General features: G+C 59.9%; 53 protein-coding genes (2 of these 53 only partly in view). 23 read left to right on the top strand and 30 right to left on the bottom strand.

What is annotated here, in order from left to right; translation table 11 throughout:
- Positions 1-1818, top strand: partial view of a TonB-dependent receptor gene (locus J5M66_RS13750; RefSeq protein WP_207808474.1) — the 3' portion only. Its footprint begins 612 nt before the window's first position; the window shows 1818 of its 2430 coding nt (coding positions 613-2430); its start codon lies beyond the left edge, outside the window; the stop codon is at positions 1816-1818.
- A gap of 93 nt (positions 1819-1911) precedes the next feature.
- On the opposite strand, the gene J5M66_RS13755 is transcribed toward J5M66_RS13750, so the two are convergent.
- Positions 1912-2787, bottom strand: a complete 876-nt coding sequence (locus J5M66_RS13755) for an AraC family transcriptional regulator (RefSeq protein WP_207808473.1) — start codon at positions 2785-2787, stop codon at positions 1912-1914.
- Between the two features lie 140 nt (positions 2788-2927).
- Here J5M66_RS13755 and J5M66_RS13760 point away from each other — a divergent pair, with 140 nt between their 5' ends.
- The gene (locus tag J5M66_RS13760) at positions 2928-3830 is read left to right on the top strand and encodes a DMT family transporter (protein WP_122700000.1); all 903 of its coding nucleotides are present in this window, start codon (positions 2928-2930) and stop codon (positions 3828-3830) included.
- An 18-nt stretch (positions 3831-3848) separates the two neighbouring features.
- On the opposite strand, the gene J5M66_RS13765 is transcribed toward J5M66_RS13760, so the two are convergent.
- From J5M66_RS13765 to J5M66_RS13780, 4 genes are all read right to left on the bottom strand, one after another.
- Complete coding sequence (locus J5M66_RS13765) at positions 3849-4358, bottom strand: DUF2165 domain-containing protein (protein WP_016771617.1); 510 nt, start codon at positions 4356-4358, stop codon at positions 3849-3851.
- A gap of 140 nt (positions 4359-4498) precedes the next feature.
- Positions 4499-5473, bottom strand: coding sequence for a D-glycerate dehydrogenase (locus J5M66_RS13770; RefSeq protein ID WP_122610794.1), 975 nt, complete (start codon positions 5471-5473; stop codon positions 4499-4501).
- Between the two features lie 705 nt (positions 5474-6178).
- The gene (locus J5M66_RS13775; RefSeq protein ID WP_207808471.1) at positions 6179-6553 is read right to left on the bottom strand and encodes a DUF6124 family protein; all 375 of its coding nucleotides are present in this window, start codon (positions 6551-6553) and stop codon (positions 6179-6181) included.
- A 391-nt stretch (positions 6554-6944) separates the two neighbouring features.
- Entirely contained in the window at positions 6945-7913 is a 969-nt protein-coding gene (locus tag J5M66_RS13780) for a LysR family transcriptional regulator (protein WP_039759257.1), read from the bottom strand.
- A 275-nt stretch (positions 7914-8188) separates the two neighbouring features.
- Here J5M66_RS13780 and J5M66_RS13785 point away from each other — a divergent pair, with 275 nt between their 5' ends.
- The 5 genes from J5M66_RS13785 to J5M66_RS13805 all read left to right on the top strand — a co-directional run bounded on the left by J5M66_RS13785 (position 8189) and on the right by J5M66_RS13805 (position 14062).
- Entirely contained in the window at positions 8189-9688 is a 1500-nt protein-coding gene (locus J5M66_RS13785) for an efflux transporter outer membrane subunit (RefSeq protein WP_207808469.1), read from the top strand.
- Positions 9689-9827: 139 nt separating this feature from the next.
- Positions 9828-12020 (top strand): FUSC family protein, encoded by a 2193-nt coding sequence (locus tag J5M66_RS13790; RefSeq protein ID WP_207808467.1) that lies wholly within the window; start codon positions 9828-9830, stop codon positions 12018-12020.
- A complete protein-coding gene (locus tag J5M66_RS13795) occupies positions 12010-12210 on the top strand; it encodes a DUF1656 domain-containing protein (protein WP_016771611.1) in 201 nt (66 codons plus the stop codon). The genes J5M66_RS13790 and J5M66_RS13795 overlap by 11 nt, the downstream gene beginning before the upstream one ends.
- Positions 12211-12220: 10 nt before the next feature.
- Complete coding sequence (locus tag J5M66_RS13800) at positions 12221-13078, top strand: HlyD family secretion protein (protein WP_016771610.1); 858 nt, start codon at positions 12221-12223, stop codon at positions 13076-13078.
- A 246-nt stretch (positions 13079-13324) separates the two neighbouring features.
- Positions 13325-14062: a hypothetical protein gene (locus tag J5M66_RS13805; protein ID WP_207808465.1), complete on the top strand. Its 738-nt coding sequence runs from the start codon at positions 13325-13327 to the stop codon at positions 14060-14062.
- Between the two features lie 62 nt (positions 14063-14124).
- On the opposite strand, the gene J5M66_RS13810 is transcribed toward J5M66_RS13805, so the two are convergent.
- The 15 genes from J5M66_RS13810 to yaaA all read right to left on the bottom strand — a co-directional run bounded on the left by J5M66_RS13810 (position 14125) and on the right by yaaA (position 33926).
- On the bottom strand, positions 14125-14949 hold the full coding sequence (locus J5M66_RS13810) for an SDR family oxidoreductase (RefSeq protein ID WP_206421026.1): 825 nt from the start codon (positions 14947-14949) through the stop codon (positions 14125-14127).
- Positions 14950-14985: 36 nt separating this feature from the next.
- Entirely contained in the window at positions 14986-15450 is a 465-nt protein-coding gene (locus J5M66_RS13815) for a multidrug transporter (RefSeq protein WP_206421025.1), read from the bottom strand.
- Between the two features lie 263 nt (positions 15451-15713).
- Positions 15714-17165: a mannose-1-phosphate guanylyltransferase/mannose-6-phosphate isomerase gene (locus J5M66_RS13820; protein WP_024011673.1), complete on the bottom strand. Its 1452-nt coding sequence runs from the start codon at positions 17163-17165 to the stop codon at positions 15714-15716.
- Positions 17166-17267: 102 nt separating this feature from the next.
- Positions 17268-17924 carry an alginate O-acetyltransferase AlgF gene (locus tag J5M66_RS13825; RefSeq protein ID WP_016771605.1) on the bottom strand — a complete coding sequence of 219 codons (657 nt, stop codon included), beginning with the start codon at positions 17922-17924 and terminating at the stop codon, positions 17268-17270.
- A gap of 14 nt (positions 17925-17938) precedes the next feature.
- Positions 17939-19111 carry an alginate O-acetyltransferase gene (locus J5M66_RS13830; RefSeq protein WP_016771604.1) on the bottom strand — a complete coding sequence of 391 codons (1173 nt, stop codon included), beginning with the start codon at positions 19109-19111 and terminating at the stop codon, positions 17939-17941.
- Between the two features lie 10 nt (positions 19112-19121).
- On the bottom strand, positions 19122-20687 hold the full coding sequence (locus tag J5M66_RS13835; protein WP_024011674.1) for an MBOAT family protein: 1566 nt from the start codon (positions 20685-20687) through the stop codon (positions 19122-19124).
- A gap of 211 nt (positions 20688-20898) precedes the next feature.
- The gene (locus J5M66_RS13840) at positions 20899-22023 is read right to left on the bottom strand and encodes a mannuronate-specific alginate lyase (RefSeq protein WP_123418168.1); all 1125 of its coding nucleotides are present in this window, start codon (positions 22021-22023) and stop codon (positions 20899-20901) included.
- 8 nt (positions 22024-22031) lie between these two features.
- Positions 22032-23498, bottom strand: a complete 1467-nt coding sequence (locus tag J5M66_RS13845) for an alginate O-acetyltransferase (protein WP_130926963.1) — start codon at positions 23496-23498, stop codon at positions 22032-22034.
- Positions 23499-23509: 11 nt separating this feature from the next.
- Complete coding sequence (gene algG / locus J5M66_RS13850) at positions 23510-25081, bottom strand: mannuronan 5-epimerase AlgG (protein WP_125918316.1); 1572 nt, start codon at positions 25079-25081, stop codon at positions 23510-23512.
- Between the two features lie 26 nt (positions 25082-25107).
- Entirely contained in the window at positions 25108-26589 is a 1482-nt protein-coding gene (locus J5M66_RS13855; protein ID WP_207808464.1) for an alginate export family protein, read from the bottom strand.
- Positions 26586-28094, bottom strand: coding sequence for an alginate biosynthesis TPR repeat lipoprotein AlgK (gene algK, locus J5M66_RS13860; protein WP_207808461.1), 1509 nt, complete (start codon positions 28092-28094; stop codon positions 26586-26588). The genes J5M66_RS13855 and algK overlap by 4 nt, the downstream gene beginning before the upstream one ends.
- A 9-nt stretch (positions 28095-28103) precedes the next feature.
- On the bottom strand, positions 28104-29273 hold the full coding sequence (locus tag J5M66_RS13865; RefSeq protein WP_024011680.1) for an alginate biosynthesis protein Alg44: 1170 nt from the start codon (positions 29271-29273) through the stop codon (positions 28104-28106).
- A gap of 35 nt (positions 29274-29308) precedes the next feature.
- Positions 29309-30793, bottom strand: coding sequence for a mannuronan synthase (gene alg8 / locus J5M66_RS13870; RefSeq protein WP_177435472.1), 1485 nt, complete (start codon positions 30791-30793; stop codon positions 29309-29311).
- 227 nt (positions 30794-31020) lie between these two features.
- Entirely contained in the window at positions 31021-32337 is a 1317-nt protein-coding gene (locus J5M66_RS13875; protein WP_122601887.1) for a UDP-glucose/GDP-mannose dehydrogenase family protein, read from the bottom strand.
- An 809-nt stretch (positions 32338-33146) separates the two neighbouring features.
- The gene (yaaA, locus tag J5M66_RS13880; protein ID WP_130900378.1) at positions 33147-33926 is read right to left on the bottom strand and encodes a peroxide stress protein YaaA; all 780 of its coding nucleotides are present in this window, start codon (positions 33924-33926) and stop codon (positions 33147-33149) included.
- Between the two features lie 266 nt (positions 33927-34192).
- Here yaaA and J5M66_RS13885 point away from each other — a divergent pair, with 266 nt between their 5' ends.
- From J5M66_RS13885 to J5M66_RS13910, 6 genes are all read left to right on the top strand, one after another.
- On the top strand, positions 34193-35317 hold the full coding sequence (locus tag J5M66_RS13885) for a polysaccharide deacetylase family protein (RefSeq protein WP_130900377.1): 1125 nt from the start codon (positions 34193-34195) through the stop codon (positions 35315-35317).
- Between the two features lie 338 nt (positions 35318-35655).
- Positions 35656-37050, top strand: coding sequence for a PhoH family protein (locus J5M66_RS13890; protein ID WP_024011685.1), 1395 nt, complete (start codon positions 35656-35658; stop codon positions 37048-37050).
- Between the two features lie 175 nt (positions 37051-37225).
- On the top strand, positions 37226-37699 hold the full coding sequence (moaC, locus tag J5M66_RS13895; protein ID WP_008080206.1) for a cyclic pyranopterin monophosphate synthase MoaC: 474 nt from the start codon (positions 37226-37228) through the stop codon (positions 37697-37699).
- Entirely contained in the window at positions 37696-37938 is a 243-nt protein-coding gene (locus J5M66_RS13900) for a MoaD/ThiS family protein (protein WP_016771591.1), read from the top strand. Before moaC ends, J5M66_RS13900 begins: the two co-directional genes overlap by 4 nt.
- A gap of 2 nt (positions 37939-37940) precedes the next feature.
- On the top strand, positions 37941-38393 hold the full coding sequence (gene moaE / locus J5M66_RS13905; RefSeq protein WP_016771590.1) for a molybdopterin synthase catalytic subunit MoaE: 453 nt from the start codon (positions 37941-37943) through the stop codon (positions 38391-38393).
- Between the two features lie 263 nt (positions 38394-38656).
- Entirely contained in the window at positions 38657-39433 is a 777-nt protein-coding gene (locus tag J5M66_RS13910) for an ABC transporter substrate-binding protein (protein ID WP_016771589.1), read from the top strand.
- A gap of 123 nt (positions 39434-39556) precedes the next feature.
- Here the strand turns inward: J5M66_RS13910 and J5M66_RS13915 are convergent, their stop codons facing one another.
- The 5 genes from J5M66_RS13915 to J5M66_RS13935 all read right to left on the bottom strand — a co-directional run bounded on the left by J5M66_RS13915 (position 39557) and on the right by J5M66_RS13935 (position 44839).
- Positions 39557-40183, bottom strand: coding sequence for a transcriptional regulator (locus J5M66_RS13915; RefSeq protein ID WP_122610760.1), 627 nt, complete (start codon positions 40181-40183; stop codon positions 39557-39559).
- Positions 40184-40267: 84 nt separating this feature from the next.
- The gene (locus J5M66_RS13920) at positions 40268-41395 is read right to left on the bottom strand and encodes an FAD-binding oxidoreductase (RefSeq protein WP_207808452.1); all 1128 of its coding nucleotides are present in this window, start codon (positions 41393-41395) and stop codon (positions 40268-40270) included.
- Positions 41396-41545: 150 nt separating this feature from the next.
- Positions 41546-42490 (bottom strand): ornithine cyclodeaminase family protein, encoded by a 945-nt coding sequence (locus tag J5M66_RS13925; RefSeq protein ID WP_207808450.1) that lies wholly within the window; start codon positions 42488-42490, stop codon positions 41546-41548.
- A 117-nt stretch (positions 42491-42607) separates the two neighbouring features.
- Positions 42608-44086: an ATP-dependent RNA helicase RhlB gene (rhlB, locus tag J5M66_RS13930; RefSeq protein WP_207808449.1), complete on the bottom strand. Its 1479-nt coding sequence runs from the start codon at positions 44084-44086 to the stop codon at positions 42608-42610.
- A gap of 96 nt (positions 44087-44182) precedes the next feature.
- Positions 44183-44839 carry an alpha/beta fold hydrolase gene (locus J5M66_RS13935; RefSeq protein WP_122747670.1) on the bottom strand — a complete coding sequence of 219 codons (657 nt, stop codon included), beginning with the start codon at positions 44837-44839 and terminating at the stop codon, positions 44183-44185.
- Between the two features lie 468 nt (positions 44840-45307).
- Between J5M66_RS13935 and J5M66_RS13940 the strand changes: the two genes are divergently transcribed.
- From J5M66_RS13940 to J5M66_RS13955, 4 genes are all read left to right on the top strand, one after another.
- The gene (locus tag J5M66_RS13940) at positions 45308-46339 is read left to right on the top strand and encodes an amino acid ABC transporter substrate-binding protein (protein ID WP_016771583.1); all 1032 of its coding nucleotides are present in this window, start codon (positions 45308-45310) and stop codon (positions 46337-46339) included.
- A gap of 66 nt (positions 46340-46405) precedes the next feature.
- Positions 46406-47587, top strand: coding sequence for an amino acid ABC transporter permease (locus J5M66_RS13945; protein ID WP_071174462.1), 1182 nt, complete (start codon positions 46406-46408; stop codon positions 47585-47587).
- 10 nt (positions 47588-47597) lie between these two features.
- Positions 47598-48692 (top strand): amino acid ABC transporter permease, encoded by a 1095-nt coding sequence (locus J5M66_RS13950; protein WP_024011693.1) that lies wholly within the window; start codon positions 47598-47600, stop codon positions 48690-48692.
- A 13-nt stretch (positions 48693-48705) separates the two neighbouring features.
- Positions 48706-49470 (top strand): amino acid ABC transporter ATP-binding protein, encoded by a 765-nt coding sequence (locus J5M66_RS13955; protein ID WP_016771581.1) that lies wholly within the window; start codon positions 48706-48708, stop codon positions 49468-49470.
- Between the two features lie 51 nt (positions 49471-49521).
- On the opposite strand, the gene J5M66_RS13960 is transcribed toward J5M66_RS13955, so the two are convergent.
- Entirely contained in the window at positions 49522-50010 is a 489-nt protein-coding gene (locus J5M66_RS13960; protein ID WP_207808447.1) for a type II toxin-antitoxin system MqsA family antitoxin, read from the bottom strand.
- Positions 50007-50318, bottom strand: a complete 312-nt coding sequence (locus tag J5M66_RS13965) for a type II toxin-antitoxin system MqsR family toxin (RefSeq protein WP_122610756.1) — start codon at positions 50316-50318, stop codon at positions 50007-50009. The genes J5M66_RS13960 and J5M66_RS13965 overlap by 4 nt, the downstream gene beginning before the upstream one ends.
- A gap of 166 nt (positions 50319-50484) precedes the next feature.
- On the opposite strand from J5M66_RS13965, the gene J5M66_RS13970 reads away from it, so the two are divergent.
- The 5 genes from J5M66_RS13970 (at position 50485) to J5M66_RS13990 (ending at position 54463) form a co-directional block, all read left to right on the top strand.
- Positions 50485-51144 carry a FadR/GntR family transcriptional regulator gene (locus J5M66_RS13970; RefSeq protein WP_207808445.1) on the top strand — a complete coding sequence of 220 codons (660 nt, stop codon included), beginning with the start codon at positions 50485-50487 and terminating at the stop codon, positions 51142-51144.
- Positions 51134-52438, top strand: coding sequence for a CynX/NimT family MFS transporter (locus J5M66_RS13975; protein WP_207808442.1), 1305 nt, complete (start codon positions 51134-51136; stop codon positions 52436-52438). The genes J5M66_RS13970 and J5M66_RS13975 overlap by 11 nt, the downstream gene beginning before the upstream one ends.
- A 190-nt stretch (positions 52439-52628) precedes the next feature.
- A complete protein-coding gene (locus J5M66_RS13980) occupies positions 52629-53099 on the top strand; it encodes a nuclear transport factor 2 family protein (RefSeq protein WP_071174467.1) in 471 nt (156 codons plus the stop codon).
- 41 nt (positions 53100-53140) lie between these two features.
- Positions 53141-53443, top strand: coding sequence for a GIY-YIG nuclease family protein (locus J5M66_RS13985; protein WP_064364404.1), 303 nt, complete (start codon positions 53141-53143; stop codon positions 53441-53443).
- Between the two features lie 84 nt (positions 53444-53527).
- On the top strand, positions 53528-54463 hold the full coding sequence (locus J5M66_RS13990) for a glutathione S-transferase family protein (RefSeq protein ID WP_122610752.1): 936 nt from the start codon (positions 53528-53530) through the stop codon (positions 54461-54463).
- A gap of 117 nt (positions 54464-54580) precedes the next feature.
- Here J5M66_RS13990 and J5M66_RS13995 read toward each other — a convergent pair whose 3' ends face one another.
- Both J5M66_RS13995 and yejK read right to left on the bottom strand, forming a co-directional pair.
- Positions 54581-54931, bottom strand: coding sequence for a glutaredoxin family protein (locus J5M66_RS13995; RefSeq protein WP_122610751.1), 351 nt, complete (start codon positions 54929-54931; stop codon positions 54581-54583).
- Positions 54931-55935, bottom strand: a complete 1005-nt coding sequence (gene yejK, locus J5M66_RS14000; protein WP_016771572.1) for a nucleoid-associated protein YejK — start codon at positions 55933-55935, stop codon at positions 54931-54933. The genes J5M66_RS13995 and yejK overlap by 1 nt, the downstream gene beginning before the upstream one ends.
- 395 nt (positions 55936-56330) lie before the next feature.
- Here yejK and J5M66_RS14005 point away from each other — a divergent pair, with 395 nt between their 5' ends.
- Positions 56331-56612: an HU family DNA-binding protein gene (locus J5M66_RS14005; RefSeq protein WP_003221909.1), complete on the top strand. Its 282-nt coding sequence runs from the start codon at positions 56331-56333 to the stop codon at positions 56610-56612.
- Between the two features lie 134 nt (positions 56613-56746).
- Here the strand turns inward: J5M66_RS14005 and rlmF are convergent, their stop codons facing one another.
- On the bottom strand, positions 56747-57671 hold the 3' portion of the coding sequence (gene rlmF, locus J5M66_RS14010; RefSeq protein ID WP_016771571.1) for a 23S rRNA (adenine(1618)-N(6))-methyltransferase RlmF. 95 nt of this gene lie beyond the right edge of the window; only the last 925 of its 1020 coding nucleotides appear in the window; its start codon lies beyond the right edge, outside the window; its stop codon occupies positions 56747-56749.

Raw genomic sequence — 57671 nt, forward strand, 5'->3', positions numbered from 1 at the left:
ACTCGCGGCTTCGGCGACAACCGCAACGGCTCGATCATGCGCGACGGCATGCCGCTGGTGCAGGGCCGTGGCATGAACGCGACCGTGGATCGCGTCGAAGTGCTCAAGGGCCCGGCCTCGTTGCTCTATGGGATTCAGGATCCGGGTGGTGTGGTCAACCTGGTCAGCAAGAAGCCGGAACTGACCCAGTACAACGCCGTGACCGTGCGCGGTTCGAGCTATGGTGACGGCAAGAATGGCAGCGGCGGCGCCTTCGACAGCACCGGGGCGCTGGGCGATTCCGGCTTCGCCTATCGCATGGTCGTCGATCATGAAGACGAAGATTACTGGCGCAACTTCGGCACCCATCGCGAGACGCTGATCGCACCGTCGCTGGCCTGGTACGGCGAGCGCACCAAGCTGTTGTTCGCCTACGAGCACCGCGAATTTCTCACCCCCTTCGACCGTGGCACCTTGATCGATCCGCGCACCAATCATCCGCTGGATATCTCGCGCAAGCAGCGTCTCGATGAGCCGTTCAACGACATGGAAGGGCGCTCGGACCTCTACCATTTCGAAGCCGACCACGAACTCAACGACGACTGGAAAGCCCACTTCGGCTACAGCTGGAACCGTGAAACCTACGACGCCAGTCAGGTGCGCGTGACGGCGATCGACACCAACAAAGGCACACTGACGCGCAGCATGGACGGCACCCAGAATGCGATCAGCACCGATCGTTTCACCACCGCCAGCCTCGAAGGCAAAGTGAATGTGCTGGGCATGCAGCATGATCTGGTGTTCGGTGTTGATGATGAATACCGCAAGATCTACCGCGAGGATCTGATCCGGCAGAAAAGCCTGACCACGTTCAGCTATCTCAACCCGGTCTATGGCCGCGAAGTGATGGGCACTACGGTGAGTGCGCCCGACAGTGCGCAGACCGATAAGCTGCGCAGCGATTCGCTGTTCCTGCAGGATTCGATTCACCTCAACGAGCAGTGGATTCTCGTCGCTGGCGGACGTTTTCAGGAGTACGACCAGTACGCCGGCAAAGGCGTGCCGTTCAAGGCCAATACCAACAGCAATGGGCAGAAGTGGGTGCCGCGCGCAGGGCTGGTGTATCGCTACACCGACGCGCTGTCGTTCTACGGCAGCTACACCGAATCGTTCAAACCCAACTCGACCATCGCCCCGCTGAGCGGCAGCAGTACCGTGCTCGACGGCAGCATCGCGCCGGAGGAAGCCAAGTCGTGGGAGCTGGGTGCGCGGCTGGATATGCCCGGCAGCATCACCGGCAATATCGCGTTGTTCGACATCAAGAAACGCAACGTACTGGTGGCCAATTCCGAAGGCCCGACAACGATTTACAGTGCGGCAGGCGAGGTGCGTTCACGCGGGTTGGAAGTTGACCTGAGCGGGCAGCTCAGCGAGCACTGGAACCTGATCGGCAGCTATGCCTACACCGATGCCGAAGTCACCGAAGACCCGGAATACAAAGGCAAGCGCCTGCAAAACGTAGCGAAGAATTCCGGCTCGCTGTCGGCGGTGTATGACTTCGGCAATGTGTTTGGTGGTGATCAGTTGCGTGTCGGGGCGGGCGCGCGCTATGTCGGCGAGCGTGCCGGCAACGCGGTGAATGATTTTGACCTGCCGAGCTACACCGTGGCGGATGCGTTTGCCACTTACGACACGACGGTTGAGGGGCAGAAGGTCAAGTTTCAGTTGAACGTGAAGAACCTGTTTGATCGCACCTATTACACCTCGTCGGCGAGCCGCTTCTTTGTGTCGATGGGGGATTCGCGGCAGGTTTCCTTGTCGAGCACCCTGGAGTTTTGAGTCAACGTCAAAAGATCGCAGCCTTCGGCAGCTCCTACATTTGGAATGCGTTTCCCCTGTAGGAGCTGCCGAAGGCTGCGATCTTTTGACCTTCTAACGCAAAAACGCCTGCCGATACTCGCCCGGCGTCCCACCCAAAACCTGCCTGAACCGATTAGTGAAATGGCTGGCACTGGCAAACCCGCACGCCAGCGCAATTTCGCCCAGCGGCAGCGCCGTGCCGCGCAACAATTCCCGCGCCCGGCTCAAGCGCCGCGCCAGCACATATTGATGCGGCGGCAGGCCGAAGCTCAGGCGAAACATCCGCGCAAAGTGATATTCCGACAGCGCGCACAGCCCGGCCAGTTGCCCGAGGCTGATGGCTTCGCTCAACTGATCGTCGATGAATTCCACCAGTTGTCGGCGCTGATGCGGTGCCAGTCCGCCCTTCAAGCGCAAGCCCGGTCGCGCACCGACCTGGCTGAGCAAGGTGTGGCTGATCAATTCATGGGCGAGGCTGCTGGTCAGCAAGCGCTCGGCCGGCTCTTGCCAGTTCAGATTCAGCAATTGCCGGAAGCGCTGCGCCTGCTGCGGATCTTCGAGAAAGGTCTGCTCGCGTAATTGCATCTCGCGCGGTTCGCGATCGAGCAAAGTCACGCAACCGAGGGCGAATTGTTCGGCGCTGAAATACAGGTGCGCCAGACGGATATCGCCATTGATCACCCAGCCCGATTGATGATCGGCCGGCAGGATGCACAGCTTGTCCGGCCCGCCCTTGCGGCCCGGCTGGCCACGACGGAATGTGCCGGTGCCGCCGGCGACGTAGCACGACAGCGTGTGATGACTTGGCGCTTCGTATTCCTGAGCATCGTGGTGGTTGGTCCACAAGGCCGCAGACATGCCGTCACCGAGCTCGGCGCTGTGCACAAGGCGTGCATTCGGCGAGCGGTTGAGGGCTTGAAAGACTTGCAGGGTATCGATAGCGGCCATGTTCGGTTCTCTCCAACGCCTTGCATCCTACTCCGTAGACGCCGCCCTGCCAGCCTGCCGCCAGACAAAAGCGCAAGATTGTGCAAGCGTCGAAGGCTGCCCGAGGCAGACACTCAAGGCCTGTTTAAGGAGTGTGTGCCATGAACCTGTCGTTGTACCTGCTGACCGTGCTGATCTGGGGCACCACCTGGATTGCCTTGAAATGGCAATTGGGCGTGGTCGAAATCCCGGTGTCGATTGTCTATCGCTTCGGCCTCGCCGCGTTGGTGCTGTTTGCGTTGTTGCTGCTCAGCCGACGCCTGCAACCGATGAACCGCCGAGGCCACTTGATCTGTGTGGCCCAAGGACTCTGTCTGTTCTGTGTGAACTTCATGTGCTTTCTGACGGCCAGCCAGTGGATACCCAGCGGTCTGGTGGCGGTGGTGTTTTCTACGGCAACGTTGTGGAACGCGCTGAATGCGCGGGTGTTCTTCGGCCAGCGCATTGCCCGCAATGTGTTGCTGGGCGGTGCGTTGGGGCTGTCGGGTCTGGGGCTGTTGTTCTGGCCGGAACTGGCCGGGCATCAAGCCAGCCCGCAAACCCTGCTCGGCCTTGGATTGGCGTTATGCGGCACATTGTGTTTTTCCGCCGGCAATATGCTCTCGAGTCTGCAACAGAAAGCGGGATTGCGACCGCTGACCACCAACGCCTGGGGCATGGCCTACGGCGCGGCGATGCTGACGGTGTGGTGTCTGATCAAGGGCATACCCTTCGACATGGATTGGTCGCCGCGTTATGTCGGTGCGCTGTTGTATCTAGTGATTCCCGGCTCGGTGATCGGCTTCACTGCGTACCTGACGCTGGTCGGGCGCATGGGCCCGGAGCGAGCGGCTTATTGCACGGTGCTGTTCCCGGTGGTGGCGTTGAACGTGTCGGCGTTTGCCGAAGGTTATCAATGGACCGCGCCGGCGCTGGTCGGGCTGGTGTTGGTGATGCTGGGCAACGTGCTGGTGTTTCGTAAACCGAAAGTGCTGTTGTCTGCGGGTCAAGGGAAGTTGGCTTGATAAAGCGAGCGCTGGGTTTCAGCGCTCAACTTTCAAAGTGATGTAGATCATCACCGGGAAGATGAAGTCGACAATATGCCTTGCCCAGTCCTTGGCATTCCATGATAGCGAAGTGTCCATGTCGAACCACTCGACACCAACAGTTTGTAGACAAACGTAATAAATGAAAATGGCGACCAATATGCCCATGATCGAAAACTTCTTGGCTTCATGGAATGCCGCTGGCGATGCATCGATGTAGCGATACAACTGGTAAGTACCGATCAGGCAAAGCACGGTATAGGTGACTTCCATGGTGATGATGAACCAGTAGATCCGGTGATGGATCATCGGCGAATCGATCGCGCGGTACATGATGTTTTCACTGGCGTTGGTGGTGTCCATGCTGAGGATATGTGCAACGTAAGTGTAGTTGGACTCGTAGTCGGTGAAGTTATGAATCATCACCAGCAAGCCAAAGAAACTTATATAAGCCATCAAGATGACTTTGCTGTAACGAATGAGTTTGTCGGTGGTCAGGGTGTTCACGGGATTGGCTCTCCATGGCAATTAATCAATGAGTTGATAAGTTGCGAGAGCTTATATGGCAGTTACCTGGTCCGGCGTTTTTGTTCGGTTGCAAGTTATGTAAGGTGAAGGCCGGCGCAATGTTGCGCTGGCCCTTTTTTTCAGCCGCGCCAGACTTGCGGGTTGACCAGATCCTGCGGCCGTTCGCCGAGCAGGGCGCTGCGCAGGTTGGCCAGTGCGCGGTTGGCCATGGCTTCACGGGTCTCGGTGGTGGCCGAGCCGATGTGCGGCAGGGTCACGGCGTTCTTCAATTGGAACAGCGGCGATTCGGCCAGCGGTTCTTTTTCATAGACGTCCAGCCCGGCGCCACGGATGCGGTTGTTTTGCAGGGCTTCGATCAGTGCCGGTTCGTCGACCACCGGGCCGCGCGAGATGTTGACCAGGATCGCACTCGGCTTCATCAGCGCCAGTTCGCGATGGCTGATCAGGTGGCGGGTCTTGTCGCTCAGTGGCACCACTAGGCAAACGAAATCGGCTTCGGCCAGCAGCTCATCGAGGCTGCGGAACTGTGCGCCGAGCTCCTGTTCCAGTTCGGTCTTGCGGCTGTTGCCGCTGTAGATGATCGGCATGTTGAAGCCGAAGCGTCCGCGCCGGGCGACGGCGGCGCCAATGTTGCCCATGCCGACGATGCCGAGGGTCTTGCCGTGCACATCAGTGCCGAACAGCGGGGCGCCGACGCTGGCCTGCCATTGCCCGGCCTTGGTCCAGGCGTCGAGTTCGGCGACGCGGCGGGCGCTGCTCATGATCAGGGCGAAAGCGAGGTCGGCGGTGCTTTCGGTGAGCACGTCGGGGGTGTTGGTGAGCATGATCCCGCGTTCGTTGAAGTAGTCGAGGTCGTAGTTGTCGTAGCCGACCGAGACGCTCGAAACCACTTCGAGTTTTGTCGCGGTTTCCAGTTGTGCGCGGCCGAGTTTGCGGCCGACGCCGATGAGGCCGTGGGCGTGGGGCAGGGCTTCGTTGAACTGGGCGTTGATGTCACCGGTCTTGGGGTTGGGGACGATGACGTCGAATTCTTCTTGCAGGCGTTCGATCATGGGCGGGGTGATGCGGCTGAAGGCCAGGACTGTTTTTTTCATTGGGCTTGGGCTCGTCGGGGCTTGATTGCAAGCACGCTAACATTTTCTCGCTCGGGTTGTCTTGGCGGCCTCTGGGCCGACCAGGTTCTTGGGGTTTTGGGTGAATATCCGTTGCTTCGGGTGTTGCTGATTACGGTTCCGCCCTTACGGCGGGTCACCTTTTTCAAACGCCAAAAAGGTAACCCAAAAGGCTTGCTCCTACGTTCGGCCCTCGCAGGCTCGGGTCCCTTCGCTCCGGGACTGATCCGGGCGCAGCGGCTACGGTTTGCTTCGCTGCACCTCCTTCCGCTGTGTCTGGCTGCGCCAGACGGTCGCTGCGCTCCCACGCCCGGATCAATCCCTCCGCTCAGCCTTCCGACGTCGCCGGTGGATCAAGATCAAGAGCACTCGAGCTTGCGCTCATTGTTGAGTGAGGCGGCTTCGCCGCGGGCAGCTGCGCTGCTTTGCCTTTACTTTTGTTTTTGCTTTTGTGGGAGCGAGCCTGCTCGCAATGGCGGCCTGACAGTCGACCTGTTTCTCGCTGATGTACTCGATTCAAACTGTGGGAGCTGGCTTGCCAGCGAAGGCGGCCTGACAGCCGACCTGTTTCTCGCTGATGTACTCGATTCAAACTGTGGGAGCGAGCCTGCTCGCGAAAGCGGTTTATCTGACACCTCGAATGTTGAATGTGCCGAAGCCCTCGCGGTCGGGCTCGCTCCGGGAAGATCAGCTGCGTGACGGGGGCTGGTGGATTTCGTAATTATCCAGCACCCGGTTCACCGCCAGTTCCGCCAGCATGATCACCTGCTGGATGGCCAGTATGGTGTGCCGCTGTGGGCTGTCGACGTGGGCGGCGATGTCGCTGCTCATGATGCTCGCCGAGGCGAGGGATTCGCAGGCGTGGGCCAGCAGGCTTTCGTTGTCCTGGTCCGGGGCGACCTGGAATATGGTGCTGGGTTTGTGGTTTTGCTGCGCGCTGGCGGGCGGTTTGAGGTAGTGATCCAGCGCACGCTCGGCGGCGTCGTGGAGTTTCGTTGAGTCGGGGGATTGGTAGGGTGAGGTGCTTTCGGATTCGGGGGGATTGGGTGTGGGTTTGAACATGGTGAAACTCCATTCTGGAAGTGGAGTTCGCCACTGACTGCGACCAAGCATTCGGGTGGCGAACCGTACGCGGGTTGGTCGACCAGGGAATGGAAACCCGGCAGGGACGAGGCCCTCCCACGCACAGCTCGCCATTAAGCATGCTTGAAAATGTGCGCCATTCTAAACCCGGACGACCAAGTCCGGTCGCTGATTCGTCAGCAACCGCCAAATCCTAGCCAGCGCTCTTCCGACGGACAACCTGCAAAACCTGTCGGAAACTTCCTTGAAAACACCGCGATGTAGGAGCTGTCGTAGGCTGCGACTTTTTAATTTTTAAACAGCAAGATCAAAAGATCGCAGCCTCGTTGCACTCGTCAGCTCCTACACGAAACCTGCAAGTGTTTAAAACTCAGGTCGCAACGCGGACGCCTGCCAAACTCCCGGTCAGTTCATACGCGACCAATTCCGCCTGATGCGCCGCCAATATCTCCGGCAACGATCCGCGCAAATATTCCACCCAGGTTTTGATCTTGGCATCCAGGTACTGCCGCGACGGGTAGATCGCGTAGAGATTGAGTTCCTGCGAGCGGTAGTTGGGCATCACGCGCACCAGAGTGCCGTTGCGCAGGCCTTCGATGGCGGCGTAGACCGGCAGCACGCCGACGCCCATGCCGCTGGTGATGGCGGTTTTCATGGCGTCGGCGGAGTTCACCAGGAATGGTGAGCTGTTGATGGTCACTGTTTCCTGGCCGTCCGGGCCGTCGAAGGCCCATTTTTCCAGGGGTATCACCGGGCTGACCAGGCGCAGGCAGGCGTGGTTGAGCAGGTCGCTGGGTTTTTGCGCGGCGCCGTTGGCTTTTACGTAGGCCGGCGAGGCGCAGACGATGCTGTAGGTGATGCCCAGGCGTTGCGAGACGAAGCCGGAATCGGGCAGTTCGCTGGCCAGCACGATGGACACGTCGTAGCCCTCGTCGAGCAGGTCCGGCACGCGGTTGGCCAGGGTCAGGTCGAAGGTCACGTCGGGGTGGGTCTTGCGGTAGCGGGCGATGGCGTCGATGACGAAGTGCTGACCGATGCCGGTCATGGTGTGCACTTTCAGCTGGCCGGCCGGGCGTGCGTGGGCGTCGCTGGCTTCCGCTTCGGCTTCTTCGACGTAGGCGAGGATCTGTTCGCAGCGCAGCAGGTAGCGTTTGCCGGCTTCGGTCAGGGCGATGCGCCGGGTCGTGCGATTGAGCAGGCGGGTTTGCAGGTGGGCCTCGAGGTTGGAGACCGCGCGCGAGACGTTGGCGGTGGTGGTGTCCAGTTGCACGGCGGCGGCGGTGAAGCTGCCCGCTTCGGCAACACAACTGAAGGCGCGCATGTTTTGCAAAGTGTCCATGGGGTGCTCTCAAGGGAGATGGCAAATTGTGACACGAAGTTTCAGGGGCTGAGACCCCCGACCAAGGGATTATCTCGTTAACCGTAACAAAGATTCACAGAAATCCCAGCTTATCGCCGCAGAGGCAGCTCCATAGAATTGCGCCGATCCTGTGCCGGCGCTGCCGAAGGCTGCGGTCTTTTGATTTTGTTTTAAGGGAAGCAAGATCAAAAATCGCAGCCTGCGGCAGCTCCTGCACGGTCCTCGATCTATCCCTCTCTCAGGAATTCGCAGCTGTGCCGCGTCGCATCAACAGAGCGCTTTTGCCGCTCAGTGTTCTGGCTTTAACCCTGGCTCTCGGCGGCTGCATCTCTACCCAAGGCATTGCCCCTCACGGCGAGGCGCTCGCGGCCGATTCACTGGCCACCGACGCGGCCATTGCCGAGGCCGCCAAAGACGCCCACTGGCCCAGCGCCCAATGGTGGCAGGCGTTTGGTGACGCGCAACTTGATCGCTGGATCGACCTCGCCGTGCAAGGCAGCCCGAGCATGGCCATGGCCGCTGCGCGGGTGCGTCAGGCCAAGGCCATGGCCGGTGTTGCCGAAGCGGCCGAGGCGTTGCAGATCAATGGCGAGTCGACCCTCAAGCGCCACAACTGGCCGACCGATCAGTTCTACGGCCCCGGCGAACTGGCCAATACCACCACATGGGACAACAACGCCGCGCTCGGCTTCAGTTACGCCTTCGACCTCTGGGGCCGCGAGCGCAATGCCAGTGAACGCGCGGTGGATCTGGCCCATGTGAGTGTGGCCGAGGCGCGCCTGGCGCAACTGGAACTGCAGAACAACATCGTCCGCGCCTACATCGAGCTGTCGCTGCATTACGCCCAGCGCGAAATCGTTGCCGCAATGCTCAAACAGCAACAGCAGATTCTCGATCTGGCGCAGAAGCGTTTGAGCGGTGGCATCGGCACGCATTTCGAAGTCAGCCAAGCCGAAACGCCGTTGCCGGAAACCCATCGCCAACTCGATGCGCTGGACGAGGAAATTGCCCTGAGCCGCAACCAGATTGCTGCGCTGGCCGGTAAAGGCCCGGGCGCCGCTGCGCAACTGCAACGGCCGACGCTGTCCCTCGCGGCACCGTTGAAGTTGCCCTCGGCATTGCCCGCCGAACTGCTCGGCCAGCGTCCGGACGTGGTCGCCAGTCGCTGGCAAGTGGCGGCGCAGGCGCGCGGCATCGATGTCGCCCACGGCGGTTTCTACCCCAACGTCGATCTGGTCGGCAGCCTCGGCTACATGGCCACGGGTGGCGGCGCGCTGGAGTTTCTGACCGGCAAGAAACTCAACTACAACCTTGGCCCGGCGATCTCGTTGCCGATCTTCGACGGCGGTCGACTGCGTGGCGAATTGGGCGAAGCGGCGGCCGGTTATGACATCGCCGTGGCGCACTACAACCAGACCCTGATCAACGCGCTGAAAAACATTTCCGATCAGTTGATCCGCCGCGAGTCGATGGACAAGCAGCAGGACTTCGCTGCCGAGTCCGTTGCCGCAGCGCAGAAGACTTACGACATCGCGATGATCGCCTATCAACGCGGCCTCACCGATTACCTCAATGTGCTGAATGCGCAGACCTTGCTGTTCAGGCAACAGCAAGTGCAGCAGCAGGTCCAGGCGGCGCGCTTGAGTGCGCATGCCGAATTGGTGACGGCATTGGGTGGCGGCCTCGGTGCCGGTGATGACGTGCCGACAGCCGAGCAGACCCAAGCCCCGAAAACCCCGGCGCTGCTGCGGTGATCACAGCATCCATTGTGGGAGCGAGCGTGCCCGCGAAGAGGGCGTATCAGTCAATGAACATGTTGCCTGACACGCTGCTTTCGCGAGCAGGCTCGCTCCCACAGGTTTCGAGTCCGCATTGCATGCCTGAGTATTTTCAATGACCTCCTTGCCCGCCCCTCTACGCTGGCTCCACTCCCTGGAATGGCGTCGCGGTTTCTTCGACTGGGCACGCAGCGATGGCGTGACCTGGGTGTATATCTTCAAGGTGTTGCTCGCCGCGTTTCTCACCCTGTGGCTGGCGATGCGGCTGGAACTACCGCAACCGCGTACGGCGATGATCACGGTGTTTATCGTCATGCAGCCGCAGAGCGGTCAGGTGTTCGCCAAGAGTTTTTATCGCTTGCTCGGCACGCTGGCCGGATCGGCGATGATGGTCACGCTGATCGCTTTGTTCGCGCAGAACACGGAGCTGTTTCTCGGCTCGCTGGCGATCTGGGTCGGCATCTGCTCGGCCGGTGCCGCACGTTGCCGCAATTTTCGCGCCTACGGTTTTGTTCTCGCCGGTTACACCGCAGCGATGGTCGGTCTGCCGGCGCTGGCGCACCCGGACGGCGCCTTTATGGCGGCGGTGTGGCGGGTGCTGGAGATCTCGCTGGGGATTCTCTGTTCGACGCTGATCAGCGCGGCGATTCTGCCGCAGACCGCCAGCGCGGCGATGCGCAATGCCTTGTATCAGCGCTTCGGTGTGTTCGCCTTGTTCGTCACCGATGGCTTGCGCGGGCGCAGCAAAGCCGAGGCGTTCGAAGCCAGCAACGTGCGCTTCATTGCCGAAGCCGTCGGCCTGGAAGGGCTGCGCAGTGTGACCGTGTTCGAAGACCCGCACATGCGCCGGCGCAACGGTCGTCTGAGTCGTTTGAACAGCGAGTTCATGGGCATCACCACGCGCTTCAACGCCTTGCATCAGTTGCTTGAACGCCTGCGCGGCAATGGCGAAGAGCATGTCGTGGCGGCGATCAAACCGGGCTTGCAGGACCTCGCCGAAGTGCTCGACGGCTTCAGCGGTCGCGCCCTGACCAGCCCCGATGCGGCACGTTTGGCGACCGCGTTGGCCACCTACAAGGAAGGTCTGCCGGCACGTGTCCGAACCCTGCGCGGGATCTTTCAGGACACCGCTCCCAGCGAAGCCGAACAACTGGATTTCCACACCGCCTACGAATTGCTCTACCGCTTCGTCGATGACCTGCACAGCTACGCGCAGACCCATGCGTCCCTGGCCGAGCACCGCCACGAACGCGAGCGCTGGGACGAGCCCTTCACCCCGCAAACCAACTGGTGGGCCGCAGCCGCGTCGGGAATTCGTGCCTCGTTCATCCTGATTGTGTTGGGCAGTTATTGGGTCGCCACCGCGTGGCCCAGCGGGGCTACCATGACCCTGATCGCTGCCGCCACCGTCGGCCTTTCCGCCGCGACACCGAACCCCAAACGCATGGCCTTTCAAATGGCCTGCGGCACGTTTCTCGGCGCACTGATCGGCTTCGTCGAGATGTTTTTCATCTTCCCGTTGATCGACGGTTTCCCCTTGCTCTGCGTGATGCTCGCGCCGGTGATCGTGCTCGGTTCGTTCCTCGCCTCACGACCGCAATACGCCGGTGTCGGCCTCGGTTTGTTGATCTTTTTCAGCACCGGTTCAGTGCCGGACAACCTTACGATTTACAACCCCTACACCTTCATCAACGACTACATCGCCATGGTCATGGGCATGCTCGTGTGTGCGGCGGCGGGGGCGATCATTCTGCCGCCGAACAGTCGCTGGCTGTGGCAGCGCCTGGAGCAGGACTTGCGTGGCCAAGTGGTCTACGCGATCAGCGGCAAACTCAAGGGCCTGGCCTCGCGTTTCGAGAGCCGTACCCGCGATCTGCTGCATCAGGCCTATGGCCTCGCGGCAGGGCAACCGAAAGTGCAAAAAAGCCTGCTGCGCTGGATGTTCGTGGTGCTCGAAGTCGGCCACGCGATCATCGAATTGCGCAAGGAACAGGCGATCCTGCCCGTGCATCCGGCGTATGCCGAATCGCAGCCGTGGCGTCAGGCAATCCGCGTGATGGGGCGTGCGCTGGTGCGGCTGTTCTTGCAGCCGAACGCGAGCAATCTCGAACGCGCACTGGTGGCGGTCGATCACGCGATCAGCCGCGTCGCCGCCACCGACGAGCCGTTCGCGCCGCACTTCGATACCTCGGCGTTGCGCCGGGTGAAAAGCTACCTGCACTTCATCCGCACCTCGCTGCTCGACCCGCAATCACCCCTCGCCGAATTCGCTACTGCCAGGCCCGAAGGACTTGCCCATGCCTCGTGAAATCGCCTTCCACGGCGTGTACATGCCGACCATGACCCTGATGTTTTTCATTGCTGCGGGACTGGCCTGGGCAGTTGACCGCTTCCTCTCGGGGTTCGACCTGTACCGTTTTTTCTGGCACCCGGCGCTGCTGCGTCTGAGCCTGTTTACCTGTCTGTTCGGCGCCATGGCGCTGACTGTCTACCGTTGAGAACATCTTGATGAAAAAGTTTTTCAGCCTGCTCGCGACCCTGCTGGTGTTGGCCCTGGCGCTGTGGATCGGCCGCACGTTGTGGGAGCACTACATGAACACGCCGTGGACCCGCGATGGTCGCGTGCGTGCCGACATCATCAACGTCGCCGCCGACGTCACCGGCGAAGTGGTCGAAGTGCCGGTGCGTGACAACCAGTTGGTGAAGAAGGGCGATCTGCTGATGCGCATCGACCCCGAGCACTATCGCATCGCGGTCAAGCAGGCGCAGTCGTTGGTCGCCTCGCGCAAGTCGACCTGGGAAATGCGCAAGGTCAACGCCCATCGCCGCGCCGACCTCGACAATCTGGTGATCTCCAAAGAGAACCGCGACGACGCCAGCAACATCGCTGACGCCGCGCTGGCCGATTACCAACACGCCCAGGCGCAATTGGAAGCCGCCGAACTCAACCTGAAACGCACCGAAGTGCGCGCGGCGGTCGACGGTTACGTGACCAACCTCAATGTGCATCGCGGCGACTACGCGCGCATCGGCGAGGCGAAAATGGCCGTGGTCGACATGAACTCGTTCTGGGTTTACGGATTTTTCGAAGAGACCAAACTGCCGCACGTCAAAGTGGGTGACAAAGCCGATATGCAGTTGATGAGCGGCGAGGTGCTCAAGGGCCATGTCGAAAGCATTTCCCGCGGCATCTACGACCGCGACAACCCGGAAAGCCGCGAGCTGATTGCCGATGTGAACCCGACGTTCAACTGGGTGCGGTTGGCTCAGCGGGTGCCGGTAAGGATTCACATTGATGAGGTGCCGGCGGGCGTGTTGCTGGCGGCGGGGATTACTTGCACGGTCATAGTTGACGGCCTGAACTAACAGTATGTCGCGAGAAAGTCAGGGTTCTCGCGATTTTTACTCCTCGGCTATGTTTTGTTTGTTTGGTTTTTTCTTTTTTGAAGATTTGGTTAATTGTAAGTTGCTGTTGTGCTTCGATTTCTTAACTCATTATTGTGTTAGTGTTTTCCTGTCGCCATGAATATGGCACGACCCCATTGATATAAGTTTTTGCCGATTGCATTCAGGCCTCGGCATATCTTTGCTTTTAAAAAGGAATGTTAAATTATGGAACTGATTAGTATCAGGATGGACGATCGCGTCAGTCACATAGTCAGCGGTGAACCGGTGACTTTAAGTTTTACAATGTTGACCGATGGTACGCCACCTCCCGTAGGCTCGCGTATGCAGTTTCGGGCTCGCGAAGGTGCGGCTTTCCTGCACGCTTCGATGCCTTCCAGCGGTGCGCAGATGAGCTATTCAGAAGATTTGAAGATCAGTACTTTGACCATTACCGAAGATCAATTTGAAGGGTGGAATCCGCGGCGCACGCTGACGTTTACAACACCTGTAAACATGGACTTTTCAAAGATTTCCGAGATATTCGGCATAGTTTATTATCAGCCCAGTTATGAGGAAGGATACTTTCCTGTACTCGTCCAGCCAGATGGAAAGCAGGCGATTTCAACCCGTCAGGTATTTGCTGCAAAATGGCAGGACACTGTGACCGGCGGCTGGATCTACAGTTATGACGTTATGGTTAAAGCCTGTGATCAATCGATTGCCCAATGGAAGTTTTCAAGTGCGGGTTTACCGACGGGAACGAGCATTTATGCCAATCCGTGGCTTGATGTAGTGCATGATGCAAAAGAAGGGATTGTCGAATTGGCTACGCCACCGGGTGACCGGTATGTGTTAATCCCGGGCAAGGAAGTCGCAGTCTCCATCCAGTTGTTATACCCCGCGGCAAAGGGACAATCTCCAGCGTTTGAATCCCTGCCCAATCTGACGGCCGTTCCGCGTTGATGCTCCGCAGTTACTAGGTCGTGATGGTTTGAGCTCGCCGCTGGCGAGCTCAAACCTCTGGATCAGAATTTCAGGTGCAACCCGAAACGCTTCATCAACGTCGATTCCAGCAACCCTTTAGGCAGTAGCGCAGCCAACAACGGCAAGGCCCGGCTGCCGTTGCCGATGCGCACCAGCCGAGGCGGCTTGCTCTGCCGCACCGCTTTCAACAGCTCAGCAGCAAACTCAGCCGCTGGCGTCGGTTTATCTTGGGACGCCTTGGCCCGTGCACGAATGCCTTCACGCAATGGAAACCACGGCGATTGCTCGCTGATCAATTGCTCGGCTTCATGTCCGGCATTCTTCGCAAAGCTCGATTCGATGGCGCCGGGCTGGACCTCCATCACACGAATGCCAAACGGTGCCAGTTCCATGCGCAAGGCATCGCTCAATGCGTGCACCGCCGCTTTCGAAGCGCAGTAGGCGCCGGCAAATGGCGTGACCAGCACACCTGACACGCTGCCGATATTCACCACCAGCCCCTTGGCCCGACGCAGCAGCGGAAACAACGCGCGGGTGACGCCGACAATCGAAAACACATTGGTTTCGAACTGGCGCTGCATCGCCTGCACGCCGCCATCGAGCAGCGGCCCCATCGCGCCGTAACCGGCGTTGTTGATCAACACATCGAGGCCGCCGTGTTCCTGGTTCAGACGCTCGGCGAGTTGCTCAAGCGCGGCGCCATCATTGACGTCCAACTGAATCGCGGTGAAACCGGCGGCGCTGAGCGCAGCGACGTCTTCAGTCTTGCGCGCACTGGCCCAGACTTCGTAGCCGGCCGCTTTGAACGCGTCGGCCAAGGCGCGGCCGATGCCGCTGGAACAACCGGTAATCAACGCAACGGGCATGGCGCATTCCTTGTGCAAAAAAGTCGGGGGAGGGGATCAGTCGGCAAAACTACCCTGCAAATGCTCGGCGCGAAACTCCAGGGTTTGCGGGCGATAGCCGGGACGCAGTGGCGGCAAGGGCAAGCAATCTTCCCAGGTGGCGCCGGCCTGCAGTTCGCCGGGGCCGCGATAGCGCGGGGCGGTGTATTGATTGTCGGCCAGATTGACCGTATCGCCCGGCGCGTACGCGGCGATGCGCCAACGCAGTTCGGTCAGCGGCACATCGTTACCGTTGTTGATTTTCAATTGCAGTGGACGGTCGGACGGACATTGTTCGGGAGCATAGGCAATGCGCAGTTCCAGGCGCGCCAGTTGCTTGATCTCGCGTTTGTCCAGCCACACCACCCACATAGCTACGAAGCCGAGGCCGATGGCAGCGGCCACCGACACCGGCAAGGCCTTGGCCGGATAGCGCAGCAGCAGGATCAGCCAGGTGATGACCAGCAGGATGCCGATGAACATGTCGGATAACCTCGCAGAGACAGAGAGGCATCCTACCTAAGCGTGGGGGAGGTTGGCGATGGGCATCGGGACTTGCAGCGTCTGACCGGCTCTTCGCGAGCAGGCTCGCTCCCACAGATATGCATTTGAATTGTGGGAGCGAGCCTGCTCGCGAAGAGGCCATTGCAGGCGACACAGAATCAGGACAAAAAAAGCCCCCGCCCAGCCCGCTGCGGATAGGGAACGCAACGGGCTGGACGAGGGCTTCTCGTTTTAGTGATCGATTACTGCGCGATGGTCTTCACCGACACGCCGCGTTCGATCGGGGTGGAGCGGCCGTAGATATCTTCGAAACGTTCGATATCGTCTTCACCCAAGTACGAACCCGACTGCACTTCGATGATTTCCAGCGGGATCTTGCCCGGGTTGCGCAGGCGATGCACCGAGGCGATCGGGATGTAGGTCGACTGGTTTTCGGTGAGCAGGAACACGTTCTCGTCGCAGGTCACTTCGGCGGTGCCGCTGACCACGATCCAGTGTTCGGCGCGGTGGTGGTGCATCTGCAGCGACAGGCACGCGCCCGGCTTGACCGAGATGTGCTTGACCTGGAAACGCCCGCCCATGTCCACCGAGTCGTACGAGCCCCACGGGCGATAGACTTCGCAGTGGTTCTGGGTTTCGCTGCGGCCCTGGGCATTGAGGGTGTTGACCATCTGCTTGACGCCCTGGACCTTGTCCTTGTGGGCAATCATCATCGCGTCCTTGGTTTCGACCACGACGATGTTCTCCAGACCGATCACCGAGACCAGTTTGCCGTTGCCGTGGATCATGCAGTTCTTGCTGTCCTGAATCACCACATCGCCTTTGCTGACGTTGCCGTTGGCGTCTTTCTCGTTGACTTCCCACAGCGACGACCAGCAGCCGACATCGCTCCAGCCGGCGGTCAGCGGCACCACGCAGGCGCGCTGGGTTTTTTCCATCACCGAGTAGTCGATGGAGTTGTCCGGGCAGCAGGCGAAGGTGGCTTCGTCGAAGGTGATGGTGTCGGCGTCTTGCTGGCTGCGCTCAAGGGTCAGCAGGCAGGTGTCGTAGATGTCCGGATCGTGCTTTTTCAGTTCTTCGAGGAAGCGGCTGGCGCGGAACAGGAACATGCCGCTGTTCCAGTAGTAACCGCCGGATTCGACGTACTCGGTGGCGCGCTTGACGTCCGGTTTTTCGACGAAGTGCGAGACGCGGCTGACGCCTTCGGGCAGCAGCGAATCAGCGGTGGATTTGATGTAGCCGTAGCCGGTTTCCGGTTTGGTTGCCGGCACGCCGAACAGGACCATCTCGCCGTTCTCGGCTGCGACAGTCGCCAGGGCCAGCGCACGTTGCAGGGCTTTCTGGTCTTCCAGTACGTGGTCGGCCGGCAGCACCAGCATCAGTTCGTCACGGCCTTCATTGACCAGCATCATCGCGGTCAGGGCCACGGCCGGCGACGTGTTGCGGCCGAACGGTTCCATCAGGATGCGCTGGCATTCCAGATTGCGCGCGGCCAGTTGCTCGTTGACGATGAAACGGTGTTCCTTGTTGCAGACCACGATCGGGGTGTCCATGCCTTCGAACACCAGACGCTCGAGGGTTTGCTGGAACAGTGTGTGTTCGCCGGTCAGGGCGAGGAATTGCTTGGGGAACTGCTTACGCGAAAGAGGCCACAGACGCGAACCGCTACCACCTGACAAGATCACCGGAATCATAATGTTTACTCCATAAAATGCAGTTGAGAGCTGCAAGCTGCAAGTGGTGAGTTAGAAGCACTTCACTTGCAGCTTGAAGCTAGTAGCTGATAGCTCGAGCGATTAGCGAGTCGACACCGGGCGTTTCACCCAGACTGGCGACAGGTTGCTGCCGTTGCCGGTGACGTACAGTACGGCTGCCTCACCACGCTCCAGAGCGACCGGTTTCACGTCGCCGACTTTCTTGTCGCCTTCGTACAGCGCCAGGCTGACTTTCACCGGGTTGATTTCACGTTCGCCACGACCCTTGGCTGCCACGTTCGGCACCACTTCGGTCTTGCCGTCGGCGGTCTTCAGGGTCAGCGGTTTGTCGCTGAGGTTCTGTACACGAACCAGGGATTTCTGCTTGTTCTTGAACGGCGGCTCTTCGATCAGTTGTGGCGCGCCGGAAGCGTTGTTGACCAGGGTGTAGTAGTGGTCACCAGCGAGTTTGACCGGCAGGGTCTGGCTACCAACCTTGGCGCTGTAATCGCCGCCCGGCATGAAGCTGAAGTCGCTGCTGGCCAGTGGCGCGATGTCGCTCAGGTTGGTGCTGCCGACAGTGGCGCTGACTTCAGCGTTGCTGGCGTTGTAGACACGCACGAAGGTCGAGCCTTTCGGAGCGGTCGGGCCGTACAGCGCGGCGTCGCCACCGGCGAAGGCTGGGACGGAAAGTACGCTGAGGCCAGCAACCAGTGCGAAGCTTTTAGCGAGACGACGAGGAGTAGTAGTGAAAGTCATGGTGTACCTCTCTTTCAGTTTTGCGCCCGATCGGGCGTCTCGGATTTAGTGTTGATGGCTACGTTTTGTTGGCGGGCGCCGGCTTGTTTGAGCTCTGCGACCCACTGCGGGTCGGCGTCGCCGATTTCGTTGTTCACAGGCAGATATCGTTCAGGAAACTCCCAGATCAGCACTTGTGGCGGGCTGTTCTTGAAGTCATCGCTTTTCAGGTAGCTGAGCATCGGCAGAATCGGGCCATGGCCGTCTTCGGCGTAGTTGACGACGTCGCTGTGCAGCGCTTGTTTGAGCGCACCGACGAAGTTCCAGTTGGGGTTGGCGCTGTAGCTGGTGCCGATCAGCGCGACCGGTACTTCGCTGTTGGCGAACAGGGCGTCGTCACCGGCAGGCTGCTCGGCGGCAACGGTGTTGCGTTTGAGCAGTGGCTCAGGCGCCGGCATCATGTTTTCGAACAGCGGATCGAGCGGCAGGAACAGACGCAGATCGCCCTTGTGCGTGACCTTCTCTGCTGGCGTGGTGACAAAGCGCTGTGGCTCGCCGCTCAGCGGGAATTTCTCGGCAATGGTTTTCGCCAACGTGTTGGCGGCGATCTCGGCGCCTTCCGGCGTCCAGTGGGTGTCGGTGCGCAGGAACACTTGCTGACCGTTCTGCTTGGCCTGTTGCAGCGGGCCGAGCAGGTCAGGGGCGAGGATCTTGTCGGCCGCGACACGGGCGTGGAAATCCTGATACAGGTTCTGGTGAATGCTCGAAGGCTTCACTTCATCCAGATGCTCCGGATACAGACGCACCTTGGCCGGCACGATCGCCATCACCAGTTTCACGCCTTTCTCTTTCAGGGTCTGGCGCACGCCTTCGACCAGCGCGTAGTTGCCTTGCAGGTTCTGCTGTTCGTTGACGATCGGGTTGAATTCCTCATCGCTGTACAACCACTGGTCGCGGCCGAGCACGACGCCCGGACGACCTTCGTTGAACAGTTTGAAATCCAGCGCGGCCCAGAGGTTGGTGCCCAGACGCTTGATCGGGAATTCATCGTCGTAGTGGGTTTCCACCGCCTTGGTCCAGCGGCCATTGAGCACCGTCGCGTCGGCGTTGGTGCTGAAGCCGAAGAAGCTGCGAATCGACCACAGACCGAGGACCAACAACGTCACCAGGAACAGGGCGATGTAGAAGATGCGTAATGAGCGGGTCATGTCAGATCCCTCAGAACTGGAAGTAAAGGAACGGCGAGAAGCTTTGCGCCGAGAGTTTGAGAATCGAGGCGATGAACAGCAGCAGGATCAGCCCGCGCATCACGTAGCGCGACCAGTCAGCGGTCCAGTAAGCTGGTTGCACCTGGGCTTCGACGCCGACGGTGTAGCCAGGTTCGTGGATGCTCGCCGGATTTTCCCCAGGTGCTGCCTTGATCATTCCCGGCGTCGCCGTGGCAGGACCATCGGCCTCGACGTTGACTTCCGGTTTGGTCTTGGCTGGCGGCTGATTGGTGTACAGATCACGCAGGCCGAAGAACGCCAGGGTCACGTAAGCCACCACCAGAGTCGCCACTTGCAGACCGGTGAGGCTGGCCTGATTGAGTTCCGACAGCGACCAGTCACCGAAGCTGAACATCGCGCCGTACATGCGCCCGGCAACGTGCAGGTTCTCGGCACGGAAGATCACCCAGCCCATCACTACCAGCAGGAAAGTCAGTGCCCAGCGGATCGGGTTGAGGCTGCGCGGCGAAGTGTTCAGGCCGAGCATTTTTTCGATCGCCAGCCACATGCCGTGCCAGGCGCCCCAGATGATGTAAGTGATGTTCGCGCCGTGCCACAGACCACCGAGCAGCATGGTCAGGAACAGGTTGCGATAGGTCATCAGCGTGCCTTTACGGTTACCGCCGAGGGTGATGTACAGATAGTCACGCAGCCAGGTGGAGAGGCTGATGTGCCAGCGGCGCCAGAACTCGGTGATCGACTGGCTGATGTACGGCTGTTTGAAGTTTTCCATGAAGCGGAAACCCATCATCAAGCCCAGACCGATGGCCATGTCGCTGTAACCGGAGAAATCGAAATACAGCTGTGCGGTGTACGCCAGTGCGCCGAGCCAGGCGTCACCCGTGGTCGGGTTCTGCAGGGCGAAGCAATGGTCGGCGACCACGGCGAGGGTGTCGGCGATGAAGACCTTCTTGATGAAACCCTGCATGAACCGCGTGCAGCCCTCGGAGAACTTGTCGAGGGTGTGCGTGCGGTTGTTGAACTGATCGGCGAGGTCGCGGAAACGCAGGACCGGGCCGGCAATCAGGTGCGGGAAGATCGCCACGAATGCCGCGAAGTCGATCAGGTTGCGCGTGGCCGGAGTGTCGCCACGGTACACGTCGATGATGTAGCTGATCGATTCGAAGATGTAGAACGAAATACCGATCGGCAGCAGCACGTGGGTGAGGATGAACGGTTCGAGACCGAACGAAGTCATGATCTCGTTGATGCTGTCGACGCCGAAGTTGGCGTACTTGAAGTAGCCGAGGATGCACAGGTCGACGGCCACGCCGAGCAGCAGCCAGCGCTGCGCCGGTTTGGTTCGCACGCCGGCAGCACCGACCTTGAGGCCGATCCAGTAGTTCCACAGCGTGACCGCTGCGAACAGCGCGAGGAAGTCCACTCGCCACCAGGCGTAGAACACGTAGCTGGCGATCAGCAGCAGCAGGTTGCGATAGCGTTGCCCGCTCAGGTAGTACAAGCCGAGAAAGATCGGCAAGAACAGAAACAGGAACACGTTGGATGAAAATACCATCCCGATCTCTCCATGTTTGAACCAACAGTCAAGGGCCAAAGCCCCCCCAAACCCCCCGTGGTAGTGGAGGGGTGAAACAGTCCTGCGATCGTTCCCACGCTCTGCGTGGGAATGCCTCAATGGACGCTCTGCGTCCGCTTCGGCATGGGACGCGGAGCGTCCCGGGCTGCATTCCCACGCGGAGCGTGGGAACGATCAGCCATCAGTTTTTTCAGGAACCCTTGTTGCCCTTTTCATGCGACGGGTCGTAGACCTTGGTCAGGTCGCCGCCAAGACGGAAGGTCTTGAACGGTTGCATGTCGCGCTTCTTCTCGATCACATCCGGCGCACAGGTGTAGAGGGTGCAGAACGGTTCGAGCCAGGCGAATTTCATGTCCTCTTTCAGGTCAGTCATGTCCTGCTTTTTGCCGTTCTTTTCTTCGAACTCGTCAGGGTCCTTCACGCCGGCCAATACACGGTCACCGAGACGCTTCAGTGCGCCATTGTTTTCCTGACGCAGATCCACACCGTTGACCTGAGCGAAACTGGCGATCATCGCCAGCGGCGGCAGGGCGTAGTTGTGATAGGCGAGGGCGCGTTGCTGGCGCTTGAGTTCGTTGGGCAGGAAGCCGTCGGCATCGACTTGATTGACGCCGACCTTGTATTCCTTGACGGCCCAGTCGAACAGGTCGCGGCGGTTGGTGGCGACGGCGGTGGCCATCACCGACCAGGCGGCCCAGTACGAGTGGTTGTTGGTTTTTTCCAGCGGCAGGTTGTCCCAGTCGCTGACCACCTGATCAGCCATTTTGCTGAACCAGGCTTCGATCAACTGCGCTTCCTGCTGGTGCTGGGCCAGCGGATGCGAGTCGGAGAATTTCAGGCGAATGTACGAAGACGCCATGCTGCCCAGTGCCCATTTGCGCATCGACTTGCCGGTGTGGTTGAAGTCTTTGGACATCAACGCGTCGGCCTTGGCCCACGCGGTCAGCCAGTTGAGCGTGCATTCGAGCTGCTCCGGGCGACCGTCGCGCATGAACTGCATGACGCGCTTGGCGGTGCCGCGTTCCAGCGTGGTGATGTCTTTGGTGGTGTCGCGAAAGGCTTTTTCCGACTGCACATTCAGCGTCGCGCGGGCCTTGTCCGAACCTTCGTATTTGCTGCGAAATTGCAGCGGACCGGTGTATGGCGCCGGCATCGCGTCGCAGCCATCGCTGTTGTCGCCGGTCTTGAATTTATCCACCGGGGCGAAGTAGCCCTGCGGTGGACGCAATGGCGCGGCAGCCTGAGTTGCCCCGGCGAACATCGCCAGGCTCAGGAGTGTCGGTGCCAACAGGTTTTTCAGTTTCGGATTTCGCATAGCAGACCTCATTGCCCGAGCTGCGCGGTCTGTTGACCAGCGCCCGGGAATACGTTGCGTTTGCAGATTTTCGCTTCGACTTTTTGTGGCGCGGCGTCAGGTCCGGCTTCAGGACCCTGGACTTCGACGGCCAGCAGGTTTTGCGAGGCCCAGTCTTCGTCCGTGCGCAGCTCAAAGGCGAAACGACCGTCGGTGTCGGAGGTTTCCGGTTTCTCGATCTTGATGTCCTCGTGGCGACCGTTCATGTACCAGAGGGTGGCTTGCAGGGTTTTCACCGAGGTGTCGGCGAAGCGGATGTCGACCTGATGGTTGGCGTTCTGCAGGTTCAGGTTCTTGCTGTTGACCAGCAGTTCTTGCTTGCTGCCCGGCTTCAGCGTGGCACTGGCGGACATCTGCGCGTCCTTGCCTTCGCAACCGTTATCGAGCAGCGCCATCATCTGGCGATAGATGGTTTCCTGGTCGAGGCGATACAGCGGCGAGAATTCCCAGATGAGAATCTTCGGCGGGGTCTTCTGGAATTCCTCGCTGCCCAGGTATTGCAGCATCGAACCTTCGAAACCGCCGCCGGGGAAGGCCACGTTGAGGATGTCGGCGCCGATGGCTTCTTCGAGGAAACCGGCGAAGTTGTAGTTCTTGCCGCTGTGCGATGTACCGACCAGGGTGATCTGCGGATTGCCGGAATCGCCGAACAGGTCGCCGTCACCGGCCTCGCCTTTCGGCTCGGTGGTGAACTGGTCCATGTACTGGATCGCGTAGCTGGTGCCGCACAGTTGCCCGGCCATGTTGTGCAGAGTGCCGGTCTTGCCCATGCGTCCGGAGCGCTTGGTCTCGAATTCACGCTTGGGAATGTCGGCGAAGGCCGGGATCTGCTTGACCTTTTCGGCGACGATTTTTGCCGTGCGCTGGGCACCGTAAGGTGTCCAGTGCTGGTCGCCACGGAAGTAGAAATCGTGGGCGGGCAGGGTGTCCGGCAGCGATTCGTTGGTCAGTGGCGACAGGTCCGGCACCACATAGCCCATCTTGGCGAAACGGCCGAGCATGGTCTTGTAGTTGCCCAGCGCTTTCTCGTAATCGAACGCGGCTTTTTCCTGCGGGTTGAGCTTGTTGCGGTTCACCAGGCCACGGGTCGGCTGGTAAACGATCACCAGCTCGACGCCTTTGCTCTTGAACGCATCGTGCAACTGCTGCAGGCGCTTGTAGCCGGCCGGCGTGGTGTTGAACTCGGTGCGCAGGTCTTCCTGGGTACGGAACAGCCAGTCGCCCTGAGCCTGTACCAGGGTGGTGAAGTTCTGCTGATAACGCGTGGTGTAGTTCTTCGCGTCATGGGCCGCCGGGCACAGGTTGCAGCACGGCTCGGCGGTGAACTTCGGTGGCGTGACGCTTGCGCCGTCAGCGTCGGCGCGGGCGTTGCCGGCAGCGAGAATGCCGAGAGTCAGGGCCGAGAGGCTGAGCAGTTTGATCATGTGTGGGTGCATAAAAATTATCCTCAGTCCTGCAATTCGGTCTGGCGTTCGACAGGGTCGATCAGCACGGCTTTCTGCTGGCGCACCAACAGATCGAGAATTTCATCCTGGCGCTCGCCGAGGATGCCGTTGAAGCTGATCCCGCTGGACTTGGTCGGCGCCAGCATCGACACGCGATACAGCTCGACACTCAGCGGCGAGTCGATCGACAGCGGGCCGCTGCCATTGGCCGCCAGCTCGCCGCCGACGACGATCAGCGAGACCTGCGCGTCGAACGGGTCGAGCTTGATGTCACGGTCGGTGTCGGTCAGGTCCTTGATGTGGCCGTAGATACCGGTCAGGCCGTTGGTCATGGCAACGTTTTCGTAGAGGCGGATGTTCACGCTGTTACGAATACGAATGCCGTGACGGGTATTGCTGATGACCTTGTTGCCCCACAGCAGGTTGTCGGCAGACTCGTAGAGCGTGATGCCGTCGGTGTGGTTCTTGTAGATCTCGTTGTAGGCAATGATGTTGTTGACGCTGTTACGGTCGATCACCAGGCCCGACAACTTGTTGTCGAAACTCTTGTTGTTGAAGATGAAGCTGTCGTTGACCTCACGGGAAATAATGATCCCGTGCTTCTTCTTCGTGCCGTGAACGGTGTTCTCGGCAATGATCAGACGGTGCGAGCGGTCATGCGGGTCGATGCCGTAGACGATGTTGTCTTTGTAGGTGTTGCCCTTGACCACAAAGTCGCTGGTTTCGTAGCAGTAGAAGCCGTACCACATGTCCGAGAACTCGGAGCCGACGATCCAGCCGGTCGGTTCCGGGCGCTTGAGGACCTTGGCCATGTTTGGCGTGTACTGGGAAATACTCACCCCGTACGACTTACTGTTGGCGTAACCGAAACTGGCCATCTTGCTGTTGACGATGTAGGTCTCGGTGCCGCCCCAGGCGAGCAGGAACGGACGGAATTCCTTCGGCGAACGGAAGGTCGCCGGGCCGTTGTCCTTCTCGCGCCAGCCGGTGACTTTGGTGTCACGCACGAACAGTTTGCCGTCGTTGACCAGGAACGAACCGGCTTCCTGGGACAGGCGCAGTTCCTGGGTCTGACCGTCGATTTCGAGGATGCCTTTCTCGCCGACCACGATCGGCAATTTGGCCAGGTACACGCCCGGAGCGGTCTCGCTGAAATACTGCTTGGGCAGTTTTTTCGCCAGATCCTTGAGGTTCATGTAGCCGTCGTCGATGAAGATCGCCTGCGGGATGCCGTGCTGACGCACGACCCATTCGGCCATCTTGTTATCGCCGCCGATGAAGTCCTTCAGGGCGTTTTCCTGCATCATCCGGCGCACGCTGATCTTGCCCGGCTTGCTGCGCACGATCTTCGCCGCAGCGGCTTCGGCGGTGAAGCCGGAGAGGTCGGGCAGGGTCGGCTTGGCCAGTTTCAGCGCGTCGGTCGGTGCGCTGCTGACGGTGTAGGTCTTGGCCTGTTGCAGTTCCTTGGCCACGGTCGCAGGTTTGGCCGGTTCAACATTGGCGAAGGCGCCGGCGCTGGCCAGCAGCATCGCGCCGGCCAGCAGGCTGAGTGAGCCTGTTCTGGTGCTGATCATGTCGGGCACTCCCTTGGCGGTTTGCATCAGAAGCGCCAGATCACGTCAATGAATGCGCGGTGCATGTAGGAATCAACCTGGCTGCCATAGGCATCGCCCGGTTTGAACACACCGCCACGGAAACGCACCAGTGCCGAAGGCTCGTCGATCGACTGGCTCAACGCCGCCGGCAACAGGCCTTGCTTGAAGTACTTGGTGACGACCAGGTCCATTTCCTGACCCAGGTCCTTGTTGCCATCTTCAAGCGGCAAGGATGTGCTGGAGAGGATTGCGCCGGTGACGTCGTCGGTGTTGTTTTCCACCGCGTTGATGCCGTTGCTGCCGACCGGCTTGTTGCCGTCGACACGCCAGAACTTGTGGTAGATCAGGCTGGCGTCGTACTCATCGTTGACCATCCACGAACCGAACAGGGTGGCGGTCTGCATGTTGTTCATTTCGCCACGGAACGCTTCGCCGAAACGGTGCACGCGCGAGCGGGTACCGGTGTAGTTGGAGCGGTTGCTCTCCAGACCGTTCTGCTCGTAATCGGCACTGGCGCGGGCGTAGGCACCGCCGACTTGCCACTGCGGATTGAGGCGCAGACGTACGCCGACGTCGGCTGCCCAGCCGCTGATGTCATCGCTGCGCTTGGCTTGTGTCGGGCGCGTGCCGTCGGCGTTCAGCGCGTTGACCGTGTCGCGGTCGCCGCTCATGCCGGTGATGCTGCCCCAGTAGTTGACGGTGTTGGTGTTGCGCCAGTTGTAGGCGTCACTGTCGGCAGTCAGGCCGATCCAGCTGATGTCGCCGTTCTCGGTCTTGTCCAGCGAATCGCGCGGGACGCCCGGCTCGGCGTAATCGAGTTTGCCGTCATCGTGAGTGTGGTGGCCGCGAATGCCGACCCACTGCCCCGGCGTCCACTGATAAGCAGCGTCGGCGTAGGCGTGCAGGCGATCCTTGTCTTTCGGCGCGAGCTCTTTCAAGTCGGTGCGGTATTCGCTGAAACGCTCGGCAACACCGGCATTGGCCCGCAGCAGGGTGGTGTCGAAGGTCCAGTTCAGCGCTTCGATGTTGGTGTCGCGCCATTGGCCGTCGTCATTGCGCAGACGCTGACGACCGAACTTGAGGATCTCGCCAGGGTAGGGCGTGAAGCCGCTGTAGCCGACCCAGAATTCGCGCATCGCGAGGTAGTTTTTCTTGGTTTCGCGATCACCGCTGTCGGTGGCCTGTTCGCCGTCCGATTGCTGCAGGGTGTCGGTCTCGATGATGTCGGTCGAGGTCACCGCCTGACCCATCGCATAGGCGCTCCACGCGCCGCTTTCGCCGTAGATCCACGGACGCAGGTCGAGGCCCACGCCATTGACGTCGCCGCCGCCGGCAGTGCCGAGGTCACGGTCGTCTTCGGACTGGCCGGTGAGTTTCACTTCCAGACCGAAGTTCTTGCTTTCAGTCATCGCAGCCAGTGTCGGGCAAGACCAGAGCAGCGCGAAGGTGAGGCCAATACCGGCCTTCACGAATGGGTTCAGCTTCATAGTTTTTCCTCGCCGTCTTCTTCTTGCAGGGCGTGCAGTTGCAGCGTGTTCGAGTTCAGGGCGCCACGGCTGGCCTGTTCCTGTTGCAACAGGCGGCGGGCTTCGGGCAGGCGCTCGGGCGGCAGTTGCGCCTCGAGGGTCGCTGCCAGTTCATCGGCTTGCGGGGTGTTCTGCGCCTTGGCCAATTGGCTGAACACGTAAGCGTTCAGCGGGTCGGGCTTGGTGCCCTTGCCTTGGGAAAACAACTGGGCAATGGCGAAGTCGGCACTGTTCTGGCCGTTGCGCGCAGCGGTCAGCAGATGGTCCAGAGCCTTCTGCGGATAGACCTTGCCCAGGTAGCCACGACGGTAGATCTGGCCGAGGTAGTAGTCGGCGGCGACTTCGCGGCCGACGGCTTTCTGGAAGTGTTCTTCGGCGACTTTCGCGTCGGCCGGGACCATTTTGCCTTCGTAGTAGACCTTGCCCAGCAACAGTTCGGCGCGCGGCTGGTCGGCGGCGCGACCGTTGTCCAGGTACTTCATCATCTGGTCGACGTCGCCCAGTTCGGGGAAGTCGTAAAGCAATTGGGCGAGGGTGACCCACGATGCCGGGTAGCCCGGAGCGATCGGCTCGAGCAGCGCCTGCGCGGTTTTTTCGTCAGTCTTGCCCAGGGTCGAATCGGCAAGCACGCGGGCTACGGAGTCGACACGCTGCGCGGTGACGGTGCCACGGCTGTAACCGGCCTGCATCTGCTTGATCAGCTCGGCCTGTTGGTCCGCCTGGCCACGTTTCTGGTAAACGGTAGCGAGTTCGACGTAGCAGATGTCGGTGGTGTTGAGCGCGGCCTTGCAGATTTTTTCCACGTCATCCAGATGCTGGTCGTAGGTGCCTTGGGTGCGATACAGCAGCACCTGCGCCAGACCTGCTTCCGGGTAACCGGATTTGCGCCACTGATCGATCTGCTGCTGGGCGTTGATGTTGGGGAAGCTGTGCGGGTATTGCAGGTACAGCATCGCCAGCGGGATCAACGTGTTGCCTTCGCCATTGGCGGCGGCTTTTTTCAGCAGGGTTTCGGCTTCGTGGTGCTCGGCTTCGGTCGAACCCGGCTTGGCCACCAGCAGACGACCCAGACGTGCCTGGGCACGCGGCGACACGCTGGCCGCTGCGCGGTAAGTCGCTTCGGCCTGTTTCATCTGCGCCGGGTCGCGGCTGTCGACCTGGATATCGGCCAGGCCGACTTGCGCCTCGCTGTAACCCAGATCGGCCAGTTGCTGGTAATTCTGCGCAGCGGTGGCGGTGTCGCCACGCTTGAGCGCTTCGTTGGCCAGACGCTGATCGGGCAGCCCGGCGCAACCTGCCATAGAAACTGCCAGTGCCAGCGAGCACACCATCAATCCCATGTGGGAGCGAGCCTGCTCGCGAAGCAGTCGACTCGGTACTTCAGACAAACCGCGCTGGCCCTTTCGCGAGCAGGCTCGCTCCCACAGGGTCGGCGGTGTGTTCAAGTTATGCGTAGTCACAGGCATGTCCTCGACTTAAAGACCGGCAGCCATGGCTTTGTCGATCAGCCAGTTCAGGTTCGGGCCACGGTCGCTGTTCACTTCAACCGGGCGGCCGGCCAGGCTGCTGTCGAGCGGCTCGTCAGGCTGGATCTGCACGCGAATGTCGGAGGACAGGTCGGCGCTCTTCAGGCTGGTGCTGCTGACGATCTTGCCGGTGCGGGTCTTGTCTTCGCCGGCGATCTGGAAGCTCACCGGAGTGCCTGGACGCACGTCGCCGAACTGGCGATAGGAGAAGCGTGCTTCAACGTTGGCCTGAGTGTTGCGCGGCACCAACTGGAAGATCACGTCGCCCTTGCTCGCGTACTGCCCGTCAGCCACCAGTTGCTGGGCCACGGTGCAGTCGCACGGCGAAGTCAGGGTGCCGGTCATTTGCTTGCCGAACAGTTCTTCGACCTTGGCCGGGGCCAGTTGGTCTTCGGCCAGATGGCCCTTGAGTACGTCGAGCATGCTGGTGCTGAAGGTCGCCAGCGGTGCGCCTTTGGCGGCAACGCCGTCGGACTTGACCAGACTCTGCACGGTGCCGTCACGCGGCATGGTGATGTTCATCCCCGGCACGCTGACCAGACCGGCCTGGGCGTGGCTGACGAAGTACATGCCGTACACCGACTTGAAGATGAAACCGGCAGCGACCAGGCCAACGGCGAAAATACCGGCGCTGAAGGTCACGGCTTTCAGGCGGCCGAACGGGGTCATGCCGGTGTCGTTGGTCTTGTTCTTGCGCGCCTTGGTGAAGTTGTCGCGCTGCAGGGTCGCCAGCACTTCGCCGATGCTGACGATGTCGCCGGCCAGGTGCGAAGTGATCAGGTGGCGCAGGGTGGAAATGTCCTGCGGCTCGAGGTTCTGGAACTGGCAGCCGGCGCGGCCGGTGGCGCGATCGAAGGACCGCACCTGCAGTTCAACGTCCATGGCCAGGCCGAGGTTGTCGATGACAAATTGCAGACGCGCCTTGTACACCTCGCCGATGGTCAGTGGCATCTGCCCGGCGTTGAACGCCAGACCGCCAGCCGACAGATCGAGGACCCGCGCTTCGAGCGGAGTCCGGTCAGGGCCGAAGAAACGCAGCTTGGCCGGGATTTTCACGCGAGCGTGCTGGCGCTGGGCTTCGGATTCATGCACTACGTTGACGTTGACGGCGGTATTCATAGGGGCGATTTCCTTGTTAATTCAATAGGAGCGGGTCAGACCATCATCAGCAGCACGGCGACAAAAATGCTGCCGGCGGAGAAGGTCATGGTCCGAGACGACCAGGTGTTGAACCAACGTTGAAAGCTGGCGAGATCACGGGTCAGGGATGTGGGCTGGCGAGTCCAGGATTGTTGGTCGAGGCGGAAGAACACGTAGATCTTCACCAGGGCGCCAACGATCTGGTTGTAATACAGAATCGCCGGGTAAGCAGGGCCGATGCGGTGACCGGAACACGACAGCAACAGCGTCAGGATCAGGCGGGTGATACCGATCCACAGCAGGTACACGAGGATGAACGCGGTGCCGTACTTGAAGCTGGCGATCAGTGCGACGGTCAGGCCGAGCAGCGAAGTCCACATCGACACGCGCTGGTCGAACAGCACCACCGAGGTGAACGCGCCGAGGCGACGGATACCCAGACCCAGTGCACGGGAGTTCTGGCGCAGGTTGTTGCCGTACCAACGGAACATCAGCTTGCGGCTGGCCTTGATGAAGCTCTTTTCCGGCGGATGCTCAACGGTGTTGATCGCGGCGTCCGGCACGTAGAAGGTGTCGTAACCCAGGCGCATCAGGCTGAACCAGCTCGACTTGTCGTCACCGGTCAGGAACTTGAAGCGGCCCAGACGCCAGTGTTGCAGCGAGTCGCTTTCAACGTCGGCGATGAATTCCGGATTGGTCACCACGGAGGCTTTGAATACCGACATCCGACCGGTCATGGTCAGTACGCGCTTGGACAGGGCCATCGAGCACATGTTGATGTGGCGCTGGGCGAAACGCAGCTTGTGCCATTCGCTCATGATGTAGCCGCCGCGCACTTCGCAGAACTCGTTGGTGGTCAGGCCGCCGACATTGCCGAACAGCTGGAACCACGGCACGGTCTTGCGCACGACGCCTTCGCCGAGCACGGTGTCGCCGTCGATCACGGCCACCACGGCACGGTCGTCCGGCAGGTGACGGGAGATCGCGCGGAAACCGAAGGCCAGACCATCGCGCTTGCCGGTACCGGGAATGCGCACGAAGTCGAGCTTGACCCGTTCCGGCGGATTCATCCGCGCCCACAGCGCCTTGACCAGCAACTCGTCGGACATTTCCACGATCGAGCAGACAATCGTGGTCGGCAGTTCGCAGTCGATGGCTTCGCGGATCACCGAGCTGTAGACCTGCGCGGTGGTCAACGCGTCAATACGAAAGCTGGTGACCATCAGAAACACATGCGACGGATCGGCCGCTTTACCCAGCTTGCGTACTTTGCGACGCAAGTGCGGGTAAACGATGTAGAGAAAAATCATGCCGCGCACAAAGTGCGTTGCACCCATCGAGTAGCGCCAGATACCCACGGCGCCAATCAGGAAAATGAAGTCCTTCGACTCGGAGTCGAATGTGGACGTGGGCAGCATCAAGGCCAGGCCCATCAACAAACTTAGGTAAAACAGCCAACCGGCGGCCTGAAGTAGGCCGTGTCTTAGCCTGTGCATAATCTGCATCCGTCTCTATCTCGGGCTGGGCCCGATGGGGTTAAGGCAGGCTCATCAATGGCCCACTGTAGGAGCTGCCGAAGGCTGCGATCTTTTGATCTTCTGGGTGTTCACTCACGACTCAAGTGAGCCCGGTAAAGATCGCAGCCTCGTTTCACTCGTCAGCTCCTACCACGGGTTCACACAGTCAGTGCGCGGCGACGCGGTATGCGGTGCCGCGCAATGTCTGCTTACCAGCAGATCCCTTCGGTGCGGCTACCGGCGCTGGTGGCCTTGGACATGAAGCCCACCAGGTCGATGACTTGCTTGCCCTGCGGCGCTTCCTGGGCCAGCGAACGGAATTTCTCGTCGCGGTTGCCGAGGATGATCACGTCGGAGTTATCGATCACCGAGTCGAAGTCGGAGTTGAGCAGGGACGATACGTGCGGAATCTTCGATTCGATGTAGTCCTTGTTCGCACCGTGGACACGGGCGTATTCGACGTTGCTGTCGTAGATGCTCAGGTCGTAACCCTTGCCGATCAGCATTTCCGCCAGTTCGACCAGCGGGCTTTCGCGCAGGTCGTCGGTGCCGGCCTTGAAGCTCAGACCGAGCAGGGCGACTTTGCGTTTTTCATGGCTTTCAACGATGTCGAAAGCGTTCTGCACTTGCGATTCGTTACTGCGCATCAGCGAGTTGAGCAGCGGCGCCTCGACGTCCAGGGAACCGGCGCGGTAGGTCAGCGCACGTACGTCTTTGGGCAGGCACGAACCGCCGAAGGCGAAGCCCGGGCGCATGTAGTACTGGGACAGGTTCAGGGTCTTGTCCTGGCAGACTACGTCCATCACTTCACGACCATCGACGCCGACCGCTTTGGCGATGTTGCCGATCTCGTTGGCGAAGGTCACTTTGGTCGCGTGCCAGACGTTGCAGGTGTACTTGATCATCTCGGCAACGGCGATGTCCTTGCGGATGATCGGTGCGTCGAGTTCTTCGTACAGCGATTGCAGAACGTCGCCCGAGGCGGTATCGAACTCGCCGATTACGGTCATCGGTGGGTGATCGTAGTCGGCAATGGCGGTGGATTCGCGGAGGAATTCCGGGTTGACCGCTACGCCAAAATCGACGCCAGCCTTCTTGCCCGAGCAGTCTTCCAGAATCGGGATGACCACGTTGGCCACCGTGCCTGGCAACACGGTGCTGCGCACGACGATGGTGTGACGGGTGGTTTTTTCACGCAGGACAAAACCGATCTCGCGGCACACGGCCTCGATGTAGTTCAGTTCAAGGTCGCCGTTCTTTTTGCTCGGCGTGCCGACGCAGATCATCGACAGGTCGGTATCACGAATCGCCTCGGCGAAGTTGGTCGTACCGCGCAGACGAGCGGTCTGGACTCCCTGTTGCAGCAGTTCGCCCAAGCCCGGTTCTACAATCGGCGATTTGCCGGCGTTAATCATGTCGATCTTGTCTTTGGCAACATCGACGCCAACTACGTCATGGCCCCGTGCAGACAGGCAACCGGCACATACTGCGCCAACGTAACCCAAACCAAATATGCTGATGCGCATCGCAATTACCTCTGTATATATCAGGCCTTAGAAGGCCGGAGTTAATGGTGTTCAGCGGTCACTAGTGCACTCGGAAGTGCGGCTTACAGGCGCCACAATGCCGTGTGCAGGCATACAAAGTTCCGAGTGTCTAATAAGTGCACTCAAGATGTGCGCAACTAGGCCTTGTTGTTATGACTTGCCCTGTTATGCAGCCGATCTTCCGTGCGGGAAGACTCTAGTGCAGTCGTGTAGCCTGCTCGACGTCCGGTAGGGAGCCGGTAAATCAAGCAGTTAGGTGCTCAGGCGAGCACGTTTATAGGGGCGCGGCCTTGGCCTTTGTAGGGGATATTAATGGTGCGTATCTCCTGTCCTTCGATTGTTTTGAGACTAGTTAGTCACTCAGGCAAGTTGCTGTGACAACTTGGTTACATGGCTATCAGCTCTGCGTAAGTTATCTCGTACAAACTCGGCGAGAATCGTTACCGGTGGTATGAGCAACGCATTTGGACATAGTTCCAGCCCGCTCATCGTGCCAGCCGAAATTTTTTGAAATATTGATGAAGATGGCACTGGGTGCAAATTGATAGCACTAACGATTTCGCCCTTTAGTTATCGGGGCGAAACAGGGGCCGATAGTTTTGTGCCACTACGGGTAAAAAATTTAGGTGCCACTACTGAAAAAAAACTTCAGTGTCGAGTGAAACTAAAATTAGAAAATAGAGCGTGGTTTTATTGGCGCCATGAATTTGGCGATATGTCGCGGGGGGATTTTGACTTCGGGCGGACTGCACGACTCCTGACGAAAAGAGTCGTGCAAAGGGCATGCTTTATTCCGGGGCGTGGTCGCGCAAAAACACCAGATTGTCGGGTTTCGACTGCTCGGCGCTGTAGCGATAACCCTGTATATCGAATTGCTTGAGCTGAGCCGGGTCGTTGATGCGTTCCTGGATCACAAAACGGCTCATCAGGCCGCGCGCTTTCTTCGCGTAGAAACTGATGATCTTGTACTGGCCGTTCTTCTGATCCTTGAACTCGGTATTGATGATCCGCGCCTTCAACGCGCTGCGCTTGACCGCAGAAAAGTATTCGTTGGATGCAAGGTTGAGCAGTACGTCATCGCCTTGCTCGGCCAGCGCTTCGTTCAGCCACTCGCTGATGCGCGTGCCCCAGAACGCATACAGATCCTTGCCACGGGCGTTGGCCAGTTTGGTGCCCATTTCCAGGCGATAGGGTTGCATCAGGTCCAGCGGCCGCAGCAGGCCATAAAGGCCAGAGAGCATGCGCAGGTGCTTTTGCGCGTAATCGAATTGCGCCTCGCTGAAGGATTGCGCGTCGAGGCCGGTGTACACATCGCCCTTGAAGGCGAGCAGCGCCTGCTTGGCGTTCTCTGGGGTGAAGGCGGGTGTCCAACTGCCGAAACGCGCGGCGTTGAGGCCACCGATCTTGTCGGACACGTGCATCAACTCGCTGATCTGCGCCGGACTCAGCTCGCGCAGCTGCTGGATCAGTTCCTGGGAATGGTCGAGGTACTGCGGCTGGGTAAAGCGCTGGGTCGCCGGCGGTGTTTCGTAGTCGAGGGTCTTGGCGGGGGAAATCACCATCAGCATGAAGTCGTCTCCTTTAATCGTGGGGGCGATTCTAGGGGGTTGTTCTTGTTGACTCCAGCTATGAGCGTGATAGGTGATCGGTGGTGTCATGGGACAAGATCGCAGCCTCGCCGGGGCTCGACAGCTCCTACAGATTGCGCACGGCATCAAACCGCAATGAATTCAATGCGGACAGGTAGGAGCTGCCGAAGGCTGCGATCTTTTGATCTTTGTTTTGATCCACCCGCGATATAGTGCCGCGCGGGTTTTGTTATGGAGACATCCCTTTGCGCATTGTTCTTATATTCACCGCGTGGCTGCTGAGCTTCGGCGCCATGGCGGCGCCCGGCGATGCGGCGACGCTGGATCGCACGGCCTGGCCGGAGCAGCTCAGCAATCCGACCCTGTTCGACGTCGCGTCGCGGGCGGAAATCCTCATGTTCGCTCGCGGCCTGCTCGGCACCGAGTCCATCGACGAGGCGGCACTGGCCCAGCGCCTGGGCCTGCGCACGGTCAATATCGATGCGGTCAATCAGCTGCGCCAGCGCCTCTGGCAGCGCTTGCTCGCCAACTACAACCACGCCCAGCAAAGCTGCGATCAGGACGCCTCTTTCTGCTTCCTCGTCGAAGACCTGCCGACCCTGCGCGAGCAGGCGGCCAAGTTCGTGGTCAGCGACGACAGTTATTACACCAAGTGGGCCGAGCCGAGCCGGATCTTCCATTTGCAGTACCTCGACGAGCTGATGCGCAAGGCCGCGCTGTCGCCCCAAACCAGTAACGAATTCGATCGTTTCGGCGACTACGAGCGCAACGGCGACGACATGCACGACCGGCTGTTTCTGCTGACTTTCGACAGCGCCGCCAACGTGCAACCGGACAATACCGACTGGCTGACCGAATACCTACGCAAGTCCAATCTGAGCGGAACGTTCTTTGTTCTGGGCAAGGATATTCAGGCGCGACTCGCCGGCCGTTCGGTCAGCAGCCTGCAGGCGAGTTTCTCCCGGCAGTGCGTGGGCGTGCAGGGCTGGGAGTTCCGCTCCCACAGTCATTGGCAGGACTGGCAGGATTCGGTACGGCGCAGCGCCGATCTGGTGAAGAACAAACTGCCGGAAAACTACGTGCCGCTATTCCGTCCGCCGGATGGCCAGCGCCGCAGTGACGCGCAAGGTTTTTTCAATAGCCAGGGCCTGCAAGTGGCGCTGTGGGACATCGATGCCCAGGACGGTGCCGGCAAGCTCAAGGGGCCGGCCAGCGCGCAGCGAGTGTTGACCCTGATGCTGCTGTGGCGGCACGGGGTGATCAATTTCAACATGAAACAGGATGCGGTGAAGACGTCGCTGCCGTGGCTGATCACCCAGACTGCGCAGAGCGGCATCGGCTGGGAAGACTGTCAGGACGCGTTTCGTTGAGAAACGACAAAAAGCCCGGAAACATTGGGCTTGGGGTGATTTTCAGGAGGAATTCGATGCAGGCGGACTTCCGACTTTAGCGGGGTACGGGGAGTCCGCCAAGGGCTTTTCGTCACTCTGCAAAATAAACTTAAAAAAACCGTCAAAGTGCTTTTTTATGTCATCGGTTTTGGAGTATTACGAAGACAGACCGCCGAAACCTGCAACACAGGTGGCGTCTTCCCAGACTCCTATTGTGTGCAGTTCATCCAGGCCCTCGTGGATGAATTCGGCAGTCACCTCGAGGCGCAGCACTGTCACGGTATTGCGTCGAATGGCTCCCACAAAGGTGACCGAGTATGGATGATCACGGACGCAGCCCTTCCTCCAACCAGCCAATCCTGTATGTACTCGATACCAACGTATTGATTCACGATCCAAATGCCCTGCTGAATTTCGAAGAACACCACGTCGCCATCCCGATGACCGTGCTGGAAGAGCTGGACAAGCTCAAGAGCGGCCATCACAGCGTGGCCGCCGAATGCCGTCAGGCGATCCGCCTGATCGACAAGACCCTGGGCGATGCGTCCCCCGAGGACGTCGAACTGGGTGTGCCGATCCAGCGCGGCAAGGGCGGGCCGAAAGGCTTGCTGTCAATTCTGATGAGCAAACAGGCCGAGTCGAACCTGATTCTGCCCGAGCACCTGAACGACAACAAAATCATCAATCAACTGATTGATCTGCATACCCGCGATCCGCAGAAACCGGTGGTGCTGGTCACCAAAGACATCAACATGCGCCTCAAGGCGCGCGCCTGTGGCATCGACGCCGAGGACTACAGCACCGACCAGTTGGTCGATGACGTGTCCCTGCTGCCCAACGGCTACCACAACATGACCGGCTCCTTCTGGGACCGCGTGAGCAAGGTCGAAACCCGTCAGGACCACGGCCGCACCTGGCATCAGGTGCAACTGATCGACAACCTGCCGGCCGTGCACATCAACGAGTTCATCATCGACGAGCAGGGCTTTGTCGGCTGGATCAAGGAAATCCAGGAAGACCGCCTGCTGATCCTCGACCTGCACCAGGAACCGCTGCTGCATCAGGAGGCGTGGGGCCTGAAGCCGCGCGACATCTATCAGAGTCTGGCGCTGTATGCGTTGCTTGACCCGGACATTCATCTGGTCAACCTGTCCGGCGCCGCCGGTTCCGGTAAAACCATTCTGGCGCTGGCCGCTGCGATCGAGCAGACCATGGTCAGCAAACGTTATCGCCGCATCATCGCCACCCGCAGCGTGCAGGGCCTGGACCAGGAGATCGGCTTCCTGCCCGGCACCGAAGCGGAGAAAATGGAGCCTTGGCTGGGCGCCATCACCGACAACCTCGAAGCCTTGCACATGGATGACGAAAACACCCATGGCAGCGTCGACTACATCCTCAGCAAAGTGCCGTTGCAGTTCAAATCGCTCAACTACATTCGCGGTCGCAGCTTCCAGCAAAGCCTGATCCTGATCGACGAATGCCAGAACCTCACGCCGCACCAGATGAAAACCATCATCACCCGTGCCGGCGCCGGTTCCAAAGTGGTGTGCCTGGGCAACCTGGCGCAGATCGACACCCCTTACCTGTCCGCGACCAGCTCCGGGCTGACCTACCTGACCGAACGCTTCAAGGACTTCCCCAACGGTGTGCACATCACCCTGCAAGGGGTGCCTCGCTCGATCCTGGCCGAATACGCCGAATCGCATCTCTAAGAGGAGCAGCTACAAGCTTCAAGCCGCAAGCTACAAGTGGTCCGAGTGAAATTCACTTGCCGCTTGAAGCTTGCGGCTTTCGGCTGTTTAAATGCGAGCTTTCCTGACGCCTGCCTACCGCGCTTTAACTTGCCGCTTGTAGCTTGCCGCTCGCAGCTGCCTCAAGGAGGCCCTCGTGCTGACTCATCTCGATTCCCAAGGTCGCGCCAACATGGTCGACGTCACTGAAAAAGCCGTGACGTTCCGTGAAGCGACCGCTCAAGCGCTGGTGCGCATGCTCCCTGAAACCCTGCAGATGATCGTCAGCGGCGGCCACCCCAAGGGCGATGTGTTCGCCGTGGCGCGCATTGCCGGGATTCAGGCGGCGAAGAAAACCAGTGATCTGATTCCCCTGTGCCATCCGCTGATGCTGACTGGCGTCAAAGTCGAACTCAGCGCCGAGGGTGAGGACAGCGTGCGTATCGTCGCGCGCTGCAAGTTGTCCGGGCAGACCGGTGTCGAGATGGAAGCGCTGACCGCCGCCAGCGTCGCCGCCCTGACCATTTACGACATGTGCAAAGCCGTCGACCGTGGCATGACCATCGAAAGCGTGCGGCTGCTGGAGAAAGTCGGCGGCAAGAGCGGCCACTTCCAGGCGGAGCAGCCATGAAACTGACCGTGAAATTTTTTGCCCGCTACCGTGAAGCGCTGGGCGTGGATTCGGTTGCGGTTGAAGGCGATTTCGCCACCGTCGATGACGTTCGCGCACTGTTGGCACAACGTGATGGCGCCGAAGTGCTGAGCGAGCAGAACCTGATGTGCGCACGTAACGAAGACCTCTGCCAGCTCGACGAGCCGGTGGTCGATGGCGACGAAGTGGCGTTTTTCCCCACCGTGACCGGAGGCTGAACATGGCGATTCGCGTGCAGGCCACGCCGTTCGATCCGGGCGCTGAAGTCAATGCGATGCACGCGGCCAATGTCGGCGTTGGCGCGGTGGTGAGCTTTGTCGGTTACGTGCGCGATTTCAACGACGGTCTCGACGTGGCCGGGATGTTCCTCGAGCATTATCCGGGCATGACCGAAAAAGCCCTCGGCAAGATCGCTGTCGAAGCTGAGCAGCGCTGGCCGCTGTTGAAACTGGAAGTGCTGCATCGCATTGGCGCGCTGGAGCCGGGCGAGCCGATCGTCTTCGTCGGCGCCGCCAGCGCCCATCGCCAGGCCGCGTTCGATGCCTGCGCCTTCGTCATGGACTACCTGAAAACCCGCGCGCCGTTCTGGAAAAAAGAGAACACCAGTGACGGCCCGCGTTGGGTCGAAGGGCGCGACAGTGATCATGCGGCTGCGGATCGCTGGAAGAAGTAGTTTCTGTAGCGCCCTCCGGTCAGTCTTCGCGAGCAGGCTCGCTCCCACAATTGGAAAGCGTTCCCCTGTGGGAGCGAGCCTGCTCGCGAAGGCGTCATCTGTGACACCGAAAATCCTTCCCTCTCTACCCGATTGACGATTTGTACTTGAGAGTCCAGTATGGATTTCCAAGTACAAAAAAAGCTTCTGTCTTGCAGCTATCAGCTTGCCGCTTGTAGCTGCTCTTCTTCGCCAAACCAACAACAACCCGCGAGAGAACGAACATGAAGAAACTCCCCCTCATCACCGGCCTTGCCTTCAGCCTGCTGGCCTGTGCCAGCACCTTTGCCGCCGAGAAAACCTTGCGCATCGGCATCGAAGCGGCCTACCCGCCATTCGCGTCGAAAACCGACAAAGGTGAAATCGTCGGTTTCGACTACGACATCGGCAATGCCCTGTGTGCGCAGATGAAGGTCAAGTGCGTGTGGGTTGAAGGTGAGTTCGACGGGCTGATTCCTTCGCTCAAAGTAAAGAAGATCGACATGGCGCTGTCGTCGATGACCATCAACGAAGATCGCAAGAAGTCGGTGGATTTCAGCCACAAGTATTACTTCACTTCTTCGCGTCTGGTCATGAAGGAAGGCGCGACGGTAGATGATCAGTACGCCAGCCTCAAAGGCAAGAACGTCGGCGTGCAGCGCGCGACCACCACTGATCGTTACGCCACCGAGGTGTTCGAACCCAAGGGCATCAACGTCAAGCGCTACGGCAACAACGAAGAGATCTACATGGACCTGGCGGCGGGGCGCCTTGATGCGATTTTTGCCGACACCATTCCGCTCAATGACTTCCTGTCGATGCCGCGCGGCAAGGGTTACGCGTTTGTCGGGCCGGAGCTGAAGGATCCGAAGTACGTCGGCGAGGGCGCGGGGATTGCCGTGCGCAAGGGCAACGGTGAACTGGTCAGCCAGTTGAACAGCGCCATCGACGGGATTCGCGCGAATGGCGAGTATCAGAAGATTTCCGAGAAGTATTTCAAGACTGATATCTACGGCGATTGACAGTCCGTTATCGCTGGCAAGCCAGCTCCCACAGGTTCAGCGGTCGCCATAAATTTTGTGTGTGACGCAATTACTGTGGGAGCTGGCTTGCCAGCGATCTGGCCGGACGAGTCACCGCAGAATTCAGCCCTTCAATTCCTTCAAATGCTTGTACACCGTCGCCCGCCCCATGTTCAGCACATTGGCCACGTAGTTCGAGGCGCTCTTGCCCTTGAACGCCCCCTCGGCGTGCAGCGCCAGCACCAGTTCGCGTTTGTGGTCACGGGTCAGCAGGTTCAGGCTCAACTGCCGCTCGCGCAACCAGGCGTGGAGGAAGGTGTTGATGCGCTCCTGCCAGTCATCACGGAACAGCGAGTCCGGCTGCGGAATCAGCTTGCTCGGTGACAGGAACAGGTCCAGCGCCGCCTTGGCGTTCTCGAACAGGGAAATATTCAGATTGATGCACAGCACCGCCAGCGGACGACCTTCGCTGTCACGCAGCACGGTACTCAGGCTGCGAATTTTCTGACCGTCCCAGTTGAGCTTTTCGTACGGGCCGATGTTCCTGTCGCTGACATCCTCGCTGAGCATGTCTTCCAGCGATGAATCGTCGCCGATCTCGCGCTTGGACAGGTTGTTGGCGATGTAGTCGACCTTCTGCGTACGCAGGTCGTGCAGCACCACCTCGGCGTGGGGGAAGAACAGCGTGGCGATGGCGTCGGCGATGGCGCGGAAGTTATCCAGCGCCGGATCGAATTCGGGGGCAGTCATGACAGTGGAGCTCCAGGCAGCGTCAGCGCCCCTTGTGCCGGGGCGCTGCGAGTGTGCCGCAATCTTTTCGACGAGTCGATGCGATCAAGCCAGTCGGGCCGGGGAGAGCATGGCGCTGTCCAGACCGAATTCATGCAGGTGCTCGGGAAACGGCTCGCCGCGCACCAGTGCCGCACTGGCTTGGCCCATCGCCGGCGACGTCTGGATGCCGTAACCGCCCTGCGCGGCGACCCAGAACAGCCCCGGAACTTGCGGATCGAAGCCGCTGAGCAGATCACCGTCGGCAACAAAACTGCGCAGACCTGCCCACGTGCGGGTCGGGCGGCGGATGGTCAGCGTGGTGGCCTCTTCGATCTGATAAATGCCCATGGCGATGTCGAGTTCTTCCGGCTGCACATCGTGTGGTTCGACCGGATCGGCGTTGGCCGGCGAGCCGAGAAACATGCCGGCGTCGGGCTTCATGTAGAAGGATTCGTCGAGGCTGACCAGCATTGGCCAATGATGAGTGTCCACGCCTTCCGGGCCGGCAAATATAAACGCGGCGCGGCGTTTCGCTTGCAGCCCCAGCGGCTGCGCGCCGGCCAGCGCGCCGATCCGGTCGGCCCAGGCGCCGGCGGCATTGATAAGCGCCGGTGCGCTGAACGTTTCACCATTGGTCTGCACGATCCACAGGCCATCGGCATCGCGGCTCAAGCCGAGCACCTCGCAATCGGTGCGGACTTCGCCGTGATTGCGCCGAATGCCGCGCAGGTAGCCTTGATGCAGCGCGTCGGTGTCGATGTCGCAGGCCGATGGATCGTAGATCGCGCCGTGGACTTTGTCCCGGCGCAGGATCGGCAGACGCGCGCAGGCTTCGTCGGCGCTGAGCAGTTGCATCTGCGGCACCGTGGCTTTGGCGCTGAGGTATTGGTTGTTCAGTTCGGCGGGATCACCGATGAAGTCGACGGTCATTTCGCCGCGCGGGGTCAGCAGCGGGTGCTCGCAGAAGCCGCTTGGAGGGCTGTCGAAAAACGCGCGGCTCGCCTGAGTCAGTGCGCGGACCTGTGCTGTGCCGTAGGCGGCGGTGTACAGCGCGGCGGAGCGACCGGTGGAGTGATAGCCGGGATGGGTTTCACGCTCGAGCACGATCACTTTGCCGTGCGGCGCCAGCCAGAACCCTGTAGAAGCGCCGGCAATCCCGCCGCCGATGATGATGAAATCTGCGTGGCTCATGTAGGTCTCCAGTGGGTACGCAATATCAAGGCGTTCGCTAGTCCCTCGTGGGAGCGAGCCTGCTCGCGAAAGCGGCGTATCAGTCGACATCTTCGGTGAATGTCAGACCGCATTCGCGAGCAGGCTCGCTCCCACAGGGGATTTTTGGCGTTAGTGGGTTAAGTGATAAACCGCATTGGCAAGGGCAATGTCTTCCAGGCCCAAGCCGATTGAACGGAAGAACACGTGACGGTCGTAACCCGGGCGCTGCACTTTTTCGCTGAGCAAGTCGGCGAGGTCGCCGACAATCGAATCCTTGCTCCAGCCATGCTGTTCGGCGGCAATCAGCATCTCACCTGCCGAACCCGGCGTGGTCAGACGATAGTCGCAGAACACCTGCATGTCGTTGAGGCTTTGCGGCGGTACTTCATGGGCGCGCGGGGCGTTGGTGCTGATCGAGGTGATCAGCGCCGGTTTGTGCAGTTGCGCCGGATCGATCACCGGCCCGGCAGACGAGGTGCAGAGCATGATCACGTCAGCATCGGAGATGGCGGTCTCGCGGCTGTCGGCAATCTTCAGTGACGGCGCGATGGACTTCAACACAGTCTGTGTTTCCACATCTTCCAGCAGCGATGGCGAATACAGGCTGATGCTCTGCCAGTCGCGCAGCGCCTTGGCATAATGCAGATGCGCCTGAGCTACCTTGCCGCTGCCGATGATTGCCAGTCGCTGGGCGTCCAACGGGGCGAGGGCGTCGACCGCCACTGCCGTGGTCGCGGCGGTGCGCGCGGTGGTCAGTTCGCCGGCATCACAGAGCAGCAGCGGCTGGCCGGTTTTCATCGACATCAACAATGTCCACGCCGTCACCAGCGCACCCTGCTCACGAACGATGTATGGCGAAGTCTTCACTCCGTATACGCCGTCCTCAGCCAGCACGCCCAGATAATTGATGAAGTCGCCTGCGCCCTTGGGGAACTCGACCCATTGCTGCGCCGGCTGCACGGCGTTACCGGCCGCCAGATCCCGGAACAGCTTGCGCAGGATTTGCGGAACATCGATACGCGCCAATAGCTCATGGGCCTGGGCTTGATCGATCACATAAGGCGTACTGGACATTTCGCGCTCCGAAACTAAACTTATTTTTCCATTATGGACTTTTAGTTCTGGCGAGCAACCATCGGGCATAAAAAAAGCGCAGTCCGTTTCCGGCTGCGCTTTTTCATTTCGTGACGCTTACTGCGGGCGCTTGCGCTCAACTGCGCGCAGCAGATGCGTCGGCGGCGTTTCGCAGCTGATCTTGCGACCGAGTTTTTCTTCGATGGACGGCAACTGATAGGAGTCGTCCTCGCCAGCGAAGCTGATCGACACACCGTCAGCGCCTGCGCGACCGGTACGGCCGATGCGGTGCACGTAGTCGTCAGGCACTTCCGGCAGGGTGAAGTTGATCACGTGGCTGATGCCGTCGATGTGGATGCCGCGACCGGCGACATCGGTGGCCACCAGCACGCGAATCTTGCCTTCGCGGAAACCTTCCAGAGTCTTGATGCGCTTGTGCTGCGGTACGTCGCCGGACAGCTGCGCGGCGTTGATGCCGTCACGCACCAGACGCTCTTCGATGCGGCGTACTTCGTCCTTGCGGTTGGCAAACACGATGACCCGCTCCCAACCGTTATCGTTGACGAGGTTATAGAGCAGCTTGTATTTGTCGGCAGCGGCCACGGCGTAGATGTGCTGCTCGACGTTCTCGTTGGCGACGTTGGTGATTTCGATTTCGACGATGGCCGGGTCGGTGGTCCATTGCTTGGCCAGATTCATCACGTCTTCGGTGAAGGTCGCGGAGAACAGCAGGGTCTGGCGCTCGGACTTCGGCGGGGTCTGGCGAATGATCTGCCGTACCTGCGGGATGAAACCCATGTCGAGCATGCGGTCGGCTTCGTCCAGGACCATCACTTCGACCATATCCAGATGCACGTCGCCGCGCTGGTTGAAGTCGAGCAGGCGGCCCGGCGTGGCGACGAGGATGTCGCAATGACGTGCTTCGAGGTGCTTGAGCTGTTTGTCGAAGTCCATGCCACCGACGAAGGTCATGACGTTGAGGCCGGTGTACTTGGTCAGGTCAGCGGCGTCCTTGGCGATCTGCACCACCAGCTCACGGGTCGGCGCGATGATCAGTGCGCGCGGTTCGCCCATGTAGCGCTCTTTCGGCGGCGGCGTCTGCAGCAACTGGGTGATGATCGAGATCAGGAACGCGGCGGTCTTGCCGGTGCCGGTCTGCGCGCGGCCAATGGCGTCTTTGCCGGCGAGGGTGAAACCCAGCACCTGCGCCTGGATCGGCGTGCAGTACGGAAAGCCCAGGTCCTGAATGGCGTGCATCAGTTCCGGGGCAAGCTTGAAATCATGAAAGCGGGTTTTGCCTTCCTGTGGCTCGACGACGAAGTCTTCGAGTTTCCACGGAATGACCGGCGCCTTGGGCTTCGGTTCGCGACGCGGTCTGGCCGGTTTCGGCGCTTCGCTGGGTGCCGGCTCTACGGCCATTGGCGCGGCCGCAGCGGGTTTTTCTTCTGGCTTCGGTGCGGCTACGGGAGCGGGGCGGTCGGCCTGCGGGGCATCGGTGCGATGACCGGGGGCGTGCGACGGCGCACTGGGAACTGGCGCGAGCTGCTCAGCCTCGCTTTTACCGAACATCTTCTTGAGTGCTTTGAGCACGGTCATCTCATCAATTGGTTAAGGAATGTACGCCGGCCAGTGTAATGCAAGAATCGGGCGCGGCGTAGTAGGAGGGATCAATGGGCGGACATTGCTCGCGAATCAGCGCAGGCGTTCGCTCAGCCAGACGCCGACGTCGCGAATCTCTTCAGGTAACACTTCGTGCTCCATTGGGTATTCCTGCCATGTCACGGTGACACCATGCTTCACCAAATGCTCATAGGCAGTGCGCCCCATCGAGTTCTGCACCACGCCATCGAACTGCCCGTGCAGACACAGCACCGGAATACGCTGCTGACTGGCGGATAACTCCAGTTCGTCGCTGAATGTCGGTGCGTACGTCGACAACGCCAGCACCCCGCCCAGCGGTCCCTGCCATTTAAGGAACGCGGTATGCAATACCACCGCGCCGCCTTGCGAAAACCCGGCAAGGAAAATCCGCGAGGCGTCTATTCCGCTGGCGCGCTGGTTTTCGATCAGCTCGATGATGCGCTCTGCCGACGCTTCCAGTTCGTCGCGATCGATCGCCCGGGCCGGGCTCATGGCCTTGATGTCATACCAGCTGGGCATGGCATATCCGCCATTTATCGTCACTGGACGGGTCGGTGCCTGCGGCAGCACAAAGCGCGTGCTCAACAGACTTTCCTGCAATGCCTCGGCTACCGGCAGGAAGTCGTAACGGTCGGCGCCGAGGCCGTGCAGCCAGATCACGCAGGCGTCTGCGGGCTTAACAGGCTGAAGAATCAAGGGCTCGGTCATGTCTGCTCCAAAAATGTGCGGGCGCTCTCATTGAGTGCGTGATTGAAGTGCGCGCCCGGTTGATCCGTTAACAAGATGTCGCAAGGTTACAAGTTTAGCTATTGACGTGTCGCGCAATCACTTTCGCAAGCGGTGTGGTACGGCGTTTGCTATGAAGCTTTGCGTACGAAGCATCCGTTGCGCGGCGGTAACACTATCAGTGTCAGTCGCACGATGGGATAGCAACGAATCCGGTGATGGATGTTCGCCAATGGCCTCAACGGGCTTAGCGAACGTGAAAGGGCTACAGCCCGTTCGGCCGATTGGTGAGAAGTGAGTGATCCATGATGTGGATTTTCTCCTACTAGACTCATAGCGAAGGTCTTACGTCGGTTGACCCCAAAAAAAGCCAACACGGGTCAACAACGCCTCAAAAGGGTGCGACAGGACTCAAGCTCCGACACAACAAGAGCAAAACTGGAGGTTTGAATGAAGATGTTGAAATCCACTCTGGCGGTCGTGACTGCTGCAGCAGTACTCGGCGTCAGCGGGTTCGCTCAGGCGGGTGCAACCCTGGATGCGGTACAGAAAAAAGGTTTCGTGCAGTGTGGCGTGAGCGACGGTCTGCCGGGCTTCTCGGTACCGGATGCGACCGGCAAGATTCTCGGCATCGATGCTGACGTCTGCCGCGCTGTTGCGGCAGCCGTTTTCGGCGACGCCAACAAGGTCAAGTTCAGCCAGTTGAACGCCAAGGAGCGCTTCACCGCGCTGCAGTCCGGCGAGATCGACATCCTGTCGCGCAACACCACCATGACCAGTTCCCGTGACGCGGGCATGGGCCTGAAATTCCCGGGCTTCATCACCTACTACGACGGCATCGGCTTCCTGGTGAACAACAAGCTGGGCGTGAAAAGTGCCAAAGAGCTCGACGGCGCGACCATCTGCATCCAGGCCGGTACCACCACCGAACTGAACGTTTCCGACTACTTCCGTGGCAACGGTCTGAAATACACCCCGATCACCTTCGACACCTCCGATGAAAGCGCCAAGTCGCTGGAATCCGGTCGTTGCGACGTGCTGACCTCCGACAAGTCCCAGCTGTTCGCCCAGCGCAGCAAGCTGGCCTCGCCGAAGGACTACGTGGTGCTGCCGGAAACCATTTCCAAGGAACCATTGGGCCCGGTCGTACGTAACGGCGACGACGAGTGGCTGGCGATCGTGCGTTGGGTCGGCTACGCGCTGCTCAATGCCGAAGAAGCCGGCATCACTTCGAAGAACGTCGAAGCTGAAGCCAAGTCCACCAAGAACCCGGACGTGGCCCGTATGCTCGGCGCTGACGGCGAGTACGGCAAAGACCTGAAACTGCCGAAAGACTGGGTTGTGCAGATCGTCAAGCAGGTCGGCAACTACGGCGAAATCTTCGAGAAAAACCTCGGCAAGAGCACTCCGCTGGAAATCGACCGTGGCCTGAACGCCCTGTGGAACAACGGCGGCATTCAGTACGCACCACCAGTGCGCTAATGGTTCTATCGCCCGGCGGGCCAACCGCCGGGTGATGTTCTTGTTCCATTTCTTCCGGGGCACTTCATGCAAAATTCAATCGGCGCACCAAAGCAGAGGCTCAGCCTCAGCGATCCACGAGTGCGTGCGTGGCTATTCCAGATCATCACCGTTGTGGCGGTGGTCTCGCTTGGCTGGTACCTGTTCGACAATACGCAAACCAACCTTCAGCACCGGGGCATCACCTCCGGCTTCAGCTTTCTGGAGCGCAGTGCCGGATTCGGCATCGCTCAAACCCTGATCGACTACACCGAAGCGGACAGTTACGCGCGGGTGTTTGTCATCGGCCTGCTCAACACCCTGTTGGTGACCTTTATCGGCGTGATCCTGGCGACGATTCTCGGTTTCATCGTCGGCGTGGCGCGGCTGTCGCAGAACTGGATCATCGCCAAACTGGCGACGGTGTATGTGGAAGTATTCCGCAACATTCCGCCGCTGCTGCAGATCCTGTTCTGGTACTTCGCGGTGTTCCTGACCATGCCGGGGCCGCGCAACAGCCACAACTTCGGCGACACCTTCTTCGTCAGCAGCCGTGGCCTGAACATGCCGGCCGCACTCGCTGCCGACGGCTTCTGGGCGTTCGTGATCAGCATCGTCCTGGCCATTGTCGGCATCGTGCTGATGTGCCGCTGGGCCAACAAGCGCTTCGAAGAAACCGGCGTACCGTTCCACAAGTTCTGGACCGGCCTGGCAATTGCGCTGGTGATCCCGACCCTGTGCGCGCTGATCTTCGGCGCTCCGCTGCACTGGGAAATGCCCGAGCTCAAGGGCTTCAACTTTGTCGGTGGCTGGGTGCTGATCCCGGAACTGCTGGCATTGACCCTGGCGCTCACCGTGTACACCGCAGCGTTCATCGCCGAGATCGTACGTTCCGGGATCAAGTCGGTCAGCCACGGCCAGACCGAAGCAGCGCGTTCCCTCGGCCTGCGCAACGGCCCGACCCTGCGCAAGGTGATCATCCCGCAAGCCCTGCGCGTGATCATTCCGCCGCTGACCAGCCAATACCTGAACCTGGCGAAGAACTCTTCGCTGGCGGCCGGTATCGGTTACCCGGAAATGGTTTCGCTGTTCGCTGGCACCGTGCTCAACCAGACCGGGCAGGCCATCGAAGTGATTGCCATCACCATGAGCGTGTACCTGGCGATCAGTATCAGCATTTCCCTGCTGATGAACTGGTACAACAAGCGCATTGCGCTGATCGAGCGGTAAGGAAAAGCGCATGAGTACTCATACTTTCAAACCCGACATGCCTCCACCGAACAGCAGCATCGGCGTGGTGGCGTGGATGCGCGCGAACATGTTCTCCAGCTGGCTCAACACCTTGCTGACGCTGTTTGCGTTCTACCTGATCTACCTGGTCGTGCCACCGATCCTCAGCTGGGCGATCGTCGATGCCAACTGGGTCGGCACCACTCGCGCCGACTGCACCAAGGAAGGCGCCTGCTGGGTGTTCATTCAGCAGCGCTTCGGCCAGTTCATGTACGGCTACTACCCGACCGAGCTGCGCTGGCGCGTTGATCTGACCGTGTGGCTGGCGGTCATTGGCGCAGCACCGCTGTTCATCTCGCGCGTGCCGCGTAAAGCGGTGTACGGCCTGAGCTTCCTGGTGCTGTACCCGATCATCGCCTTCATCTTGTTGCACGGCGGTTTCGGTCTGACCACCGTGCCGACCAGCCAGTGGGGTGGCCTGATGCTGACCCTGGTGATCGCCACCGTCGGCATCGCCGGAGCATTGCCGCTGGGCATCGTGCTGGCGCTGGGACGGCGTTCCAATATGCCGGCGATTCGTGTGGTCTGCGTGACTTTCATCGAGTTCTGGCGCGGCGTGCCGTTGATCACGGTGTTGTTCATGTCCTCGGTGATGCTGCCGCTGTTCCTGCCCGAAGGCATGAACTTCGACAAGCTGCTGCGGGCGCTGATCGGCGTGATCCTGTTCCAGTCGGCGTACGTGGCTGAGGTGGTACGTGGCGGTCTTCAAGCGATCCCTAAAGGTCAGTACGAAGCGGCCGCGGCGATGGGCCTCGGTTACTGGCGTTCGATGGGCCTGGTGATCCTGCCGCAAGCGCTGAAGCTGGTGATTCCGGGCATCGTCAACACGTTCATTGCGCTGTTCAAGGACACCAGCCTGGTGATCATCATCGGCCTCTTTGACCTGCTCAACAGCGTCAAGCAAGCCGCCGCCGACCCGAAATGGCTGGGCATGGCCACCGAAGGCTACGTGTTCGCCGCCCTGGTGTTCTGGATTTTCTGTTTTGGTATGTCGCGCTATTCCATGCATCTGGAACGCAAGCTCGACACTGGCCACAAGCGTTAGGAGTTCTCTGTAAATGAGCGAAGCAATCAAAAAGCCTGTGGGTCCGGAAGGCATTATCCAGATGCAGGGCGTGAACAAGTGGTACGGCCAGTTTCACGTACTCAAAGACATCAACCTCAACGTCAAACAGGGCGAGCGCATCGTTCTGTGCGGCCCGTCGGGTTCCGGTAAATCGACCACGATCCGTTGCCTCAATCGTCTTGAAGAACACCAGCAGGGGCGCATCGTCGTCGATGGCGTGGAACTGACCAACGACCTCAAGCAGATCGAAGCGATCCGCCGCGAAGTCGGCATGGTGTTCCAGCACTTCAACCTGTTCCCGCATCTGACCATTCTGCAGAACTGCACCCTGGCGCCGATGTGGGTGCGCAAGATGCCCAAGCGCAAGGCCGAAGAAATCGCCATGCATTACCTGGAGCGCGTACGCATTCCGGAGCAGGCGCACAAGTACCCGGGGCAACTGTCCGGCGGTCAGCAACAGCGTGTGGCGATCGCCCGCGCCTTGTGCATGAAGCCGAAAATCATGCTGTTTGACGAGCCGACTTCAGCGCTCGATCCGGAAATGGTGAAAGAGGTTCTCGACACCATGATCGGTCTGGCCGAAGACGGTATGACCATGCTTTGCGTGACCCACGAAATGGGCTTTGCCCGCACCGTGGCCAACCGCGTGATCTTCATGGACAAGGGCGAAATCGTTGAACAGGCCGCGCCGAACGATTTCTTCGACAATCCGCAGAATGATCGGACCAAGTTGTTCTTGAGTCAGATTTTGCATTGATGGTTGATAAGTGAAAACAACCCGGCCATGTGCCGGGTTGTTTTTTCGGGGTCAGGAAACCGAAAGGGATTGATGTTCTTTGTGGACGATGTGCTCGAAACCTCTCAAATCTGCACCTTCGCCGAGAGTCTTTGCATCGGTTAGCAAATATGGGTAACGATCCAATAAACGCATCAGCAGTATGAGTGCCTTGGGCGGCAAGATTTCGCCGCGCTCGTAGCGAGAGAATGCGTTATGCCCACCCCCAGATAGCAGTTGCACCGTCTCTTTTTGCGTCAGATGCAATTTGCGGCGAATCAGCTTCATCTCGTCGCCGATCATTTTCCTGGCAGCGATGACCAACTCATCACCTGCGTCGCAATAACGTTCCGCGCTATCGGTATCGGCGTCCCATTCGACCTCACCGCAGTTCTGGCACTCCCAGCCAGAAAGATCATCCACACGCCGCTCCATGCCTTTGACTTTCAGGGTTTCGCCGCGCCCCTGAAAATGCCTCATTCCCTCACGTGCACCGCAGCTGACACATTGCTGGGTTTTCATGGGTTTTTCTCCTTGAAGGAGATCACCGGTGGGCTGCCGCCGGGGCGGTATGTCACCTTGATGTAAATCTCCTGATCTCGTGAATTGATGTGATACACGTCTTGCCAGATTCGATGATCCTCATAAGTAGTCATCGATTTGTACAACATCCTGGTTTGTAGCTCGAAAACAATCTCCTGCATTTCGCTGACATTGAAGCCGAGCTTCTCAGCTGACCTTACTGAAGTTTTGGTGAAAGCATTTTGACCCAGTCGCCTCACTTCAGACTTGATCACCGCCAAGTCGTAATGGGGTGTGTTCTTTTCCATAAGAAGCCAAAACCCTGTCCCTGAAATTACCCTTAAAGGGTAATTTTGACCAATCGAAAATGCCGCTCCATGTGTCTCCGATTGACCCTAGGTGGTTGCCGTCCTACATGGGTCTGACTAACATGTCGGAAAATTCATCCTATGATTGGATGAAAAGGCGAGGCTCATGTCCGAAATTTCCCCTTTGATCAAGCGATCCCTGGTCGATCAGGCTTTGGATCAACTGCGTCAACGCATCAACAGCGGTGCGTGGCAGGTCGGCGAGCGTCTGCCGACCGAGCCTGAGCTGTGCGCCGAGCTGGGTATCAGCCGCAACACGGTGCGTGAGGCGATGCGTGTTCTGGCGTTTTCGGGATTGATCGAAATTCGCCAGGGCGACGGCAGTTATCTTCGTGCGCTGGTCGACCCGCTCGACACACTTAAAGCGCTATCGCGTTGTTCGCTGGAGCAGGCCCGGGAGACCCGGCACATCCTTGAAGTCGAGGCCATCGGCCTGGCCGCGTTGCGCCGTACCGATGAGGATCTGGCGGCGCTGCGTGAAGCGCTCGGCACCAGCGGCAGCCATTACCACGGCGATCTCGACACCTATATCGCCTGCGATCTGGTGTTCCATCGCCGACTGGTCGACGCCGCGCACAACCCGACCCTCAGCGAGTTGTATCGCTACTTCTCCAGCATCGTCGGCGCGCAATTGCGCCAGACCCTGAATATCACCCCGCGCCGTCAGGAAGTGTTCGATCTGCACATCGACTTGCTCGATGCGGTCGAGCAACGCGACCCGGAACGGGCCAAAGCCTTGTCGAGGCAGCTGATCAATGAACCTTGAAACCGAGAAGACCATGTCCCGCAGTGAGTTATCCACAGCGTCGAAGCGCACCCGCGAACTTGAAGAGCTGCTGATCGATGCCGAGGCTGATGACGAGCAGGTGCAGCAAAGCCATCCGTTGGTGAAACGTCCATGGTTGCTGCTGCTCGGGTTGATTCTGGTGGCGCTGAACCTGCGCCCGGCGTTGTCGAGCATGGCGCCATTGCTTAGCGAGGTCTCCAGGAGCCTCGAGCTGTCTGCGGCGCAGGCGGGATTGCTGACCACGTTGCCGGTGCTGTGCCTGGGCTTGTTCGCACCGCTGGCGCCGATTCTGGCGCGGCGGTTTGGTGCTGAGCGGGTGGTGTTGGGGATTCTGCTGACACTGGCCGGCGGCATCATCCTGCGCAGCAATTTCGGCGAGATCGGCCTGTTCGCCGGCAGCGTCCTTGGCGGCGCCAGCATCGGCATCGTCGGCGTGCTGCTGCCGGGCATCGTCAAGCGCGACTTCGCCAAACACGCCGGGACCATGACCGGCGTCTACACCATGGCGCTGTGCCTGGGCGCGGCGATGGCGGCGGGTTCGACTGTGCCGCTGAGTGAATACTTCGGCAACAGCTGGGCGATGGGCCTGGGGTTCTGGGTGATTCCGGCATTGGTGGCGGCGGTATTCTGGCTGCCACAAGTCGGCTCCAAACATGGCGCACACAACGTCGCCTATCGCGTGCGCGGGTTGCTGCGTGATCCGCTGGCCTGGCAGGTGACCTTGTACATGGGCCTGCAATCGTCGCTGGCCTACATCGTGTTTGGCTGGTTGCCGTCGATCCTCATCGGGCGCGGGCTGACACCGACTCAGGCCGGATTGGTGCTGTCCGGTTCGGTGATCATTCAACTGGCCAGCTCGCTGGCCGCGCCGTGGCTGGCGACCCGGGGCAAGGATCAGCGCCTGGCGATCGTCGTGGTGATGGCACTGACCCTGGCCGGCCTGTTCGGCTGCCTGTACGCACCGATCGAAGGTCTGTGGGGCTGGGCGATTCTACTCGGCCTGGGGCAGGGCGGTACGTTCAGTCTGGCCCTGACCCTGATCGTGCTGCGCTCGCGCGATTCCCATGTCGCGGCGAACCTGTCGAGCATGTCCCAGGGTTTTGGCTACACCCTGGCGTCCATGGGGCCGTTTGCCGTGGGCGTGGTGCATGACTGGACCGGCGGCTGGAATGCGCTGGGCTGGATTTTCGGCATTATCGGCGCCGGTGCAATCCTCGCCGGGCTGGGTGCCGGGCGTGCGCTGTATGTGCAGGTGCAAAGCGAAAAGATCTGAATGCACTGACTGCAAATGTGGGAGCGAGCCTGCTCGCGAAAGCGGTGTTTCAGTCAACATGGATGTTGAATGTTGAATTGCCTTCGCGAGCAGGCTCGCTCCCACAAGGGTTTTGCGTATTGCCGATAGTGTTTCTGCGCGCGGCAGATTATGGTGCTGGCAATCTGTACCTATTTTTTTGGAGACTGCCTTGAGCGAAGCCCACAGCGCCCTGATCACCCGCTTCTACCAAGCTTTTCAGCGCCTCGACGCCGAAGCCATGGCCGCCTGCTACACCGATGACGTGGTCTTCAGTGATCCGGCCTTTGGTGAACTGCGCGGGCGCGATGCCGGCGACATGTGGCGCATGCTCACCACCCGTGCCAAGGATTTTTCCCTGACTTTTGACAATGTCCGCGCCGACGAGCGCAGCGGCGGCGCGCATTGGGTGGCGACTTACCTGTTCAGCCAGACCGGCAACATCGTCATCAACGATATCCAGGCGCGTTTCGTGTTCCGTGACGGCAAGATCTGTGAGCACCACGACCACTTCGATCTATGGCGCTGGTCGCGCCAGGCGCTCGGTTTCAAAGGCCTGCTGCTGGGCTGGACGCCGCTGGTACGCAACGCCGTGCGCGCCCAGGCGCGCAAGGGACTGAAGGCATTTCAGGCCGGGCGCTGATAAGATCGCAGCCTGTTTTCCTACACGTTCAGACCACCCAAGTGACCAGCCTTAGCGAAAAAACCGTCGATGTTGCCGAACCAGTGAGCAAATCCTGGTTCGTCTACCTCGTGCGTGCCGCCAACGGCTCGTTGTACTGCGGAATCAGCGACGACCCGGTGCGGCGTTTCGCCAAGCACCAGAGCGGCAAGGGCGCGCGGTTCTTTCTCTCCAGCCCGGCGATGGCGCTGGTCTACACCGAACTTTGCCGCGACAAAAGCGATGCTTTGCGCCAGGAACGGCTGATCAAGAAGCTGCGCAAAAGCGCCAAGGAATGCCTCGTCGCGTCTTATCAATCTGACTGATTGGTTCCCATCAGGCAGATCTGTAGGCTGCTAATCCAATGCACGCTAAGCTGCGGGCTCACTATCTGAGCGGCGGAGCCGAGCATGTCCGAGTTGATTCTGCACCATTACCCGACCTCTCCATTTGCCGAGAAGGCCCGCCTGCTGCTGGGTTTCAAAGGCCTGTCCTGGCGTTCGGTGCATATTTCCCCGGTGATGCCAAAGCCGGATCTGACGGCATTGACCGGTGGCTACCGCAAGACTCCGGTGTTGCAGATCGGTGCTGACATCTATTGCGACACCGCACTGATCGCTCGACGCCTGGAACAGGAAAAAGCCCTGCCGGCGTTCTTCCCCGAGGGCCAGGAAATGACCAGCGCCAGTTTTGCGGCGTGGGCCGATTCGGTGGTGTTCCAGCACGCCGTGAGCCTGGTGTTCCAGCCGGAATCGGTGGCGGTGCGTTTCGGCAAATTGCCTCCGGAAGCGATCAAGGCATTCCTCGCCGACCGCGCCGGCTTGTTCAGCGGCGGCAGTGCCACGCGTTTGTCCGCCGAGCAGGCCAAACATCAGTGGCCGACGATCATGGCGCGTCTGGAGCAGCAGTTGCAGCGCGAGCAGGGCGACTTCCTCTTCGGCGAGCCATCGATTGCCGACTTCGCCCTGGCGCATCCGCTGTGGTTCCTCAAGGCGACGCACGTCACGGCGCCGCTGGTGGATGAATATCCGGCGGTGGCGGCGTGGCTGGGTCGAGTGTTGGGGTTCGGCCATGGCGCAGCGAGCGAGATGTCTTCCGCCGAGGCACTGGAGGTCGCGCGTAACGCGACGCCAGCGGCATTGCCGGATGAGCGGTTCGTTGATCCGAACGGCTTCAAGGCGGGCCAGCAAGTGGCAATTGCCGCTATCGATTACGGCGTTGATCCGGTGGTGGGCGAGCTGCTGTTTGCTGGCCGTGAAGAGCTGATCATTCGCCGTGAAGACGAACGTGGCGGCGTGGTGCATGTGCACTTTCCGCGCTTTGGGTTCCGTATCGAGGCGCGCTGATTTATCAAGTCAGCGGCAAAACCTGTGGGAGCGAGCCTGCTCGCGAAGACGATGGATCATTCAACATTGTTGTTGGCTGATGCAGCGCTTTCGCGAGCAGGCTCGCTCCCACATTGGTTATTTCAGGGCAGCGAGGATTTCTTCCGGATCAAACCCGCGAATCAACGTACCGTTCACATCAATCAGCGGAATCCCGCGTCCACCCAATGCCTCATACGCCTTGCGCGCATCGGCATCCTTCTCGATGTCGAACTCCTTGAACGGTATGCCCTTGCTGTCGAGAAAGCGTTTGGTCTGTTTGCAGTAGCCGCACCAGTCGGTGGCATAGAGCACGACATTGGCTTGCGCCCGCGTCTGCTCAGAAACCATTTGCGCGGGGTTGAACACCCGCTCGATCTTGCCCCAGTTCTGATAGACCACGACCACCAGCAGTACCAGGGCGACTTTTTTCAGCACGTTGCCGAGCATCAGTTACGCCGCTTCAGCTGGTCGGTCAGCGAAGTCGGCAGGCCTTTGATGATCAAAGTGCCGTTCTCTTCGTCGTACTCGATCTTCGACCCCAGCAGATGCGCTTCGAAGCTGATCGACAGGCCTTCGGCGCGGCCGGTGAAGCGGCGGAATTGATTGAGGGTGCGCTTGTCTGCCGGAATCTCTGGCGAGAGGCCGTAGTCCTTGTTGCGAATGTGATCGTAGAAGGCCTTCGGGCGTTCTTCGTCGATCAGCTCCGACAGCTCCTCAAGGCCCATCGGTTCGCCGAGCTTGGCCTGGCTGCTGGCGTAGTCGACCAGAGTCTTGGTTTTCTCGCGGGCCGAGTCTTCCGGCAGGTCTTCGCTCTCGACAAAGTCGCTGAAGGCTTTGAGCAGGGTGCGGGTCTCGCCGGGGCCGTCGACGCCTTCCTGGCAGCCGATGAAGTCGCGGAAATATTCCGAGACCTTCTTGCCATTCTTGCCCTTGATGAACGAAATGTACTGTTTGGACTGCTTGTTGTTCTGCCACTCGGAAACGTTGATCCGCGCTGCCAGATGCAACTGGCCAAGGTCGAGATGGCGCGAAGGCGTCACGTCGAGCTCATCGGTCACCGCCACACCTTCGCTGTGGTGCAGCAGGGCGATCGCCAGATAGTCAGTCATACCTTGCTGATAGTGGGCGAACAGCACGTGGCCGCCCACCGACAGGTTGGATTCTTCCATCAGCTTCTGCAGATGCTCGACCGCCACTTTACTGAACGCGGTGAAGTCACGGCCGCCGTCCATGTACTCCTTCAGCCAGCCGCTGAACGGGAACGCGCCGGATTCCGGATGGAACAGGCCCCAGGCTTTGCCCTGTTTGGCGTTGTAGCTTTCGTTGAGGTCGGCGAGCATGTTTTCGATGGCGGCGGACTCGGCCAGTTCAGAGTCACGGGCGTGCAGAACTGCGGGCGTGCCGTCGGGTTTTTTGTCGATCAGGTGGACGATGCAATGACGGATCGGCATGGGCTTCTCGGCTGTTGGAAGGGAGGAGGGCAGGCTCCCCCGAAAAAGCGCTCAGTGTACCGCAACCACTGGTTTTGGCGCGGGTTGCAGGGCAAAACCGGGGCGCGCGCCCAGCCTTAAGCGGTTTTTTACCGATTTAGCGCAATAAAGCTGACCAAATGGGTAGCTAGAGGCGGATATTTCCTTGTCGCTGTGCTAGTTTTGCCCGGTCTTACGCGAAGTCACTGCGTTAAGCGTGCATTCAGCATTTGTCAGGTCGAACCAAACCCTGATTTCGGCATCTATAACCCGACTCGTCGTGGTTATCGCCGAGGGTGCCAGATCCAGAAGATCGGGCTCGATGGCTGACACTGCACTCTGCAATCCATATGAATTTGATAGGGAAGGAACACTACATGGCTCTTACTAAAGACCAACTGATCGCCGACATCGCTGAAGCTATCGACGCGCCGAAAACCACCGCGCGTAACGCTCTGGACCAACTGGGCCAAATCGTTGCCGATCAGCTGGAAAACGGCGGCGAAATCACCTTGCCAGGTATCGGCAAGCTGAAAGTGACCGAGCGTCCTGCCCGCACCGGCCGTAACCCTTCGACTGGCGCTGCCATCGAAATCCCTGCAAAGAAAGTGATCAAGCTGGTTGTGGCCAAAGGCCTGACCGACGCTGTGAACAAGTAAGACGCAGCGATAAAAAAAACCGTGCTTCGGAGTGATCCGGGGCACGGTTTTTTTGTGTCTGTGATTTGGCGACTGAATCGCAGGGCCAATGTGGGAGCGAGCAGGCTCGCTCCCACAGGTCGATCTACAGCGCCTTAGCGCACCCAGCGCTCACGCCGCCAGATCTGCTGCTCGGACTTGGTCTGGAAGGTCCAGGCGACAAAGCGGCTCTGCTTCTGCCCCTGCGACATCTCCACGACCTGGCTTTCCAGCACGCCGGCCTTCTTCAGTGCCGTCTCGATGGCCGGCAGGTTCGAGGCCTTCGACACCAGGGTGCTGAACCACAACACCTTGTGCTGGAAGTTCGCGCTCTCGGCAATCAACTGCGTCACGAAGCGCGCTTCACCGCCTTCACACCACAGCTCCGCCGATTGCCCGCCGAAGTTCAGCACCGGCAGCTTGCGTTTCGGGTCGGCCTTGCCCAAGGCGCGCCACTTGCGCTCGCTGCCCTTGGTCGCTTCTTCCATCGAAGCGTGGAACGGCGGGTTGCACATGGTCAGGTCGAAACGCTCGCCCGGCTCCAGCAAGCCGATGAGGATGTGCTTGCGGTTTTCCTGCTGGCGCAGCTGGATCACTTTGCTCAGATCATTGGACTGCACGATGGCTCGAGCCGCCGCCACGGCTGTCGGGTCGATCTCCGAGCCGAGGAAGTGCCAGCGATATTCGCTGTTGCCGATCAGCGGATAAACGCAGTTGGCGCCCATGCCGATGTCCAGCACATTGACGATCGCGCCGCGCGGCACCTTACCGTCGTTCATGCTCGCCAGCAGGTCGGCGAGAAAGTGCACATAGTCGGCACGCCCCGGAACCGGAGGGCAGAGGTAGTCCGCCGGGATGTCCCAATGCTGAATGCCATAGAACGCCTTGAGCAGCGCCCGATTGAACACCCGCACCGCGTCGGGGCTGGCGAAGTCGATGCTTTCCTTGCCGTACGGGTTGGTGATCACGTACTTGGCCAGTTCCGGCGTGGTCTTGATCAGTGCCGGAAAGTCGTAACGACCCTGATGGCGATTGCGCGGA

This window comes from Pseudomonas sp. 67(2021), from assembly GCF_017491835.1.
Lineage (GTDB): Bacteria > Pseudomonadota > Gammaproteobacteria > Pseudomonadales > Pseudomonadaceae > Aquipseudomonas > Aquipseudomonas atacamensis.

Coding starts and splice junctions, on each gene's coding strand:
- J5M66_RS13755 (WP_207808473.1), bottom strand. CDS start 2,787: ATGGCCGCTATCGATACCCTGCAAGTCTTTCAAGCCCTCAACCGCTCG.
- J5M66_RS13760 (WP_122700000.1), top strand. CDS start 2,928: ATGAACCTGTCGTTGTACCTGCTGACCGTGCTGATCTGGGGCACCACC.
- J5M66_RS13770 (WP_122610794.1), bottom strand. CDS start 5,473: ATGAAAAAAACAGTCCTGGCCTTCAGCCGCATCACCCCGCCCATGATC.
- J5M66_RS13775 (WP_207808471.1), bottom strand. CDS start 6,553: ATGTTCAAACCCACACCCAATCCCCCCGAATCCGAAAGCACCTCACCC.
- J5M66_RS13780 (WP_039759257.1), bottom strand. CDS start 7,913: ATGGACACTTTGCAAAACATGCGCGCCTTCAGTTGTGTTGCCGAAGCG.
- J5M66_RS13790 (WP_207808467.1), top strand. CDS start 9,828: ATGACCTCCTTGCCCGCCCCTCTACGCTGGCTCCACTCCCTGGAATGG.
- J5M66_RS13795 (WP_016771611.1), top strand. CDS start 12,010: ATGCCTCGTGAAATCGCCTTCCACGGCGTGTACATGCCGACCATGACC.
- J5M66_RS13800 (WP_016771610.1), top strand. CDS start 12,221: ATGAAAAAGTTTTTCAGCCTGCTCGCGACCCTGCTGGTGTTGGCCCTG.
- J5M66_RS13805 (WP_207808465.1), top strand. CDS start 13,325: ATGGAACTGATTAGTATCAGGATGGACGATCGCGTCAGTCACATAGTC.
- J5M66_RS13810 (WP_206421026.1), bottom strand. CDS start 14,949: ATGCCCGTTGCGTTGATTACCGGTTGTTCCAGCGGCATCGGCCGCGCC.
- J5M66_RS13815 (WP_206421025.1), bottom strand. CDS start 15,450: ATGTTCATCGGCATCCTGCTGGTCATCACCTGGCTGATCCTGCTGCTG.
- J5M66_RS13820 (WP_024011673.1), bottom strand. CDS start 17,165: ATGATTCCGGTGATCTTGTCAGGTGGTAGCGGTTCGCGTCTGTGGCCT.
- J5M66_RS13825 (WP_016771605.1), bottom strand. CDS start 17,924: ATGACTTTCACTACTACTCCTCGTCGTCTCGCTAAAAGCTTCGCACTG.
- J5M66_RS13830 (WP_016771604.1), bottom strand. CDS start 19,111: ATGACCCGCTCATTACGCATCTTCTACATCGCCCTGTTCCTGGTGACG.
- J5M66_RS13835 (WP_024011674.1), bottom strand. CDS start 20,687: ATGGTATTTTCATCCAACGTGTTCCTGTTTCTGTTCTTGCCGATCTTT.
- J5M66_RS13840 (WP_123418168.1), bottom strand. CDS start 22,023: ATGCGAAATCCGAAACTGAAAAACCTGTTGGCACCGACACTCCTGAGC.
- J5M66_RS13845 (WP_130926963.1), bottom strand. CDS start 23,498: ATGCACCCACACATGATCAAACTGCTCAGCCTCTCGGCCCTGACTCTC.
- algG (WP_125918316.1), bottom strand. CDS start 25,081: ATGATCAGCACCAGAACAGGCTCACTCAGCCTGCTGGCCGGCGCGATG.
- J5M66_RS13855 (WP_207808464.1), bottom strand. CDS start 26,589: ATGAAGCTGAACCCATTCGTGAAGGCCGGTATTGGCCTCACCTTCGCG.
- algK (WP_207808461.1), bottom strand. CDS start 28,094: ATGCCTGTGACTACGCATAACTTGAACACACCGCCGACCCTGTGGGAG.
- J5M66_RS13865 (WP_024011680.1), bottom strand. CDS start 29,273: ATGAATACCGCCGTCAACGTCAACGTAGTGCATGAATCCGAAGCCCAG.
- J5M66_RS13875 (WP_122601887.1), bottom strand. CDS start 32,337: ATGCGCATCAGCATATTTGGTTTGGGTTACGTTGGCGCAGTATGTGCC.
- yaaA (WP_130900378.1), bottom strand. CDS start 33,926: ATGCTGATGGTGATTTCCCCCGCCAAGACCCTCGACTACGAAACACCG.
- J5M66_RS13890 (WP_024011685.1), top strand. CDS start 35,656: ATGGATGATCACGGACGCAGCCCTTCCTCCAACCAGCCAATCCTGTAT.
- J5M66_RS13900 (WP_016771591.1), top strand. CDS start 37,696: ATGAAACTGACCGTGAAATTTTTTGCCCGCTACCGTGAAGCGCTGGGC.
- moaE (WP_016771590.1), top strand. CDS start 37,941: ATGGCGATTCGCGTGCAGGCCACGCCGTTCGATCCGGGCGCTGAAGTC.
- J5M66_RS13910 (WP_016771589.1), top strand. CDS start 38,657: ATGAAGAAACTCCCCCTCATCACCGGCCTTGCCTTCAGCCTGCTGGCC.
- J5M66_RS13915 (WP_122610760.1), bottom strand. CDS start 40,183: ATGACTGCCCCCGAATTCGATCCGGCGCTGGATAACTTCCGCGCCATC.
- J5M66_RS13920 (WP_207808452.1), bottom strand. CDS start 41,395: ATGAGCCACGCAGATTTCATCATCATCGGCGGCGGGATTGCCGGCGCT.
- J5M66_RS13925 (WP_207808450.1), bottom strand. CDS start 42,490: ATGTCCAGTACGCCTTATGTGATCGATCAAGCCCAGGCCCATGAGCTA.
- rhlB (WP_207808449.1), bottom strand. CDS start 44,086: ATGACCGTGCTCAAAGCACTCAAGAAGATGTTCGGTAAAAGCGAGGCT.
- J5M66_RS13935 (WP_122747670.1), bottom strand. CDS start 44,839: ATGACCGAGCCCTTGATTCTTCAGCCTGTTAAGCCCGCAGACGCCTGC.
- J5M66_RS13940 (WP_016771583.1), top strand. CDS start 45,308: ATGAAGATGTTGAAATCCACTCTGGCGGTCGTGACTGCTGCAGCAGTA.
- J5M66_RS13945 (WP_071174462.1), top strand. CDS start 46,406: ATGCAAAATTCAATCGGCGCACCAAAGCAGAGGCTCAGCCTCAGCGAT.
- J5M66_RS13950 (WP_024011693.1), top strand. CDS start 47,598: ATGAGTACTCATACTTTCAAACCCGACATGCCTCCACCGAACAGCAGC.
- J5M66_RS13955 (WP_016771581.1), top strand. CDS start 48,706: ATGAGCGAAGCAATCAAAAAGCCTGTGGGTCCGGAAGGCATTATCCAG.
- J5M66_RS13960 (WP_207808447.1), bottom strand. CDS start 50,010: ATGAAAACCCAGCAATGTGTCAGCTGCGGTGCACGTGAGGGAATGAGG.
- J5M66_RS13965 (WP_122610756.1), bottom strand. CDS start 50,318: ATGGAAAAGAACACACCCCATTACGACTTGGCGGTGATCAAGTCTGAA.
- J5M66_RS13970 (WP_207808445.1), top strand. CDS start 50,485: ATGTCCGAAATTTCCCCTTTGATCAAGCGATCCCTGGTCGATCAGGCT.
- J5M66_RS13975 (WP_207808442.1), top strand. CDS start 51,134: ATGAACCTTGAAACCGAGAAGACCATGTCCCGCAGTGAGTTATCCACA.
- J5M66_RS13990 (WP_122610752.1), top strand. CDS start 53,528: ATGTCCGAGTTGATTCTGCACCATTACCCGACCTCTCCATTTGCCGAG.
- J5M66_RS13995 (WP_122610751.1), bottom strand. CDS start 54,931: ATGCTCGGCAACGTGCTGAAAAAAGTCGCCCTGGTACTGCTGGTGGTC.
- yejK (WP_016771572.1), bottom strand. CDS start 55,935: ATGCCGATCCGTCATTGCATCGTCCACCTGATCGACAAAAAACCCGAC.
- J5M66_RS14005 (WP_003221909.1), top strand. CDS start 56,331: ATGGCTCTTACTAAAGACCAACTGATCGCCGACATCGCTGAAGCTATC.